Annotated in this window: 49 protein-coding genes (2 of these 49 running past the window's edge); 20 read left to right on the top strand and 29 right to left on the bottom strand. The window is 46.6% G+C overall.

The annotated features are described in order from the left end of the window. From srmB to Q4Q49_RS04310, 5 genes are all read left to right on the top strand, one after another. Window positions 1-1,041 carry the 3' portion of an ATP-dependent RNA helicase SrmB gene (srmB, locus tag Q4Q49_RS04330; protein WP_006080348.1) on the top strand. It extends 219 nt beyond the left edge of the window, so only the last 1,041 of its 1,260 coding nucleotides appear in the window; its start codon lies beyond the left edge, outside the window; its stop codon occupies window positions 1,039-1,041. Window positions 1,042-1,404: 363 nt separating this feature from the next. Continuing rightward, the gene (locus Q4Q49_RS04325) at window positions 1,405-2,616 is read left to right on the top strand and encodes an efflux RND transporter periplasmic adaptor subunit (protein WP_107948970.1); all 1,212 of its coding nucleotides are present in this window, start codon (window positions 1,405-1,407) and stop codon (window positions 2,614-2,616) included. Beyond that, entirely contained in the window at window positions 2,616-5,807 is a 3,192-nt protein-coding gene (locus Q4Q49_RS04320) for an efflux RND transporter permease subunit (RefSeq protein ID WP_310801844.1), read from the top strand. The genes Q4Q49_RS04325 and Q4Q49_RS04320 overlap by 1 nt, the downstream gene beginning before the upstream one ends. A 249-nt stretch (window positions 5,808-6,056) precedes the next feature. After that, the gene (locus tag Q4Q49_RS04315; RefSeq protein ID WP_006080345.1) at window positions 6,057-6,764 is read left to right on the top strand and encodes a TatD family nuclease-associated radical SAM protein; all 708 of its coding nucleotides are present in this window, start codon (window positions 6,057-6,059) and stop codon (window positions 6,762-6,764) included. Window positions 6,765-6,955: 191 nt separating this feature from the next. Then, complete coding sequence (locus Q4Q49_RS04310) at window positions 6,956-9,193, top strand: PAS domain-containing protein (RefSeq protein WP_006080344.1); 2,238 nt, start codon at window positions 6,956-6,958, stop codon at window positions 9,191-9,193. Here Q4Q49_RS04310 and Q4Q49_RS04305 read toward each other — a convergent pair. From Q4Q49_RS04305 to tkt, 9 genes are all read right to left on the bottom strand, one after another. Then, on the bottom strand, window positions 9,174-10,577 hold the full coding sequence (locus tag Q4Q49_RS04305) for a hypothetical protein (protein ID WP_012090100.1): 1,404 nt from the start codon (window positions 10,575-10,577) through the stop codon (window positions 9,174-9,176). The genes Q4Q49_RS04310 and Q4Q49_RS04305 overlap by 20 nt on opposite strands. 93 nt (window positions 10,578-10,670) lie before the next feature. Continuing rightward, on the bottom strand, window positions 10,671-11,234 hold the full coding sequence (locus tag Q4Q49_RS04300; protein ID WP_311998712.1) for a hypothetical protein: 564 nt from the start codon (window positions 11,232-11,234) through the stop codon (window positions 10,671-10,673). Further along, window positions 11,227-11,976, bottom strand: coding sequence for a helix-turn-helix domain-containing protein (locus Q4Q49_RS04295; protein WP_311998711.1), 750 nt, complete (start codon window positions 11,974-11,976; stop codon window positions 11,227-11,229). Before Q4Q49_RS04295 ends, Q4Q49_RS04300 begins: the two co-directional genes overlap by 8 nt. Before the next feature lie 166 nt (window positions 11,977-12,142). After that, the gene (nhaD, locus tag Q4Q49_RS04290) at window positions 12,143-13,612 is read right to left on the bottom strand and encodes a sodium:proton antiporter NhaD (RefSeq protein ID WP_226059532.1); all 1,470 of its coding nucleotides are present in this window, start codon (window positions 13,610-13,612) and stop codon (window positions 12,143-12,145) included. A gap of 242 nt (window positions 13,613-13,854) precedes the next feature. Then, entirely contained in the window at window positions 13,855-14,592 is a 738-nt protein-coding gene (locus tag Q4Q49_RS04285; protein WP_006080338.1) for a YdiY family protein, read from the bottom strand. 205 nt (window positions 14,593-14,797) lie between these two features. Continuing rightward, window positions 14,798-15,865: a class II fructose-bisphosphate aldolase gene (fba, locus tag Q4Q49_RS04280; RefSeq protein WP_006080337.1), complete on the bottom strand. Its 1,068-nt coding sequence runs from the start codon at window positions 15,863-15,865 to the stop codon at window positions 14,798-14,800. Window positions 15,866-16,117: 252 nt separating this feature from the next. Next, window positions 16,118-17,293: a phosphoglycerate kinase gene (locus Q4Q49_RS04275; RefSeq protein ID WP_006080336.1), complete on the bottom strand. Its 1,176-nt coding sequence runs from the start codon at window positions 17,291-17,293 to the stop codon at window positions 16,118-16,120. A 137-nt stretch (window positions 17,294-17,430) separates the two neighbouring features. Next, entirely contained in the window at window positions 17,431-18,447 is a 1,017-nt protein-coding gene (epd, locus tag Q4Q49_RS04270; protein WP_012588472.1) for an erythrose-4-phosphate dehydrogenase, read from the bottom strand. Window positions 18,448-18,563: 116 nt separating this feature from the next. Beyond that, entirely contained in the window at window positions 18,564-20,558 is a 1,995-nt protein-coding gene (tkt, locus tag Q4Q49_RS04265; protein WP_107403871.1) for a transketolase, read from the bottom strand. Window positions 20,559-20,958: 400 nt separating this feature from the next. Between tkt and metK the strand changes: the two genes are divergently transcribed. Next, the gene (metK, locus tag Q4Q49_RS04260) at window positions 20,959-22,110 is read left to right on the top strand and encodes a methionine adenosyltransferase (RefSeq protein WP_259214954.1); all 1,152 of its coding nucleotides are present in this window, start codon (window positions 20,959-20,961) and stop codon (window positions 22,108-22,110) included. 739 nt (window positions 22,111-22,849) lie between these two features. Here the strand turns inward: metK and Q4Q49_RS04255 are convergent. Continuing rightward, window positions 22,850-23,800, bottom strand: a complete 951-nt coding sequence (locus tag Q4Q49_RS04255; protein WP_311899753.1) for a helix-turn-helix domain-containing protein — start codon at window positions 23,798-23,800, stop codon at window positions 22,850-22,852. 137 nt (window positions 23,801-23,937) lie between these two features. Here Q4Q49_RS04255 and Q4Q49_RS04250 point away from each other — a divergent pair, with 137 nt between their 5' ends. Both Q4Q49_RS04250 and Q4Q49_RS04245 read left to right on the top strand, forming a co-directional pair. Further along, window positions 23,938-24,831 (top strand): MBL fold metallo-hydrolase, encoded by an 894-nt coding sequence (locus tag Q4Q49_RS04250; RefSeq protein ID WP_311899751.1) that lies wholly within the window; start codon window positions 23,938-23,940, stop codon window positions 24,829-24,831. 863 nt (window positions 24,832-25,694) lie between these two features. Then, window positions 25,695-26,099: a GNAT family N-acetyltransferase gene (locus tag Q4Q49_RS04245; RefSeq protein ID WP_311890935.1), complete on the top strand. Its 405-nt coding sequence runs from the start codon at window positions 25,695-25,697 to the stop codon at window positions 26,097-26,099. A 38-nt stretch (window positions 26,100-26,137) separates the two neighbouring features. Here Q4Q49_RS04245 and Q4Q49_RS04240 read toward each other — a convergent pair whose 3' ends face one another. Together Q4Q49_RS04240 and Q4Q49_RS04235 are read right to left on the bottom strand one after the other, a co-directional pair. Continuing rightward, window positions 26,138-26,488, bottom strand: a complete 351-nt coding sequence (locus Q4Q49_RS04240; RefSeq protein ID WP_311987282.1) for a hypothetical protein — start codon at window positions 26,486-26,488, stop codon at window positions 26,138-26,140. 80 nt (window positions 26,489-26,568) lie between these two features. After that, a complete protein-coding gene (locus tag Q4Q49_RS04235) occupies window positions 26,569-27,111 on the bottom strand; it encodes a GNAT family N-acetyltransferase (protein ID WP_311987284.1) in 543 nt (180 codons plus the stop codon). Window positions 27,112-27,279: 168 nt separating this feature from the next. On the opposite strand from Q4Q49_RS04235, the gene Q4Q49_RS04230 reads away from it, so the two are divergent. Beyond that, window positions 27,280-28,296, top strand: coding sequence for a GGDEF domain-containing protein (locus Q4Q49_RS04230; RefSeq protein ID WP_311987286.1), 1,017 nt, complete (start codon window positions 27,280-27,282; stop codon window positions 28,294-28,296). A gap of 71 nt (window positions 28,297-28,367) precedes the next feature. Here the strand turns inward: Q4Q49_RS04230 and Q4Q49_RS04225 are convergent, their stop codons facing one another. Then, the gene (locus Q4Q49_RS04225; protein ID WP_106651524.1) at window positions 28,368-28,598 is read right to left on the bottom strand and encodes a hypothetical protein; all 231 of its coding nucleotides are present in this window, start codon (window positions 28,596-28,598) and stop codon (window positions 28,368-28,370) included. A gap of 71 nt (window positions 28,599-28,669) precedes the next feature. Here Q4Q49_RS04225 and Q4Q49_RS04220 point away from each other — a divergent pair, with 71 nt between their 5' ends. After that, window positions 28,670-29,086: an META domain-containing protein gene (locus Q4Q49_RS04220; protein WP_106651525.1), complete on the top strand. Its 417-nt coding sequence runs from the start codon at window positions 28,670-28,672 to the stop codon at window positions 29,084-29,086. 123 nt (window positions 29,087-29,209) lie between these two features. On the opposite strand, the gene Q4Q49_RS04215 is transcribed toward Q4Q49_RS04220, so the two are convergent. Together Q4Q49_RS04215 and Q4Q49_RS04210 are read right to left on the bottom strand one after the other, a co-directional pair. Then, on the bottom strand, window positions 29,210-30,544 hold the full coding sequence (locus Q4Q49_RS04215; protein ID WP_106651526.1) for a dicarboxylate/amino acid:cation symporter: 1,335 nt from the start codon (window positions 30,542-30,544) through the stop codon (window positions 29,210-29,212). Between the two features lie 207 nt (window positions 30,545-30,751). Further along, a complete protein-coding gene (locus Q4Q49_RS04210) occupies window positions 30,752-31,048 on the bottom strand; it encodes a hypothetical protein (RefSeq protein ID WP_311998731.1) in 297 nt (98 codons plus the stop codon). A gap of 216 nt (window positions 31,049-31,264) precedes the next feature. Between Q4Q49_RS04210 and Q4Q49_RS04205 the strand changes: the two genes are divergently transcribed. Further along, window positions 31,265-31,708, top strand: coding sequence for a GNAT family N-acetyltransferase (locus Q4Q49_RS04205; protein ID WP_006084032.1), 444 nt, complete (start codon window positions 31,265-31,267; stop codon window positions 31,706-31,708). 127 nt (window positions 31,709-31,835) lie between these two features. Here the strand turns inward: Q4Q49_RS04205 and Q4Q49_RS04200 are convergent, their stop codons facing one another. Then, window positions 31,836-33,131: a serine/threonine transporter gene (locus Q4Q49_RS04200; RefSeq protein ID WP_311998710.1), complete on the bottom strand. Its 1,296-nt coding sequence runs from the start codon at window positions 33,129-33,131 to the stop codon at window positions 31,836-31,838. Between the two features lie 700 nt (window positions 33,132-33,831). Between Q4Q49_RS04200 and yjjX the strand changes: the two genes are divergently transcribed. The 3 genes from yjjX to Q4Q49_RS04185 all read left to right on the top strand — a co-directional run bounded on the left by yjjX (window position 33,832) and on the right by Q4Q49_RS04185 (window position 38,144). Next, complete coding sequence (gene yjjX / locus Q4Q49_RS04195; RefSeq protein WP_261272229.1) at window positions 33,832-34,392, top strand: inosine/xanthosine triphosphatase; 561 nt, start codon at window positions 33,832-33,834, stop codon at window positions 34,390-34,392. A 4-nt stretch (window positions 34,393-34,396) separates the two neighbouring features. Further along, a complete protein-coding gene (locus Q4Q49_RS04190; RefSeq protein WP_261272230.1) occupies window positions 34,397-35,446 on the top strand; it encodes a bifunctional helix-turn-helix transcriptional regulator/GNAT family N-acetyltransferase in 1,050 nt (349 codons plus the stop codon). A 241-nt stretch (window positions 35,447-35,687) separates the two neighbouring features. Further along, entirely contained in the window at window positions 35,688-38,144 is a 2,457-nt protein-coding gene (locus Q4Q49_RS04185) for an ankyrin repeat domain-containing protein (protein WP_311998709.1), read from the top strand. 194 nt (window positions 38,145-38,338) lie between these two features. Here the strand turns inward: Q4Q49_RS04185 and Q4Q49_RS04180 are convergent, their stop codons facing one another. Next, complete coding sequence (locus Q4Q49_RS04180) at window positions 38,339-39,529, bottom strand: serine hydrolase domain-containing protein (RefSeq protein ID WP_311998708.1); 1,191 nt, start codon at window positions 39,527-39,529, stop codon at window positions 38,339-38,341. A 252-nt stretch (window positions 39,530-39,781) separates the two neighbouring features. After that, window positions 39,782-40,099, bottom strand: a complete 318-nt coding sequence (locus Q4Q49_RS04175; protein WP_173497308.1) for a hypothetical protein — start codon at window positions 40,097-40,099, stop codon at window positions 39,782-39,784. 167 nt (window positions 40,100-40,266) lie between these two features. On the opposite strand from Q4Q49_RS04175, the gene Q4Q49_RS04170 reads away from it, so the two are divergent. After that, window positions 40,267-40,584 carry an ankyrin repeat domain-containing protein gene (locus Q4Q49_RS04170; RefSeq protein ID WP_261272233.1) on the top strand — a complete coding sequence of 106 codons (318 nt, stop codon included), beginning with the start codon at window positions 40,267-40,269 and terminating at the stop codon, window positions 40,582-40,584. A gap of 134 nt (window positions 40,585-40,718) precedes the next feature. Here the strand turns inward: Q4Q49_RS04170 and nqrF are convergent, their stop codons facing one another. The 6 genes from nqrF to Q4Q49_RS04140 form a co-directional block, all read right to left on the bottom strand. Then, window positions 40,719-41,936: an NADH:ubiquinone reductase (Na(+)-transporting) subunit F gene (gene nqrF / locus Q4Q49_RS04165; protein WP_115333946.1), complete on the bottom strand. Its 1,218-nt coding sequence runs from the start codon at window positions 41,934-41,936 to the stop codon at window positions 40,719-40,721. A gap of 77 nt (window positions 41,937-42,013) precedes the next feature. Further along, window positions 42,014-42,622: an NADH:ubiquinone reductase (Na(+)-transporting) subunit E gene (nqrE, locus tag Q4Q49_RS04160; protein ID WP_261272234.1), complete on the bottom strand. Its 609-nt coding sequence runs from the start codon at window positions 42,620-42,622 to the stop codon at window positions 42,014-42,016. A 9-nt stretch (window positions 42,623-42,631) separates the two neighbouring features. After that, window positions 42,632-43,252, bottom strand: a complete 621-nt coding sequence (locus Q4Q49_RS04155; RefSeq protein WP_006080314.1) for an NADH:ubiquinone reductase (Na(+)-transporting) subunit D — start codon at window positions 43,250-43,252, stop codon at window positions 42,632-42,634. Continuing rightward, window positions 43,249-44,055, bottom strand: a complete 807-nt coding sequence (locus tag Q4Q49_RS04150) for a Na(+)-translocating NADH-quinone reductase subunit C (RefSeq protein WP_131523704.1) — start codon at window positions 44,053-44,055, stop codon at window positions 43,249-43,251. Before Q4Q49_RS04150 ends, Q4Q49_RS04155 begins: the two co-directional genes overlap by 4 nt. Then, the gene (locus tag Q4Q49_RS04145; RefSeq protein ID WP_028759366.1) at window positions 44,045-45,277 is read right to left on the bottom strand and encodes an NADH:ubiquinone reductase (Na(+)-transporting) subunit B; all 1,233 of its coding nucleotides are present in this window, start codon (window positions 45,275-45,277) and stop codon (window positions 44,045-44,047) included. Before Q4Q49_RS04145 ends, Q4Q49_RS04150 begins: the two co-directional genes overlap by 11 nt. Further along, window positions 45,277-46,650, bottom strand: coding sequence for a Na(+)-translocating NADH-quinone reductase subunit A (locus tag Q4Q49_RS04140; protein ID WP_311905231.1), 1,374 nt, complete (start codon window positions 46,648-46,650; stop codon window positions 45,277-45,279). The genes Q4Q49_RS04145 and Q4Q49_RS04140 overlap by 1 nt, the downstream gene beginning before the upstream one ends. Before the next feature lie 454 nt (window positions 46,651-47,104). Here Q4Q49_RS04140 and Q4Q49_RS04135 point away from each other — a divergent pair, with 454 nt between their 5' ends. The 3 genes from Q4Q49_RS04135 to Q4Q49_RS04125 all read left to right on the top strand — a co-directional run bounded on the left by Q4Q49_RS04135 (window position 47,105) and on the right by Q4Q49_RS04125 (window position 49,753). After that, window positions 47,105-48,145: an NADP(H)-dependent aldo-keto reductase gene (locus Q4Q49_RS04135; RefSeq protein WP_311998707.1), complete on the top strand. Its 1,041-nt coding sequence runs from the start codon at window positions 47,105-47,107 to the stop codon at window positions 48,143-48,145. A gap of 354 nt (window positions 48,146-48,499) precedes the next feature. Continuing rightward, entirely contained in the window at window positions 48,500-49,273 is a 774-nt protein-coding gene (gene ompV / locus Q4Q49_RS04130; protein WP_012090121.1) for an outer membrane protein OmpV, read from the top strand. 21 nt (window positions 49,274-49,294) lie between these two features. After that, on the top strand, window positions 49,295-49,753 hold the full coding sequence (locus Q4Q49_RS04125) for a CC0125/CC1285 family lipoprotein (protein ID WP_259559117.1): 459 nt from the start codon (window positions 49,295-49,297) through the stop codon (window positions 49,751-49,753). Between the two features lie 226 nt (window positions 49,754-49,979). Here Q4Q49_RS04125 and Q4Q49_RS04120 read toward each other — a convergent pair whose 3' ends face one another. From Q4Q49_RS04120 to Q4Q49_RS04105, 4 genes are read right to left on the bottom strand one after another with little or no spacing between them, the layout of a single operon-like run. Beyond that, window positions 49,980-51,278 carry an ATP-binding protein gene (locus Q4Q49_RS04120; protein WP_311998706.1) on the bottom strand — a complete coding sequence of 433 codons (1,299 nt, stop codon included), beginning with the start codon at window positions 51,276-51,278 and terminating at the stop codon, window positions 49,980-49,982. Next, window positions 51,275-51,979 (bottom strand): response regulator transcription factor, encoded by a 705-nt coding sequence (locus Q4Q49_RS04115; RefSeq protein WP_006080306.1) that lies wholly within the window; start codon window positions 51,977-51,979, stop codon window positions 51,275-51,277. The genes Q4Q49_RS04120 and Q4Q49_RS04115 overlap by 4 nt, the downstream gene beginning before the upstream one ends. A 1-nt stretch (window position 51,980) precedes the next feature. Further along, complete coding sequence (locus tag Q4Q49_RS04110) at window positions 51,981-52,364, bottom strand: DUF3019 domain-containing protein (RefSeq protein ID WP_006080305.1); 384 nt, start codon at window positions 52,362-52,364, stop codon at window positions 51,981-51,983. Window positions 52,365-52,374: 10 nt separating this feature from the next. Next, window positions 52,375-53,214 carry a MipA/OmpV family protein gene (locus Q4Q49_RS04105; RefSeq protein WP_311998705.1) on the bottom strand — a complete coding sequence of 280 codons (840 nt, stop codon included), beginning with the start codon at window positions 53,212-53,214 and terminating at the stop codon, window positions 52,375-52,377. A gap of 460 nt (window positions 53,215-53,674) precedes the next feature. On the opposite strand from Q4Q49_RS04105, the gene Q4Q49_RS04100 reads away from it, so the two are divergent. Continuing rightward, on the top strand, window positions 53,675-53,971 hold the full coding sequence (locus tag Q4Q49_RS04100; RefSeq protein WP_311905235.1) for a hypothetical protein: 297 nt from the start codon (window positions 53,675-53,677) through the stop codon (window positions 53,969-53,971). 54 nt (window positions 53,972-54,025) lie between these two features. Further along, on the top strand, window positions 54,026-56,302 hold the full coding sequence (locus Q4Q49_RS04095) for a TonB-dependent receptor (protein WP_311998704.1): 2,277 nt from the start codon (window positions 54,026-54,028) through the stop codon (window positions 56,300-56,302). Between the two features lie 69 nt (window positions 56,303-56,371). Here Q4Q49_RS04095 and Q4Q49_RS04090 read toward each other — a convergent pair whose 3' ends face one another. After that, window positions 56,372-57,671 carry the 3' portion of a methyl-accepting chemotaxis protein gene (locus Q4Q49_RS04090; protein WP_311998703.1) on the bottom strand. 401 nt of this gene lie beyond the right edge of the window, so 1,300 of the gene's 1,701 nt are visible here — the last part of the coding sequence; its start codon lies off the right edge, out of view; its stop codon occupies window positions 56,372-56,374.

Here is a 57,671-nt window from a genome sequence, read left to right as displayed (position 1 = left end):
GCACGTATCCTGATCCTCACGCCAACCCGTGAGTTAGCCAGCCAAATCCACCGTTATGCGTGTCACTTAGCCACTGGCCAAGGTTTAGACATAGCGATCGTGACCGGTGGTGTGCCTTACGGACCGCAGGAAGAAGCCTTAGCGGGCAACGTCGATATTCTGGTCGCGACCCCTGGCCGCCTGATGGAATATTTAGACAAAGGCAATTTCAACGCCCAAGAAGTCGATATCTTAATTATCGACGAAGCCGACCGCATGCTAGACATGGGCTTCTCTTCTGTGGTGCAAGCGATTGCTATCGAAGCCCAAGGCCGCAAACAGAACATGCTGTTCTCTGCCACCTTAGAAGGCGGCGGTGTACAACGTTTTGCCCGTGAAGTATTGAACGACCCGATTGAAATCGATGTTGAAGCACCTCGCAGCGAAAAAGCCAAGATCCACCAATGGATCCACTTAGCCGATGATAAAGAGCATAAATTTGCCCTGCTATGTCATCTGCTGCGCCAAGAAGATGTTAAACGGACTATCGTTTTCGTAAAAACCCGCGACATCGTTTCTAGCTTAGAAGGCCAGTTACTTAAAGTCGGTATTGCCTGCGCTTTCATGCGTGGCGATATGGAACAGAAAAAACGTTTCCAAGCTTTGAGCCGCTTTACCAAAGGTGAAGTGAACGTCTTGCTGGCAACCGATGTGGCTGCACGCGGTATCGATATCGACGATATCACCCATGTGATCAACTTCGACATGCCACGCTCTGCCGATACCTATATTCACCGTATCGGTCGTACTGGCCGCGCTGGCGCCAAAGGTACTGCGATTTCGTTGGCCGAAGCCCACGACATGCGTATCGTCGGTAAAATCGAGCGTTATATCGAGCAACCGTTGAAACGCCGCGTGATCGAAGAGCTGCGTCCAAAGAACAAAGAAGCGCGGACACCGGGTAAGAAAAAAGCCAAAGTGAAAGCGAAAGAAGCAGCGAAGAAAACCAGCAAGAAAGAAGCGGCAAAGAAAGCGAGTAAAATCGCCCGCAAGAAGAAGTAACCTCTGCTTAAAATAATCTAACTAAAGCCGCTATATGCGGCTTTTTTATTACCTAAATTTAACTCAATGCAATAAATCAACTGGCGAATAAAAGCTAACCTTAAAATATAGAGCATGAAATACGGCCCATTTAGATCTACAAGCTCACAAACGTATTCATTCTTATTTCAATATATTCCAATCACCTAAGTGAACCTTTCATCATTTACCTGCTCTAATTTTCGCCAAAACATCGGTACCTAGTGAGCACATGTGTCAAAACATCACTTTTAGACACATTTAATTTACAAAAATAAATTTATTGGCGCGGCCGACTCTGCTACTTTAACCCCATTACGCGATTAGCATGGATGTAACAATAATATGATGAAGACTCTACTGAGGAGAACATCTCCTTTATTAATTTTGCTGCTATTTGGCTTAGGCGCAAAAATATTAATGCAAACCAAGGAAGCGCCAGAACAAAAACCTGAAGAGATGCCAATTCCTATCGTTGATGTGACGCAAGTGACTCAGCAAACGGTATCGCTAAACTTACCTTCCTACGGTGTGGTTAACCCAAAATATAAAACCCAACTGGTGACCGAAGTTCAAGGCAGAATGCTGACCATTTCCCCTAATTTTGTGGCGGGCGGCATAGTTAAGAAAGGCGAACAACTCGCGCAGATCGAGCCCTCAGATTACGAGGCTGATTTAATGCAAGCCGAAGCGACGCTGGCCCAAGCTACCGCAGCGCTGAACGAAGAAATTGCCCGCGGTGAAGTCGCTAAAATCGAATTCAAAGGCTACGATAAGGGCTTACCCCCAGAGTTAGGTCTGCGTATTCCACAGCTTAAAAAAGAGCAAGCCAACGTCAAATATGCGCAAGCAGCACTGGCGCGTGCCCAACGTAACCTTGAGCGCACGGTTATCCGCGCGCCGTTCGATGGCATAATCAAAGCTCGTAATGTCGATTTAGGTCAGTATGTTAGCTTAGGTACAAATCTAGGAGAACTCTACGACACTAGTGTTGCTGAAATCCGCTTACCGATTTCCAATGACGATCTAGCCTATCTAGAGTCGGTCGATAATCCCGATACTCAAGTGACGCTGAGCGCCTCCTTGGCGGGTAAAGAAAATACTTGGGATGGCAATATTATCCGCAGCGAAGGCGTGATCGATGCTGAAAATCGCATGGTGTATTTAGTCGCTGAAATCAAAGACCCTTACCTGCGCGCCAATAAAGTTGCTGGCAGCTTACCGCTTAAATATGGCAGCTTCGTCAATGCGGTCATCAAAGGTCGCACCGTCGATGGCATAGTTAAACTACCCCGCCATGTGGTTCGTAACGATCACGTCGCCTTAGTTAACGACAAAAATATTGTTGAAATGCGCCATGTGAATATCGTTCGTAGCGATCTCGACAATGTGTATATCAAGGACAGTCTAAAAACGGGCGAGCGCGTAGCCACCACTCACTTCAACAGCATGGCAAACGGTCAACTGGTTAAAGTCTTAGGTGAAGCGGCATTGCCGACTGAGACGCCAAAAGAAGACACGCCTGAGTCGAGTCTTGCGGCCACTGGAGTGAAATAATGGACACTCAAAAAGGGATCTTAGCCTGGTTCGCCCGCAACAGTGTGGCCGCGAACCTGTTAATGTGGGCATTGCTGGTCGGCGGTTTGTTCAGCACTGTCTTGATCAATAAGGAGGTTTTTCCTTCTTTCGAACTCAATTTACTGAATATTTCCGTCGCCTATCCGGGCGCGGCGCCACAGGAAATCGAAGAAGGCATCAACATCAAGATTGAGGAAGCCATCCAAGATATCAACGGTATCAAGAAGGTCACGTCAGTGGCGAGCGAAGGGGTAGGCTCGATTACGGTTGAAGTTGAAGACGGTTACGAAGTGCAAACCGTGCTCGATGAAGCCAAACTGAGATTGGATGCGATTTCGACCTTCCCTGTGAACATCGAAAAACCCAATATCTATCAGATTAAACCTGAAAATAACGTCATTTGGGTGTCTGTCTATGGCGATATGACACTGCACGACATGAAGGAGTTGGCTAAGTCGGTGCGTGACGATTTAACCCAACTGCCAGCCGTGACCCGTGCAAAAGTCACTGGGGTGCGCGATTATGAAATCGCCATCGAAGTATCAGAAGATAAACTACGCGAATATGGCCTAACATTTACACAGGTCGCGTTAGCGGTGCAAAACTCTTCCTTTGACTTACCCGGCGGTTCGATTCGCGCCCAAGATGGCGACATCCTGCTGCGCACCAAAGGCCAAGCCTACACGGGTGATGACTTTGCGAATATCGTCGTCACCACTCGCCCCGACGGGAGCCGCGTGATGTTGCCGCAAGTGGCGACCATCAAAGATGATTTTGAAGAACGGTTGGAATACACCCGCTTTAACGGTAAACCGGCCGCGATTATCGAAGTCACCAGTGTTGATGATCAAAATGCCTTAGACATTGCCGCTCAAGTAAAACAATACGTCGAGGATCGTCGCGCGACGCTTCCTGCCAACGCGCAACTCGATACTTGGGGTGATATGACTCACTACCTCAAGGGCCGCTTAAACATGATGATGTCGAACATGTTCTACGGTGCCTTGTTGGTGTTTATCATCCTAGCTATGTTCCTCGATCTTAAGTTGGCGTTTTGGGTCATGATGGGTCTGCCGGTGTGCTTTCTCGGCACTATGCTCATTATGCCGCTCGAACCTTTCTCGATGACGATCAATATGTTGACCCTGTTCGCCTTTATCTTAGTGCTCGGGATAGTGGTGGACGATGCGATTGTCATCGGCGAGAGCGCCTACACAGAAGTCGAACGCCACGGTCACTCGGTTGACAATGTGATCCGCGGCGCGCAAAAAGTGGCAATGCCCGCGACCTTCGGAGTATTAACCACGATTGCGGCCTTTATTCCCATGTTGATGGTTTCTGGCCCTATGGGGATTATCTGGAAATCCATCGGCATGGTGGTCATCCTCTGTTTGGCCTTCTCGCTGGTCGAATCTAAGTTCATCCTGCCGGCGCATTTAGCACACATGAAGTTTAAAAAGCCCGGTGCGCCAAGGGGATTCTTTGGTCGCCTCAAAGCCAACTTTAACGACAGAGTGCAGCACTTTATTCACCACAGTTATCGCAACTTCCTCGAGCGCTGTATCAAGCAAAGATACAACGTGGTCGCGGCCTTTATCGGTGTGTTGATTCTCTCCATTGCCTTAGTCGCCAGTGGCAAAGTGCGTTGGGTATTCTTCCCAGATATTCCATCGGACTTTATTCAAGTTCAGCTTGAGATGGACGAAGGCAGCTCGGAAGAGAACACTTTGAAAGTGGTGCAGAGCATAGAAGAAGCCCTGTACAAGATGAACGACAAAATGGAGCAAGATAACGGCTATCAAGTGGTGAAACACAGCTTTATCAATATGAGCTCCCGCACCTCTGCCTTTATTTTTGCCGAACTGACGAAAGGCGAAGACCGCGAAGTCGATGGTGTGACGATTGCTGCCGCATGGCGTGAACAATTGCCCGAGCTTCTATCGGTCAAAAAACTCAGCTTTAACGCGAGCACTAACGATGCCGGTGGCGATATTTCCTTCAGGTTGACCTCAAGCGATCTCGATGAACTGTCCGCTGCCTCTAAAGAGTTGAAGCAAAAACTCGCCAGCTATGAAGGCGTGTACGATATTGCCGACAACTTCTCCTCGGGCAGTCATGAAATTCGCCTGAAGATACGTCCAGAGGCTGAAGCCCTTGGCCTGACCCTTTCCGATTTAGCCCGCCAAGTGCGTTACGGTTTCTATGGTTATGAAGCCCAACGTATTTTGCGTAATAAAGAAGAAATTAAGGTAATGGTGCGCTATCCATTAGAGCAGCGCCGCACTGTGGGTTACCTGGAAAACATGCTGATCCGCACGCCAACGGGCACCTCGGTTCCCTTCTCGACCGTGGCACAAATTGAGAAAGGCGAATCCTACGCCTCAATTACCCGTGTTGACGGTAAGCGGGCGATCACCATCACGGCAAATGCCAACAAAAACATAGTCGAACCTTCAAAAGTGGTACAGGAAATCCAAAAAGATTACCTGCCACAATTACAGGCCAAGTATCCTAAAATCCAAACCGCGCTGGATGGCGGCAGTTTGGATGAACAGAATGCTATGGTCGGTTTGATGCAAGGTTTCTTCTTTGCGCTGTTTACCATTTATGCCCTGATGGCAATCCCACTAAAATCCTACAGTCAGCCGTTGATCATCATGTCGGTGATCCCCTTCGGGATTATCGGCGCACTGTTTGGTCACTTGATTCAGGGACTCGCGATGAGCGTGTTAAGTCTCTGCGGCATAGTGGCACTCGCGGGTGTGGTGGTGAACGACTCTTTGATTTTGGTCGACTTTGTTAACCGTGCGCGGGAGCAAGGCCTATCGGTCAGACAAGCGGCAGTGGATTCGGGCTGTTATCGCTTTAGGGCGATCATCCTCACGTCACTCACTACCTTTGTCGGCTTAGTGCCTATTATTCTCGAGCGCAGTTTGCAGGCGCAAATTGTGATCCCTATGGCGACGTCCCTCGCCTTCGGTATCCTGTTCTCGACTGTAGTGACGCTGATCTTAGTGCCGCTGCTGTACATCATACTCGACGATGTTAGCCGCTCTAGCAGCCGCTTCTTCAACTGGTGGTGGCAGCCTAAAAAAACCAATGATGAGGACGTTAAGCATCCGGATTTTGAGCAAGCTGTCACGACTGACTATAAGAAAGACTATTTATAGGCTGTTAACGACAGACAGTTAGCAATAGGCAGTTAGCGACAGACAGTTAATCAATGTCTTATCCTTAAAAAGAGAGCTTAGGCTCTCTTTTTTATTGCCAGTGCTCACTCAATTCCACATCAGCATCAAAGTCACTATGCCGTGAGTGAGTTTGAGCTTTCAAGTTGCGATCTAGCTGACAGTTATGCCATCGGGCTTTCGCTACACTGTGCTCAAGTCGTCAGTTATCGTTAGAATGAAGCCATCATTATGTCTGAGCATCTGCATAAGCAACACCTTGATAACCCGCACGTTGTCACCACTGAAACCCTAGCGAACGGTCACATCACAGATGAAGTTTGCACTAATGAAACCTGTGCAACCGAAACGCTAGTCTATGATATTCGCCGCAGTCGTTACCTCAATATCACTGGTCGCTGCACTCTGCGCTGCGCTTTCTGCCCGAAACATAATGGCAGTAAACAAATCCACGAATACCAACTTGCCCTGTGCCACCAACCTAAGCCCGAGGAAATTATCCCCCTGCTTGGCGATGTTAAAGACTTTGAAGAATACGTGTTTTGCGGTTATGGCGAGCCTACTTTAAATCTTCCAACGCTACTCACTGTGGCAAAAGAGATCAAACGCAGGGGCGGACGAGTACGGATTAATACCGATGGTTTAGGCAATCTGGTCCATAGGCGCAATATTCTGCCTGAACTTGCTGACTGCATTGATAGCTTATCGATTTCACTCAATGCGGATAATGAAGCCGCCTATATTGAACACTGCCGCCCAAAACTCGCCGGTTCCTACGCCGCCGTGCATGCCTTTATCGCCTTGGCACCACACTATATTGAAACGGTACAAGTCTCTGCCATCGAAGGATTAGCGGGCGTCGATATTGATATTTGCCGTGAACAAGTGGAGTCCTACGGCTGTGAATTTAAGCATCGTGTATTAGGCGCTCTAGGCTAAACGCCATTCCAATACGGCCAAAATAGACTGAAGCACTGAGCCGCAATAACTCGCCATTGAGCGAATGAGTAGAGATGTAAATCTGTCTTAACTTTTACTAAGGAAATCTTGCTTAGTAACTTGGCACTGTCGTAACAATTCTTTCGTGTTAACATAGCGAAATTAACAGATCACCCACTCATAATCGGTTCATGCTGAAGAATAACCCAAGCACGTATCCCCTAGCGCCGCTGCTCTCTTTAACTCAAGGGATCCATTGGTCGCATCAACGCTTATTAGCCGTTGCAAGCCAGCTCTCTATGCTGGTGATTGGCATGATCATTTTAACCAACTTAATCATTACTTTAGGTGAACGACGCCTACAGGAAGAATGGGCGACGCAGAGATACAGTGAACTGCAAACTATAGGCACACTGATCACAGATAAAGTGTCTTTCCAGCAATTTCGCACCCAAATTTTTGCCAATGGTGAGCTGCTAAAGCAGTACTTGAGCAATCCGACCGCCAAGCAGCAACTCAAATTACAGGAAGCTTGGCTAGATCTGGTGAAGCATATTCCTGAACTGCTCGGCATTGCGCTGTACGATCCCCAAGGCAATTATAAGTTCTCTACCCCTTCTAATTTCAGTAAAGATGCCTTACCGCCGACCTTGCTTGGCGCGAGTCGTAATATGGGCGGTAAAGAGGTTTACACCTCACCACTGGAGTTTGTTCCGATTGAAGGCATGCTAGAACCCTATATGTATCAAATGGCTTGGCTCGAAAAGCCCGATCAGAGTTCTATGGGTTATCTGGTGACATACAACTCTATGGTGCAAATGCTCGAAGCCATCAAGCCGGCTTTTTCGAGTAACAAATCGCCTATGTTAGTGCTCGACACGCAGGGATTACTCTATGCTGGCGCGAGCGATCTCGCCCCGTTAAGTAATATGCCAGAAACCTTAGGGGCAAGTTTAAGACAAAGTTACCCCGCTCTGTGGCGTGATATGTCCATGAGTAATTTTGGTCAATTCCACGGTGAAGAAGCCACCTTTGTTTACCTTAAGATCGAGCTTACCGCCCAGCCAGAAACCCGCAGAGAATACTTTTTACTCTCCTATGTGCGTAACTCCGACATAGCCGCACGTTTTTCCCAGTGGCAAAACATTGTCATAGTGGCATCGCTAATCTTAACCGTACTCGCCGCTTGGGTTGTGCTACTCAGCCACATGTATCGCTTACAACAGCGTTCACGCCAATACAGTATCGATGTCGCCAATGGCTTATTTAACAGTGATATCGGCTTTATGATGGTCAACGAAAACGCCAGAGTGATCAGCGCCAACACCAAGGCGGCAGAAGCGACCTTAGTGCCACTCGATGAACTCACGGACCGCAGCCTACAACGCACCTTATGCCTCGATGACAGAACCTATGCAGAGCTGATGGAGCAAGTGCATAAAACCGGTCAATGGTCTGGTGAAATCAGCCTAGAAAGTATCAATGGTCCAACGCTGCGAGTGCATATCCGCCAAGCACCAAGGGCAAGCCGAGGTTCACCACATCTACTAATCACCCTTGAAGACATCAGTGAATTAGTCAGCAGTAAAGAACAAGCATTTCTCAGTGAGCTTTTATGCGATAGCACAGTCGCAACAGCGCTGACAGATGCCAATGGTAAATTGATTAAAATCAACCCAGTATTTGATGCACTAATGCAACTCAATGGCGATTTAAATCAAGATTTAGCCTCGCTGCTCGCGAACGATTTAGGTAATCAATGGCAAAGAATTAGCGCTCAAATTGCCATGCAAGGTCAGTGGCAGGGGCAAATTCTGTGCTCACCTAAACAGGCGCACTCCAATTGTTTACAGGCGACCTTAAAGGGCCATGTGGCCGCCGATGGTGAGATTGATTATATCGTCTGTACCTTAGAGCAAGCCGCCGAACGCGGCCGAGGCACAGAGAAACGCAGCCTTGTGCCCCATCGCAGCACGATTCTGCTGAGCTTAGTTGATTTAGAGCGTTACTTTAACTCGCTGCCGCCGCCAAGCCGCCTGAGTTCAAGCCTACTGTTAATGGATATCAACCCTGAAGGTTTGCTGAGCCACATGAGTGACATCGACCAACTGGCAAACCGCCAGCAGGAAGTCGAAGTTCAATTACTGCTTGAAATTCCTGCTAATTATCAGATTTTGCATTGGCAACTCGGGAAACTGATTGTGATGTTACCTGACACAGATGCCACCCATGCGCACAACTTTGCCCTCAATATGATGGAAAAGCTCAATGGCAATGGCTTAGGCGAAGGGATCAGTATCGGTATTGCGGGTTATCAAGAAGGCCAGACACTTGAGCAGTATCTGAATAATGCCGAAGTCGCCCTAAAACGGGCGAAACAGAATAACGATCAAAATATCGGTCAGGCCTTTACTCGTCATCAATCGTAGATTCGGGCATGTTGACCGAATCGGGCAATTGGCTCTGGGTAATCTCAATAATCGTCGAGCGGTTCATGGTGATTTTGTAGCGAATATACTGCGGGGCTTCGCGGCCATCGCGTAGCACTAAAATCAAGTTGACTTGATAACGCCGCTCAACCGATTCATGGCTGATTTTACCTTCAACTTCCTTATAAATCTTCGCCTTACCCCGCTCTAAGTAGCGGGCAAAGGGCACTAAGCTAAAGTTCACTTGCTCTTGAATGGTGGAGTATCCCGCTTGGAACTCACTCTGATTCACCTTAGTGGCAATTTTATAGTGCAGGATTTCCGCATCGACCTTATTTTGGCTATGCCTGTGCTTTAGAATTTCGCTGACTTTATCGGGCAGATCTTGCTGGCGCATAAACTCAAGCCATACTAACTGCTTAGCAATCACCGCCTGACTAGTGGTATCACGCAAAATCCGGCTCCAGCGTGGCCTGCCCCGCTGAATAAAACGCCACATGGCATTACGCACGTCATCCTTAAAGATTTCCCTGAAGCCATAAATCACCGCCAAGGTCAGCACTAAGGCAATGGTAAAGCCGCTGAAGGCGCCCTGCGCTTGAATAATCAACGCCGACACCACCAACATCACTAACGCCGTCGCCAGTCCCGTCGTGAACTTTTTAAGGCCAATCCCTAAGGGCTTTAACTCTTCTTTGAGTACCACACCTTGTTGGATTAAACGTCGTAACAACAACATCTTGTTTGAGATGCGGTTAGGATCTTGCTTAGTTTGCGCCGAGTTGTAGTTATGCTCATCCCGATAGGCGCACTCATTGCGACACAGTGTTAGCACCCGTTCTTGGATATCGTTGAAATCACTGGTTCTTGTAGCATGGGCGAGCACTTTTAGTAACTGCTGCTCGCAAAACCAAGACAGGTAGTTGTCGGCATTTTCGAAGTAGGATTTCCATTTAGGATCGCCCGGTTCGTTACGACGAAACTTTTTCAGCAACTGGCCAACTTGTTCGCGTAATTCGTCGAGGGCAAAATAGAAATGGGTTACATCTGTGATTTGATTGAGTTCTTTAACATCGTTTTCGACTGCAACGGCAAACTGATAGGCGAACAGATTCAAGTACAATCTGAATTCTTCAACGGTGCGGCGATTTAAACTGGCAAAGCGGCCCTGTACCAAAGGTAAGTGCAAGCCTTCTGAATAGTAAGAACGACGGCCGACAATCGCGCTGTAGTAGTACTCTTCTTCATTGAGCGTGTGCGAGCCTATGCCCATTTCCTTTGGTAAAAAGAAATAGAGATCAAGTTGACGATTATCGCCCTTTTCCATCTGGTGGCTGAACTTAATCGACAGGGATTCTTCTTGCTTTACACGTATCTTAGACACAACACCCTTTTCATGAGCCCTCACAGAGACTCATCGCAGTAGACATAAATCAATGAGCACTAATCTTAACTGAAATAAACTCAAATTCACTGATTAAATTCGACTATTTACGATTCGGCATCCACAAATCGTATTGCTGGGTTGGAATAACACCACGGCATAATCCTTAGTGTCATCCATATCTAACACTTCAATACTGAAATTATTCACCCCAGAATCGCGAAACGGTAAACTGCTGATGTTAGAAAGGTATTTCATATGTTCTGGCCAATTTTTTTGCTTTTCCATTTCCGATTTAGTTTTCGCCTCCACCGCCACCTTATAGGTCATGCTATTAGCCTCAATACTGTCGACCTTGCCACGCATCGAAATATGGCCCGCACTGGTGCCATCAAAATTAAAGTAACGGTAGTTGATTTGCGCTTTGTCGGCGGCAATCAATACGTCCACAAGCAGGTAAAATTTATTGTCACTGCTGGCAATACCAACACTGGCGCTGACACTTGGATTCACACTCGAGTGGCGATCAAACAGTTCTGAACTGCAACTCAACATCATGGTCCGGCTCGTTGCCGACTGTTTATAAATCACCCCGCAAGCCGCAATCAAGGCCGACAAAATAACAATATTGATGGTCCACTTGAGCCATTTAGCCACAGATATCCACCTCGCGCAGCCAGGCAGAGTCGATGAATGCTTTGGGGCGAGAAAAATCGCTGATGCTAATATTGCGGAGCACTGACTGGTCGAGTTTTTCACCGCGAAACGTCATATTAAGCACCTGTTTATCATGGGATAAAGACGCATAAACATCCGCCCAATCGCTCTTGCCACAGGCAATGAGGCCCGCGCTTAAGCGCTCGCCCATTTCGAACAGTAAGGTGTTACTCGCACTGGAGTCGGCATATAAGTTCAAGCGCACTTGCTGACCAGAGGCTAACGACAGTATCGACGTCATCAAGGCTTGGGTCGGCTTGCTGTGATCTGTATGTTTCAGATAAAACACCGAAAACGCCAACATCACCCCGAATAACACTAAGGCACTCCACAAAGGCACAGTGTGTAGTCTGAGGTAATTGACGCCTCGATATTCGCTGCCGTTTGATGGCCGCAACAAATAACCTTGGCCTTTAACGGTTTCGATCAAGCCCTCGTGCTGAGGGCCAAGAAAGGAGCGGAGCGTGGATATGGCGCGGGACACAGAGGCATCGGTTAATGGCGGACCTTGTCTATCCCCCGTTTTTAGCATGTGCTTTGAAACTAACTGACCTTGGTGTTCAAGCAATAACGTGAGCACTTGTAACTCGGCCCGAGAAAGATGCCAAGATTCATCGCGAGACAACTCAATCAGCATGCCTCGTTCTCGATCAAACCTGCAGCCTCCCAATTGCATACACATTAACTCAACTCCATAAAAACACGGAGTTAAGTCTATGCAAGCCAACCAATGATTAATGTGATCTTGCTAACCCAAGCCAGCAAATAGTTAATTTTCGTGAGACAAGCCGCAAGCCTGTCTCGATAAACGGCATGTCTCGATAAACGACAATCAAGCTAACGCAGTGTTAGAACATCGCGGCGTTTAACCACATGTGCACTAAAATGCTCGCCACATAACCTAAAGCTATCACAGGCGTCCACCGCAGATGTGCCCCAAAGGTGTAAATGCCGCGCGCTTGCCCCATTAGAGCAACCCCTGCCGCGCTCCCAATCGAAAGCAAACTGCCGCCCACACCCGCTGTCAGGGTAACCAATAACCACTGTCCCAAAGCCATATCGGGATTCATGGTCAATACCGCAAACATCACAGGAATATTATCAATCACAGACGAGAGTAAACCCACGGCAACGTTGGCATAGGTGACATCCCAGTGCGAGTACATGGCCTCAGACACTAAGCTCAAATATCCCATAAAACCTAGGCCGCCGACACATAACACCACGCCATAAAAGAACAGTAAAGTATCCCACTCGGCACGGGAAATGCGGCTGAACACATCAAATGGCACCACACTACCAAGTTGCTGCAGGCGTAATTTGTCTTGTCTTAATTCCGCCTTTTCACGTTCGCGGGCAACAGAACGATTGAAGGTTTTACGCAGGTAAAAACCAAAGAATTGCAGGAAGCCTAATCCCGTCATCATGCCCAATACAGGCGGCATACCTAAGAAGGAATGGGCACACACTGCCGTAGCAATGGTAAGTAAAAACAGCCCTACAATACGCTTAGCACCGGGCTTAGTGTACACATGCTCTTTTTCAGGCTCAGGCACAAAATGCGGGATGAACACACTCATAATGGCGGCGGGTAAGGCAAAGTTAACGAGGGCGGGAATGAACAGATTAAAGAAATCGCCAAAGTGCACTAGGCCCTTTTGCCATACCATTAAGGTCGTGATGTCACCAAAGGGGCTGAACGCGCCACCCGCGTTGGCGGCAACGACAATGTTGATACAGGCAAGGGTAATAAACTTGCGTTGCCCTGCCCCAACCTTCATCACCACAGCGCACATCAGTAAAGCTGTGGTTAAGTTATCGGCCACGGGCGAGATGAAAAACGCCATAAAGCCCGTTAACCAAAACACGGTTCGTAGGCTAAAACCACGACCCACGAGCCAGCCGCGGATCGCATCGAACAGATTACGTTCCTCCATGGCATTAATATAGGTCATCGCCACCAGCAAGAAGAGCAGTAACTCGGCGTATTCGAGCAAGTTTTGCTTGAATGCCGCTTCCGACACTTCAGACATGCCGTTTTGCATATAGACAAAACCTATCATGCCCCAGATGATCCCTGCCGCAACGAGCACAGGTTTCGACTTGCGTAAATGTAATGTCTCCTCGGCCATCACAAGTATATAAGCCAGCACAAACACACAGACAGCGACATAACCCACGCTCGCGGCGGTTAAATTAAGCCGATCTGCCCCTTCTGTCATAGCCCATGCTGCAGGTGAGAATCCGCTCAATATTGCAACGCAGAATAGACTCCACAACGCCATTCCACTGCCTTTAAACAACCGCTGTAATTTCATTAAAGTTCATCTCTACGTAGGAAATTAGTCGAAAATTACCATAGCTTCGGCATAGCAAATGTTGATAAAACGCAACTTTCTATGCATTACCCTATAACCAAAGGCATTTAAAACATTAATTTTTGTATAACTACAGCGGTTGCTAATAAAGAAAAGCTTAACGTATATTCAACTTAGTCTAAAAACAGCCAATAAAAAAGCACCTCGAAGGTGCTTTTTTGTTTTAAATCAGTGTCACAGCATTAGAAAGCATATAACAAGGTCATATTGGTTTCGGTATCTGTGCTTTTCTTATCATCCAGCGGCTCGCTGTTGTAACGCACAATAATGGCAAACTTCATCGCCAATGCGCCGATAATATTTGCCGTTAATGAGGTTTCAGAACGGGCATCTAACTTGTCACCGTAATCGGCAACGAAACGCTGTTGGAATTTAGAGGTTTCAGTGATTTCAGTTTCGAAGTTGATCACGCCGTGGGCAACAACGCTGTCGTTGGTGTCATAACCTTCGATAAGCGCTTGCTCAGTATCGAGACGTTGATAGATATAACCCGGACCCACTTCAACATCTAAAAAGGTCTTGCTGGTGTCATACAGTCTATGACCATAACCCGCTGCGCCAGATAGGGTGTAGTCATAACCGGTAAACGGGTCGACTTCATAACTGGCATTAGCAAACAGGTAGCTACGGTCTGTCATCATGTAGTTACCCTGTGCGCCCGCTAAATAGCGTTTCGCGGTGACAGAACCGGTATCTTCTTTGTATAAACCTTCTAGTAAGTACTGATTTTCCCAATCGCCAAGCTCATGCTTAAGATTTAAACGTCCCTTAAATGATGAGGTTTCAGTGTTACCTGTGGTTAAGGTGGCACCTAACTCAGCTTCACCAGCGAATGTCTTGTCGCCTTTTACAAAATCGGCCCCTGCAGTCGCCATAAAAGGTGCAGTCATTAATATCGCTGCGGTCAGTACTTTTTTCATGTTTATCCGTTCCTGTTCCGTTAAATCCAATCCCTATAAATATCTGTTCGTCCCAGCGAAGCTGGATAAGCACATATTAATATGGGTTAGTTTTTTCCCCTGAAAATCTGCGCAATATTAGCATTGACGATTAAAAAATGAAAATTGCATCTATTTTAAGCATAAAAAAACCCGCATTAGCGGGTTTTTGTCCTAGCGATAACGCTTACATGTTGATCTTAGGATCTAACGCGCCAGACTGATACGCTTTATACATTGCTTGTAAAGACAAAGGCTTAATCTTAGATGCTTGACCTGCACAACCGAAAGCTTCGTAGCGAACAGTACAGATGTCTGCCATGGCTTCCATTGACGCTTTCAAGAATTTACGTGGGTCAAATTCACTTGGGTGTTCCGCTAAGAACTTACGTACCGCACCTGTTGATGCTAAACGTAAGTCAGTATCGATATTCACCTTACGCACACCGTGCTTGATACCTTCAACGATTTCTTCTAATGGCACGCCGTAGGTTTCTGGGATCTGACCACCGTATTGGTTGATGATCTGTAACCATTCTTGTGGCACTGAAGATGAACCGTGCATCACTAAGTGAGTATTAGGAATACGCGCATGGATTTCTTTGATGCGGTCGATTCGCAGTACATCGCCCGTAGGTTTACGGCTGAACTTGTAAGCACCGTGGCTAGTACCGATAGCGATGGCAAGTGCATCAACATGGGTATCAGCAACGAAACGCGCCGCTTCTTCAGGGCTAGTCAACATTTGATCGTGACTTAAAATACCTGATGCACCAACACCATCTTCTTCGCCAGCTTGGCCAGTTTCTAAACTGCCTAAACAGCCGATTTCGCCTTCAACTGACACACCACACGCATGGGCAAATGCCACTGTTCGACGAGTGACATCGACGTTGTAGTCATAAGATGCAGGGGTTTTGCCATCAGCCATCAAAGAGCCATCCATCATCACTGATGACATGCCTAATTGGATAGAACGCTGACAGATATCAGGATCGGTACCGTGGTCTTGGTGAATACACACAGGAATATCTGGATACTGCTCAAGAGCCGCTGCCATCAAATATTTTAAGAACTGTGGGCGAGCATATTTACGCGCACCAGCAGAAGCTTGCACAATAACAGGGCTGTCTGTTGCTTCAGCGGCCTGCATGATGGCACGCATCTGCTCTAAGTTGTTAACGTTGAACGCAGGCACACCGTACCCATGTTCTGCCGCGTGGTCGAGTAGTTGTCGTAGGGAAATTAACGCCATTTTTTAACTCCAATAATAGGGTGACTGTCACATTCTGCAACGCTTGGTCACCGAGGTCACTATCGTTTGGATGGATTTTTATACCCGTATTCAGCTAGATACCTTAAACAAGCACCTAAAATAAGTACCTGAAATAAATATCTAAAATAAACACGGGCGGTTTTTTTATAATTCTTTTATTTATTATCAAGCTTTGATGTTATCAGAGCTTATCGCGGCGTCTTATGCGCCGCGTATTTTAAAACTTAATGATTAAGCGCCGCGCTTTTCTAACATAGCCACAGCAGGTAACTCTTTACCTTCGAGGAACTCGAGGAAAGCGCCGCCGCCAGTCGAAATGTAAGACACTTTATCGGCAATACCGTACTTATCAACCGCAGCCAAAGTGTCACCACCGCCTGCGATAGAGAAGGCTTTGGAATCTGCAATCGCTTGGGCGATACGCTTAGTACCTTCACCAAATTGGTCGAATTCGAACACGCCCACAGGGCCGTTCCACACGATAGTGCCAGCAGATTCGATGATTTTAGCCAGAGCTTCAGCGCTATCTGGACCAATATCAAAAATCATTTCGCCATCAGCAACTTCGCTAACCGATTTTAAGGTTGCCGCAGCTGTTGGGCTAAACTCGCCTGCCACGACCACATCAGTCGGCACAGGAATATCGGCGCCACGGCTCTTAGCATTGGCCACTAAACGTTTAGCTTCGTCGATCAAATCCGCTTCATACAGTGATTTACCGACATTGTAACCCGCCGCCGCGATGAAAGTATTGGCAATACCGCCGCCAACCACTAGCTGATCAACGATACCTGAAAGGCTTTCTAGCACGGTCAGCTTAGTTGACACTTTAGAGCCACCGACAATCGCCACCATAGGACGCGCAGGATTATCTAATGCCTTGCCTAAGGCATCTAATTCTTGCGCCAGTAATGGACCGGCACAGGCGATGGGGGCAAACATGCCAACGCCGTGGGTCGATGCTTGGGCGCGATGTGCAGTACCAAAAGCGTCCATAACATAGACATCACACAGCGCGGCCATTTTTTGCGACAGCGCTTCGTTGTTCTTGCCTTCGCCTACGTTGAAACGCACGTTTTCGAACACAACCACTTCACCGACGGCAACGTCGACGCCGTCTAAATAATCCGTCGCTAAACGCACAGGGCACGACAAGGCTTTAGCCAAGTAGTCAACCACAGGTTGCATAGAATATTCGGGATTGTATTCACCTTCGGTCGGACGACCTAAGTGCGACATCACCATCACAGCGGCGCCTTTAGCAAGGGCCAACTCGATAGTCGGTAGAGAGGCGCGCAGACGTGCATCACTGGTGACGACGCCGTTGCTAACAGGCACATTGAGATCTTCACGAATAAGCACGCGCTTACCTTGTAGATCCAAATCTGACATATTGATAATTGCCATAGTAACGCTTCCTTTTATAATCAAAAAACAAACTGGTTTCACACATGGCCGGTATCAGTTTACTGCCGCTAGGCGCTCGACATCCCGTCGAATTGGCATATAACTGAGTGACCCACCGGTGAATAATCTACTTTTTATCAGCCTCGCTTGGCTGCGATCATCGCCAAACTCGTATCTAACATACGGTTGGCAAAACCCCACTCGTTATCGCACCACAACAACAGCTTCACCAACTGACCGGCGCTGACACGGGTCTGGGTACCGTCAACAATACTGGAGCGCGGATCATGGTTGAAATCACATGAAACCAAGGGCTCATCAGTATAACCCAAAATGCCGTTAAATCGCCCATTGGCGGCCGACTCCAGCACATGATTCACAGTGGCAATATCGACGGTTTTCTCAAGCGTCACAGACAAATCAATCGCGGTCACGTTGATGGTCGGTACGCGCACCGAAATCGCTTCAAATTTATCTTTCATGTGCGGCAAAATCCGCTCAATACCGCGGGCAAGCTTAGTGTCTACAGGGATAATCGATTGGCCAGCGGCGCGGGTACGACGCAAATCATCATGATAAGCATCAATCACTTGCTGATCGTTCATCGCCGAATGGATAGTGGTAATGGCACCGCTTTTAACGCCGAAGTGGCGATCGAGCACGTCGATCACAGGCACGATACAGTTAGTCGTACAAGAAGCGTTGGAAACCACAGTGTGTTCGGCGCGGAGTAAATCGTGGTTGACGCCATAAACAATCGTGCCATCGACATCGGCTGAGGACGGATGGCTTATCAGCACTTGTTTAGCGCCAGCATGAATATGGGCTTCGCAGCTTTGACGATCGAGTAATACACCTGTGGCCTCATAGACAATGTCTATGTCCATTTCATGCCAAGGGAGTTTTGTGGGATCAGGCTCGTGGAGAATTTTTATCGCATCGTCGCCAATCAGCATGTGATCATCGACGAGTTTCACTTTGTGCGCAAACCGACCGTGGGTGGTGTCGTACTGGGTCAGATGAATAATGGCTTCAGGTTTAGCTAATTCATTAATCGCGACAATCTGCATTTGCTGCCGTTTTCCAGACTCGTACAAAGCACGAAGAATAGAGCGGCCGATACGGCCATAACCATTGATAGCGACTCGGATCATTGAGGTCTCAATTTCCTCTAAATACAAAAACGGCCTGCAAAAGATTGCAGGCCGCATTATACAGATTAACACTTAAAAAGTTTAACCTTTTGTATTGAATCTAATCCCTTGAGCGATTAGCCCAATGATTTTGCAGCATTCAGCACATTTTCAACGGTGAAACCGAAGTGATTCAATAGCACGTTACCCGGCGCTGACTCACCAAAAGTGGTCATGCCAACAACAGTGCCTTCAAAACCAACGTACTTGTACCAGAAATCGGTATGCGCCGCTTCGATAGCCACACGTTTAGTCACTGCGCGTGGTAATACCGATTCTTTATACGCTGCATCTTGCTTATCGAACTCAGTTGTCGATGGCATAGAAACTACGCGAACTTGTTTACCTTGCTCAGTTAATGCAGCCGCAGAATCCATCGCCAATTGTACTTCGCTACCGGTTGCGATCAGGATCAGTTCTGGTGTACCCGCACAGTCTTGCAGTACATAAGCACCTTTAGCCACGTTGGCTAATTGCTCAGCGGTACGCGCTTGGGCTTTGAGGTTTTGACGGCTGAAAATCAGTGACGTTGGCGCATTCCGACGTTGAATCGCAGCTTTCCAAGAAACCGCTGTTTCTGCCGCATCACATGGGCGCCATACGGCCATATTTGGCGTCATACGCAGGTTAGCTAATTGCTCAACTGGCTGATGCGTTGGACCATCTTCACCTTGACCGATAGAGTCATGGGTATAAACGAAGATGTTTTGAATGCCCATCAGCGCCGACATGCGGACTGCGTTACGTGCGTATTCCATGAACATCATGAAAGTTGCGCCGTAATTGATGAAACCACCATGCAGCGAAGCACCGTTCATAATGCCGCTCATGCCGAATTCACGCACGCCGTAGTAAATGTAGTTACCGGCAGGATCGTCTTGAATACCTTTAGAACCTGACCACAGTGTCAAGTTAGAACCCGCTAAGTCAGCAGAGCCGCCTAACAGTTCAGGTAACATAGCACCGAAAGCACCGATGGCATTTTGTGAGGCTTTACGGCTCGCAATCCCTTCGGCTTTGTCCTGTGATGCTTGCACGAATGCCTGCGCTTTTTCTTCGAAATCAGCAGGTAATTCACCTTTCAGTACACGGCGCTCGTATTCAGCAGCCAGTTCTGGGTGAGCTGCGCTATAAGCCGCAAACTTCTCGTTCCATGCCGCTTCACGGGCAGCACCAGCTTCTTTGGCATCCCAACCCGCATAAACGTCAGCAGGGATTTCAAATGGCGCATGTGGCCAGCCAAGGAATTCACGGGCTGCTGCGATTTCCGCATCGCCTAATGGCGCGCCGTGGCAATCGTGGCTGCCTGATTTGTTAGGTGAACCAAAACCGATAATGGTTTTGCAGCAAATCATGGTTGGTTTATCGGTAACCGCTTTCGCCGCTTCGATAGCAGCACGGATTGCCGCGCTATCGTGACCGTCAACACCGGCAATCACATGCCAGCCGTAAGCTTCAAAACGCTTTGGCGTATCATCGGTGAACCAGCCTTCAACATGGCCATCGATAGAAATACCGTTGTCATCCCAAAATGCGACCAGTTTGCCTAGACCTAAAGTACCGGCTAATGAACAGGCTTCGTGGGAAATACCTTCCATCAAACAGCCGTCGCCGACGAAGCAGTAAGTGTAGTGATCAACGATATCGTGACCATCACGGTTAAACTGTGCCGCTAAGGTTTTTTCAGCAATCGCCATACCGACAGCATTGCTGATGCCCGCGCCGAGTGGACCCGTTGTGGTTTCAACACCTGGGGTGTAACCGTATTCTGGGTGACCCGGGGTTTTTGAATGCAATTGACGGAACTGTTTCAGCTCTTCGATTGGTAATTCATAACCTGTCAGGTGAAGTAAAGAGTAGATCAGCATTGAACCGTGACCGTTAGAAAGGACGAAACGGTCTCTATCTACCCATTTAGGATTGGTCGGGTTGTGCTTAAGGAAATCATTCCACAGCACTTCAGCAATATCTGCCATACCCATTGGGGCGCCGGGATGGCCTGAATTTGCTTTTTGAACTGCATCCATACTTAACGCACGGATTGCGTTTGCGAGTACTTTACGGGAAGACATGCTCTCTCCTGCTTGTTTGTGGGGTCTAGCGGGCAATTTGGATGCATATTTTCCCCTACATGCCAGTGTGACGCAAACTAAAATTATCATTCACTCAGCAAAAGATGGCCGAATCGTAAACTCGCAGAAACAAGCTAGTCACTTTACTGGCATTTACTTGAGTGGGCATCGCAAGGATCACTTGTAATGGAGAAATAAATTTCTCAAAAATCGAGCAAACTTAATGCTATGAAATATAAGAAAAATAACCTATTTAAGACTGAGCGCAGTCGTTTTCAGGTCACAATCTGAGAGGATTTTTTCTCACTGGGGGTGATCGGCAATCAGATTTAAACTAAAATAGCCGTCTAGATGTAGATGCTTCTACACGTTTGAATGCTAACGACGAGATTTTCCTACTATGGCAAAGCACTTGTTTACTTCTGAGTCGGTCTCAGAAGGTCATCCCGATAAGATTGCAGATCAGATTTCTGATGCTGTGCTAGATGCAATTCTGGCTCAAGATCCAAAAGCACGCGTGGCGTGTGAAACTTATGTCAAAACTGGCATGGTATTAGTCGGTGGCGAAGTCACGACTTCTGCTTGGGTTGATATCGAAGAAATCACCCGTAAAACGGTGCGTGAAATTGGTTATACCCACTCAGATATGGGTTTTGATGCAGACTCGTGCGCGGTATTAAACGCCATTGGTAAGCAATCACCTGATATCAATCAAGGTGTAGACCGTGCTGACCCTGCTGAGCAAGGTGCAGGCGACCAAGGGTTAATGTTTGGCTATGCCAACAACGAAACCGACGTCCTAATGCCAGCGCCTATCACTTATGCCCACGCATTAGTGAAGCGTCAGTCTGAAGTGCGTAAAAACGGCACCCTGCCTTGGTTACGCCCAGATGCGAAAAGCCAAGTCACGTTTGCCTATGATGATGGCAAAATTGTCGGTATCGATGCCGTCGTATTGTCGACTCAGCACAGAGATGACGTTTCACAAGCCGACTTAATTGAAGGCGTGATGGAAACCATCATCAAACCAGTATTACCGGCTCAATGGCTAAACAAAGACACTAAGTTCTTTATCAACCCAACTGGCCGTTTTGTTATCGGTGGCCCAGTAGGCGATTGCGGCTTAACCGGTCGTAAGATCATCGTTGATACCTATGGCGGCATGGCCCGTCATGGTGGTGGCGCATTCTCTGGTAAAGATCCATCAAAAGTGGACCGTAGCGCGGCATACGCTGCTCGTTATGTGGCAAAAAACATCGTTGCAGCAGGTCTTGCTGATCGTTGTGAAATCCAAGTGTCTTACGCTATTGGTGTGGCAGAGCCGACTTCTATCAGCATCGAAACCTTCGGTACGGGTAAAGTGTCTGAAGATTTGCTGATCAAGTTAGTACGTCAACACTTCGAACTGCGTCCATACGGTTTAACGGCCATGCTAGATTTAGCACGTCCAATTTATCAAGCGACTGCCGCTTATGGCCACTTTGGTCGCAGCGAATTCCCTTGGGAAGCAACGGACAAAGCTGAAGCACTGCGCGCTGACGCGGGTTTATAATCGGTTTCGATTAAAACCCATTAAGATTGCAAAATATAAAAACCGCTACCCAGCGGTTTTTTTATGCCTGCAATTTGGATTCCCCAAAGCAAGATAATTGTATCGCCAGTTGTGCAGCATTCATTGTCATTGTTTCCCCTGTGACTCGTCACCTCTTTGTTTAACAAAAAGCGTCCCTAAGGGCTCAACTAAAACATCCTGTTTTAGAAGATCACAGGTGCAACAATGCCAACCCTCCCCAACCCTCTAGCTGTTCGTTCAGCTAAAAAGCTATTACCCCAAAGCAAGATAACTTTATCGTCAGTTATGCAGCATGAATTGTCATTGTTTCCCCAGTGACTCGCCGTAAATATATCCCTATAGGCTCGACGACGGCATCCATGCCGCCAACGGTCACAGTTGCAACAATGCCAATCTTAACTAACACTTCTGCTGTTCGTTTAGCTAAAAAAATATTGCCCCTAAGTGCGCCACGGCTCGAAGATCAGCCCTTTGTTATCTGATAATTTGAGATACTTAAAGTAATGGGTACCCAAAAGAAAGACCTGACCATGAGGGATTGCAAAAATCGTTACAGTGAATCAGACTTACCTAGTTTGGTTCACGGGCTGAACACCATCATTTCACGTTAGCTTTTGGCTAAAGTGCTTTCTATAGTGTACTTGTAAAAATCGAACACTCAGTAAAATCGGCGTTTATAGTTTATTTTAGAGTTGCTTCCAACATAGCTCTAACATCGTTAGTTTCCCGCAAACGTTTTACGCCAAGCACTTGGGCTAACTTGAAAACGTTGATTAAAATGTTGCCTAAATGACGTTGCAGTCTGAAAACCAACCATTTCAGACACTTTTTCTACAGGAAGTCGTGTACTTTCAAGAAGCTCAAGGCTACGTTGCAGACGAGCGTTCACAAGCCATTTTCCAAATGACATACCGGTAGCGTTGTTGAAATGCCGAGTAAAGGTACGGCGACTCATAAATAATTGGTCTGCTAAATCAGCGATGGAATATTGTTTGTCGAGGTTTTCACGTAAATAATCCAGTAACCGATTGACCTCTGCATCTTGAGTTGATTTTGGGATGGGTTGTGCAATAAATTGTGCCTGGCCGCCTTCTCTGTGTGGAGGTACAACTAAGATGCGCGCAACTTTATTCGCTGTTTTTGTCCCATAAAAAGACCTCACAATATACAAGCAACAGTCTAAAGCGGCTGCAGTACCTGCGGAAGTGACTACACGGTCGCTTTCAACATAAAGTGCGTTCGTATTTAGCTTTATATTTGGAAAACGAACAGTAAAATCGTCCTCTGCCATCCAATGAGTTGCCGCTTCTTTTTCATCTAATAGCCCTGAGTAGGCTAATGCGTAAGCACCATAGCAAAGCCCCACGACCGTAGATCCTCTTTCATGAGCTCTAACCAATACTTCAGAAATATTGGAAGCAGGCGGACTTTCTAGGTCATGCCACCCTGGAATGACGACTATATCTGCCAACTCAACGAGTTCTAATCCACCATCAGGCTGGACTGTCATCCAATTGTCAGAGTGTTGTGGCTTACAATCAATTGACACGATCTTTAAGTCAAAAATGGGTTTGCCATCTGGCTGCATCGAAAAAACGGCTTGAGGCACAGCGACATGAAACACGCTGAAATGAGGGTAGAGAATCAAAGCGACAGTTGGTACTTGCATGTGCAAAGCGCTCCCAAGTGAATCGTCATATCATTATTTGGCCCAATTGTTTCGATATTTGTCACTTGGGTCAATATTCCATCTCGTAAATACCGAAGATAATGTCTCATATTAATCAACCGCCAAAGAGATACATTATGAAAAACAAAGCTATCACCATCCTATTTACCTTAGGGCTTGCAACCATCATAAATAGCACCAATGCATTAGCTGAATCGGCTCCAACGCTGCATTCAGAACCACAGCAGGTTCAGTTTCAGCATATTCGAAATGCAACATCTAAACTCACTTATGGTGACACAACATTTTTAATAGACCCTATGCTGGCAAAGAAAGATACCTATTCTGGTTTTGCCGGTACTTACCGTAGTGAAATACGTATACCAATGATCGATTTACCCATGTCAGCTAAAGCTGTAATTGACAATGTAGACGCTGTTATTGTCACTCACACACATCTTGATCATTGGGATGATGCAGCACAAAGTGTAATTCCTAAAACGATGCCTTTATTTGTTCAAAATGAAGAGGATGCAAATACTATTCGCGCTCAAGGCTTTAAAGATGTGCGTGTGTTAGGCATTAAAACTCAGTTCAATGGTATTAGTTTAACCAAAACAGGTGGGCAGCATGGCACGGATGAAATGTATGCAATCCCAGAGTTAGCTAAATTGTTAGGAGAAGCTATGGGGGTGGTGTTACAAGCAGATAATTACAGTACTGTATATTTTGTCGGTGATACCATTTGGCGTAATGAAGTGGAAAATGCTCTAAATGAATTTAAGCCTGAAGTAGTTGTTCTTAACACAGGTGATGCTCGTTTAGACGGCCTTGAAGGCTCTATTATCATGGGTGAACAGGACACACTTCGAACTATTAAGCATGCACCTCAAGCTAACATTGTTGCTGTACACATGGATACGGTCAATCACGCAGCATTGACTCGTAAAGAGCTCAGGGAGTTTGTGCAAGAAGAAGGCATTGAAAAACAAGTATTAATTCCTGAAGATGGTGAATCGTTGAAGTTATAAGTATAGCTTCTTAATTAATTAGTCGTGGGTAAGGAACAAAGGGGGATAAGTGAGTACTCGAAGTAGTGAGCGAGTGAATCACTCTACACCAGACTGATTCACGTCAGCCGCTAAACCTCGTCCTATTGCCCTGTTTGCGGCTATTCTGGGGCGGTTTTTTCCCTTTAGATGAATCAAATCTCTAGAGAACTGATTCATGTCCCTGTTATGCCTATTCCGACTGGTTTTATCGTTTATTGATTAGTTTGTAGCCAAACGAAGCATTGCTAATAGAATAGCTAATCCGAATCTGGCTCATAAGAGTGAATTATCTAACAAGGTTTTGTCCAAAAGCTTGCTGGGTATCTCCTTCATACAGACTGGTTACACTAGTGCCCAAAAGGTGAGCAATGGTGATTGGCGAGACGACCGTCCGCCCCATGGACGGGGCGGTCGAGCATCCAAGGACGGACTGGCTGCGAGTCGACGAGCGAATGCCATGGCAAGCCTGTGTGAGTGGATACCCGTAAACGCTAAACTTCTAACAACTGAAATTACTGCTCCCAAAACACTACTTTCCAACACATTTCTGTCCAAAAGTATATTGTGTAATCTTTTCAATCCACAGGTTCCGCTAATACCAAAAAAGTGAGCCATGGTGATAGCGAGACGACCGTCGCCCCATTGACGGGGCGGTCGAGCATCAAAGGACTGACGAGCGAATGCCATGGCAAGCCTGCGTTAATGGATATCAGCCAACGAATCTAAATGCTATTACTCACCTTTAGTGCATTAAATCTAACGCACTTCTGTCCAACATTGAGTTTACTGATAGTTGCTATATGATTTGAAAGCAAAAAAATATTTTTAAGGAAGAAATTTAAGTGAAATTTGAAGTTATTCATGAAGAAAATAACGCGATTGTGGATGCGCTGGTAGACGGCGTTAGGCAATTTAATGCTGGGCTATTAGGGCCTGAGAAATCAGTGCCTTTGACTGTCATAGCACGTGATGAAAATGGCAAGTTGATTGGTGGTGTGGGTGGCAGGACTATCTATAAAAACTTCTTAATCAATGTGGTCTGGGTTGATGACCAAACCAGAGGCACAGGGCTTGGGTGCAAACTCATGGCGCTTGCTGAAGCTGAGGCGAAACAGCGGGGTTGCTTGGTAGCTCAAGTGGATACCTTGTCAATTCAAGCACCTGTGTTTTATGAAAAACAAGGGTTTGAGATCATAGGCATAGTCACCACTAACCCTCAGCGCATCTTTCTGATGAAGAAGTATTGATCAAAAAAGCGATTGAGAAACGGACTGAGTAAGCGCACTTAGCAATGGTCGAAATGGGCGTTTTGCATGCACAGTAGACCAATCTGCTCTTGGGATAAAATGGCGCACTCTAGCGCCTTTTTCGTATTCGTGCGGCTGACTTGCTCATCCGTCAGTCGCGTTATCGTCGCCGAATAGGCATTGGTTCGGCCACAATCGAGCCAAATATTCCCCACTTGTACCCAATAATGCTGCGCTTGTCCTGAATCGGAAACAAACTCGACTTCAAATCCCCTCGCCTCACATTCATGGTGAGAGCATTCAGATAAGACCAATCTCAAGTTGTCCCAAGCCGATAAATTGACTTCGGCATATGCCGTTAATAGTGACTCAACAAATTGTACTTTCATGTATTTATCTCCGTTATTTAACCTGAACTCGGGTTATTTACGCAGTAGAGATTGAATCCTTAATTTCTATCATCGAACAACTAAGCTTGGGTCTTTGCCGCCATTAAATAGTAATCCCGCGCTGAGACAGTGAAAAAATCCACCACCTGCATGTGCGCTTTTCCCGAGTGGGCGGCAAAGGAACGTTCATTATCTTCGGCAATAAAGGTCAACATATAGCTAAAATGCGGAGCAACTTGGCGACGAATTTCACTGACTAATGCCTCAAAAATCCCTTGTCCACGGTAGGTTTGCTGCACCCAAATCGGCCCGTATTGGCAAGAGTTGGTCTTAGTTAATTTAGGCCCATCCCAATCGAGTTGCGGCAAACGATTCAACAAAGTGCGATAAATGGGCCAATGTTCGAAAAATCCCCAACGGCCGGCAATCACATAACCGACGATCTGCTGCTCAACCTGCGCCACCACGACCCAATGATGCTGCACTAATTCGCTCAGTTCACTGTGGGAAAAAGCTTGCCCTTGCAGCCCCATACTGGCGGAGGCTAATTCATCATTGAGATGTTTTTTCTCTAGCATCGCTAATAAATCAACATCTTGGGGTAAGGCTAATCTAATCTTCACAGTGTTCTCACAGCATAATGTTGGCTTTAGGCCCAATTTAAGGCCGTCAGTATACTCGGTTGGCTTAGTAGGCACAGCTAGAACAAGGTGCTATTTAGTGCCTTGATTTGCTAAATCCCCTTTTATTTCCCAAACTTAATGGATATCTAGCCCTAGTTAGGCGTTTGTATGTTGCCAGAGACCATCAATCCCAACCTGAGTTTACTTGATAGCGACAATCAGCAAGTGAATCTCACTCGCTGGATGCACCAATGTGAGCTAATCAAAAGCTATTACAACGCTAACACGGTTTTTATATTCCAAAAGACCAGCGCAGGATTTGAGATCATTGTCAGCGCAATCACTGAAACACCACAATTTACCGCGGGCACTTTGTACCCCGCAGAACTAGAACTGTTTAAACAGATACAAAATAGCCAACCCGACGGTTTATATCAAAACCTCGGCAGTTTTATGTTGGATGATTTACCACGGGATTTTGATGGCATTCAGCACATTCTCTCGCGCCCAATCGCTTGGCCCGATGGCAGCCAATTTGGCGCCCTGTGCGTACTCAACCCACATATGGCAGAGCCGCTAGCCAATGCCGCTATGCTCGAACCGTTTCAGATATTGCTGCAACAGGAATTATCTCTGCTGTGCCAGAACCATCGCATTGAATCCCTTTCGATGCGCGACCAAGAAACCGGCATGCTCAATCATTATGGTTTTTTGATGATGGCGCCAAGACAGCTCAATTTAGGCCGCCGCTTTGGTGCCCATGCAGGCATCATTTTTTTTGAATTACTGAGTCCGGATAACACGCCCATCCCCCTCGAAGATAATCACCACAGGCTATTAGGCAAGTTGATCCAAGATACGATACGGACCGCCGACGTTGCCGCCCACTACAACACCACGCAATTTGTGGTACTGGCCTTTGTCGATGGTGAACGGGATATTCAACATATTATGAAGCGGGTTGAAAAACTGCTTGAACAGCAAAATCATCTACTTAGACTCGATGCGAGCTACAGTTTTTTCACCCCGGAATCCAGCGCCAAACTCGCGCCCATGATGGAACTCGCGCGGGGTAAACTCGATTCTATGCGCCCAGCCATGCCTGAGATTGAAGACTCGCCAATTAAGCACGCCATAGACTCAAGCTTATACGATAATCCCGCCGCAGATTCGGCGGCGCTTTAAGTTAATCAAGCAGTGATTTAATCAATTTTAGGCTTAACTGAAATATAGATTTAATTTGAGGCAGTACAAAATCACTTAGATTGCTCATCCTGGCGCTTCGCCCATTGGATAAACAGCACCACGGGATAGGGTGACATAAGGACCAATCCTAAGCCAATCAGGCTTGAGATCAGTAACATGCCGCTTATCTCTAGACTCCATTGAGTCAACATATAGAACCCAAGTCCACAAACTAGCATCAATACGCCTAACCAATGTAAAAACTTCAACAAATTCATAGTACTTTTAAATGAGTCCGACATATAAACCTCTTTAGATCTTTGATAAAACTTGTCACACTATGGCCATAACCATGGAAAAAGGAACCGTAACGATGTTAAAACAAACATTCATCTTAGGTGCGCTACTGTTGGGACTCACCGCCTGCCAAAGTACCGATGTCGCCCAAAATGAGACCATTCCATTAGAGGGCAGCTGGCACATTGAGATGGTTCAAGGCCAACCGACTATCGATTACAGCCCAGCGCAAATTACCTTTGAGGCCGAAGGCAAATTACACGGCAACAACAGCTGTAATAACTTTTTCGGTCAATATACTCAGCAAGGCCAAGAGCTTAAGCTATCTCCTGCCGGTAGCACAATGAAAGCCTGTGTCGATGCGCTAATGCAGCAAGAGCACAAAGTCATGCAAGCAATGCCATTAGTGGCCAAAGCTAAGTTAGTGCAAGGTCGCCTGACGCTACTTAACAGCGACGGCAAGCCAGTGCTAGTCTTGAGTCAATTGAAGTAAGCCCTGTGAAGTAAGCGAACTGAAGTAAACTCAACGAGATAAGCTTCAGCAAAGTACAATTGACTCACATAAAAAAACCGCCATTGGCGGTTTTTTCGTTCTACAACCAGCAGCCGAAGACGACTAGACTTTAGCGCTTTGCTCAGCCGCGGTTTCGAGGGCGATATTCTGCTCGGCTAGCACGGCACTTTGCACCATATCGGCATTGTAGTGCTCCATATCCAATTCATCCTCAGATTTAGCAATCACAGTTGTCGCCACTAAGTCACCGGATACGTTAACTACCGTGCGTGCCATATCCAAAATCCGGTCAATCCCAGCAATTAACGCCACGCCTTCCAAGGGTAAACCGACTGTCGATAATACTAACGTCAACATCACCAAACCCGCGCCTGGTACGCCCGCCGTACCAATTGAGGCTAAGGTCGCCGTTAAAATAATGGTGAGGTAATCTACCCAAGTTAAGTCAATACCAAAAGCTTGGGCGACAAAAAGAGCCGTCACACCTTGATATAAAGCGGTGCCATCCATGTTAATAGTTGTACCCAGCGGCAATACAAAACTGGAAATTTTCTTGTTCACACCTAAGTATTCGCTGGCGCATTTCATGCTCGCAGGTAAGGTACCCGCTGAACTAGAGGTAGTAAATGCCACAGCCATTGCATTACTGATCCCCTTGAAAAAATGTAGAGGATTCAGCTTAGAAAACATACTCAAAACAATACTGTAGAAGCCTAATACGTGAATAATGCAGCCAACGTAGACGGCAACAATAACCTTAAGCAGAGGGAGTAACATTTCAATCCCGTATGCTCCCGCCACCCAAGCCATCAATCCAAATACGCCATAGGGCGCCAGCTTCATCACCATATCGGTTAACTTGTACATGGCTTCAGCAAGACTCTCGAACACTTTAATCGCTGGTTTTCCATGGTCACCGATCAACACTAAGGCAATCCCTAAGGCAACCGCAAAAACGATAACTTGCAAGATCTGACCGTTAGCTAACGCCGCGATAGGGTTGGTTGGGACTATATCAATCAGAGTCTGCATTACCGAAGGCACTTCCTTCGCTACATCAGAAACACCTGAGGGTAAGGGTAAATCAAGACCCGCACCAGGCTGGATAACATATCCAACGGCCAATCCAATACTGATAGCAATTGCCGTAGTACAAAGATAGAAAGTAAAGGACTTAAAACCAATCCGGCCCATCTTGGCAGTGTCTTCCATCGAAGTCACACCCACGATCAGTGAACAAAACACTAACGGCACAATCAACATCTTAATAATATTAACGAATAAGGTTCCAATCGGTTTTAACACCGTCGCTTGCTCACCTAATACTACGCCAACCGTAATTCCGAGCACCATACCGACTAGAATTTGTAGCCACAGAGGCACTGACATCCAGTAGGACCATGTACGGCCTAACATTGATGACGTTTGTTTTGACATGTTAATAACCTTGAATTTGTAATGAAGAACGGGCGAATGCCTATCCTTGGCTGGCACTAATTTATTCCCCAAATTAGCTGAGCGCAGAGTCTAGCATAACGGGCAAAAATCTAAGGATGATCTGTATCACGTTGATGCCAACCGCCGTAAAACCAGCCAAATATGCCAACGACATCGACCAACGCGACTGCATACTTAACCTTTATATTAAGCATCAAAATAGACTGTCACCATAACAGGTGCAATTTGCTGACGATAAAGCGCTGCTGGCGGTTGCTCACGTTCAATCAAATAACTCCAGTAATCGTCATCAAAACCACTGAAAATAAAGTCAGACTTACCCTTAGCTTTCAAGATCAACCACCACCAAACGAGTCCCCACAAACCAAAACTCAACAAAGTTAAGATAAAATGCAGTCGATGGTTTATTTGCTCATCAGCAGTCAGATCAGCAACGGGCAACAACTTAAGTTTATAGCGGCGTGTCGACTTAACGAATCCCATCATATGCTCACTTAGTTCAGAAAAAGGGCACTAGAGACAAGCCTAGCAGATAAGACTTTAGTCGTACAAAAATCCGCAACAACAATTAAGCTCACTCCGCCAAAACCGCGACTGTCGAACTCGTTATCCCACAATGTTCCATGCTAAAGTGAGCCACAAAATGGTTGTTCACTAAACAAGAGCGGTATTACTCAATAACCGCCTAGGAGTTGTTGTATGTTGATCCGTAAAGCTAAGGCTCAGGACCTCAGTGCCTTAGTCCAATTTAATCAGGCGATGGCCCAAGAAACCGAAGGCTTAGCCTTAGATGAAGCGACACTAACCCGCGGCGTGGGCACGCTACTTGAGAGCCCGCAAAAAGGGTTTTACCTCGTCGCCGAAATTGAAGGTGAAATAGTTGGTTCGCTTATGGTGACATTTGAATGGAGCGATTGGCGCGCCAAAGATTATTACTGGATCCAGAGTGTGTATATTCGCCCGCAAAATCGTCGCCAAGGCATTTATGGCAAGCTCTACAGTGAAGTCAAACAACTGGCCGAAGCCAATGGTGGCGCTGCCAGCTTCCGTTTATATGTCGAGCAAGAAAACCTCGCCGCCCAGCAGACCTATCAAGCCTTAGGGATGAAGCAGAGTTACTATTTAATGTACGAAGAAAAATAAGTCCTTCAATAGCTTATTCGCAATAAAAAAGGATCGGGCCAATGGCACGATCCTTTTTTTACGAGTCACGATTCAGACTAAAAACCTAACGCTAACTCCTCGTTAAGCTTCACTACACTCGCAAAACTTAACGGAAGAAACCAAACAGAATCGCCGTCATCGCCAGTAAACCTGCAATGATCACGAAGATATTGCTGATTCGGCCACGATAGGCTTTTAACGCTGGCACTTTATACACGGCATACATAGGCATCAAGTACAGGATAGCAGCGATAATTGGGCCACCTAAGGCTTCAATCATGCCTAAGATACTTGGGTTGATCACAGCCACAGCCCAGATAGTGACAAACATAAAGCCTAGGATGAACTTGTTGATCTTAGCGTCAGCGACTGATTTGCCGCTTGAGCGTAACTGCTTAACGATCACGCCTTTCATGCCTTCTGTCGCGCCCATGTAATGGCCGAAGAAAGAGGACACAATCGCGATAAAGGCGATTAACGGGCCAAAGTAGCTCACAAAACCACTTGAATGCACGTTGGCTAAGTAAGACAGAATCGGTAAGTTCTGCGCTTTCGCTTCTGCCAATTGGGCTGGCGATAACGACAGCACACAAGAGAACACAAACAACATCACAAAGCCCACTAACATCATCGAAGTGTTACGTAAAATGACGTCAGCTTTGCGAGAAGCGTTGGCGCCGTGGTCACGTTTCAGTGACACTGAAAACTGTGAAATCGCAGGAGAATGGTTAAAGGCGAACACCAATACTGGGATCGTCAACCACACTGTACCTAAAAATGCGCCCGCTTCTGGCACAACTTGTAAGGCATCCATTTTCCATTCTGGGATCAGGTAGAACGACATAAAGGCCAAAATACCCACCAGCGGATATACCAGCAATTGTGTCACTTTCAGCATGAACTTTTCACCCGCAACCATCACAGCCATCATACCGAGGATCAATACACCCGATAGAATGAAGCGTGGTGGCGAGGCCATGCCCAACTGATTGACGATAAAGCTATCGACTGTGTTAGTAATGCCTACACCGTAAATTAATACAATCGGATAGATAGCAAAGAAATACAGTACGGTAATGGCTTTACCCGCGCCAACACCAAAATGCTCTTCAACTACTTGAGTAATGTCGCTACCAGGAATGCTTGATGAACAAACAAAACGAGATAAACCACGGTGGGCAAGATAGGTCATAGGACCAATGATCACTGCCATTAACACAAGAGGCCAAAAGCCGCCCATGCCCGCATTGATAGGTAAAAATAAAATTCCAGCGCCAACGGCAGTGCCGAACAAACTCAACATCCAAGTCGTGTCTTGGCGAGTCCAAGGTAAGTGTTTCGTTGAATCTAGATTCTGTGTGCTTTGAGGTGTTCCAAGAACACTGATCGCATCTTTTTGCATATAAAAGTTACCTTACGGTGTGACTAGCATAATAAATTCGCGCTAAGGATAACCAAAAAAAGCCCATAAAAGTTGATCTGACACGGCTTTATGTAAGGGAATTTCATAATAAACTGATATTGAGATCTAGATCGCTGATTTAATGTAATAAATCTTCAATATAGCATCAAAAAACACACATAAAAAACCGCTTAACGACACAATATTTTCACCTCAAACCAAAGCCAGTGACAAAGCATAAGCGCCGAGAAAAACACCGATTCGGAGATAAGTCACGAAAATCAGCAAAACATGATCCAGTGCCGCATATCGACAGCTAAAGTCGATCAAGATCACATCCGCTAATGTTAAATTTTTACAAATCGCTATCAGTCGCAAACGCCATAAAAAACAGCTCACTGCGGAACCAACGCCGGAGTGAGCCGTTAACGAATAACGCAAAATCAGTTCGCTTGAGCTTTGGCGCACTGGCATAGGGTATTGGGTAGCGAAATTAAACAGCGACGTATTACCGGGTAAGATCGTAAACCGAGCCTTCACCGCTTTAATGAATGGCTATTGCCTCCCCTACTGTTGGCTTTTTACTGAGCTTCGCCGACGACTGTGGCAGAATAGAAAACCCAAACGCTTAGACACCTCAGACCATTTAAGCAATGATTCAAACGAGCGTCCACATTAAAAGCTGAAATAAACAACCTATATGCAACAAAAAATTATCAAGATAAAAGTGGGTTCTAAAAACCCAGTAAAAATCAACGCGGCAACCAAAGCGATGGCACAACTGTTCCCCGACAGCATAATAGAAGCCAGCGGTATGGATGCACCTTCAGGTGTTGCGGCGCAGCCAATGACAGATAAAGACACTCGCCAAGGGGCGATCAATCGGGTGCGCTATTGTCAACAGCAGGACCCGCAAGAGACTAAAGCCGACTACTATTTTGCGATGGAAGGCGGTGTCGATTGTTTCGACTTTGGTCCTGCCACATTCGCTTATATCGCTATTGGCCATAAAGACCAGCTTGCCATTGGCCGCAGTGCGATTTTACCTTTACCAATGCAAGTTTATCGGGCATTAGAAGCGGGGGAAGAACTCGGGGATGTCATGGATAGGTTGTTCAATACAATCAATATTAAGCAAAAAGGCGGTGCCATAGGTTTACTCACAGACGGCCATGCGACCCGTGAAAGTAATTACACCCAGGCGATTATTCTCGCCATGGCGCCATTATTGAATCCTGATATTTACACAGTAGATTGTTAGTAATATGTTGCAAGAGGAATTAAAGCCCGCTAACTTAGTTGTGACATGCAACCAAACCTATTCGACTATGGCTCAAACAGACGCACCATTGGCTCAAGATCCTGCGAAGCCTGTGACTCAAACTAAGCAAACGACTGAGTCAGGCTCATCCGCCCAACTCAGGCATTTGTCTCGCTATCTGGTGAGAAATTTAGGCATGCTCAACGCCGCCTTTGGGGATTTACCCCTTTCGCCCGTGCAAGCCCATGCCCTGTTTGAGATAGGCAAGCAGCCCCTGACCATCAAAGAGCTTGCCTGCAAACTCAGCATAGATAAGTCCAATGCAAGCCGCGCTATCAAGCATTTGATCGATAAACATCTTGCCCAGAGTCAGGTACATCCACGGGACAGTCGCTGCTTAGTTGTGCAACTGACACCTGCGGGTAAGAAGTTACTCGTTAAATTGGATACTCAGCAGAATCAATTATTCCAAGGGATCTTAGCCCAACTGACTCCATTGCAAACTTCACAAATCGAAGAGGCCCTCGTGTTATATAACCAAGCCGTACATAACGCCAAGCAGCAAAGTGGTTGCCACATTCGCCAAGCCACAGCCCAAGATGATGCCGCAATTGCCAAAGTCATCCGCGATGTTTCGGCCGAATACGGCTTAACCGCAGATAAAGGCTATAGCGTAGCGGACCCGACCTTAGATTGCCTAAGCCAGATTTACTCCCAAGCGGGCGCCAACTATTGGATTATTGAATTAGGGGGCCGCATTTTAGGCGGCGCCGGTATTGCGCCTTTAGCTAACAATAATGGCGTCTGCGAACTGCAAAAAATGTACTTCATGCCCGAAATTCGCGGTAAAGGTTTAGCCAAACGTTTAGCGCTGCTGGCACTCGATTTCGCCCGCGAAACGGGTTATCAAAGCTGCTATTTAGAAACCACCGCTGTACTAAATGAAGCCGTAAAACTCTATGAGAAATTAGGCTTTGTACATCTGTCGGCTCCCCTAGGGAACACAGGCCACGACGCCTGCGAAATGCCGATGCTGCTAGATCTTAATCAATAGGATATGAAGCAGAATTCCAATCAAAGTAACAATGCCAAACATGTCATCATGCAACTTGTTTGGCATTATCAATTTGTATCACAAAATGTTATTCAAACAGGATCATTTTAATTATCAGTCTTAGGGCATAGTTTTTCTTAACTTAAATGCATTAATATATGGCAATTTTACCTCACTCAATTTTTAATAAATTGAAAGGTGTTTGATATCATTTTGTTAACGGCATTAAATAGGGAACATTATGCTCAGTTGGATTTTTAGTGATAAGAAACTCACACTTCGGGAAATATGCCTAGATAACACGCTTTCGACCTCGGCTAAAATAAAGAAAATTGATCAATTTCTTGCCGATAGTGGAGATCTCAACTTTATTGATCTCAATGTTTCGCCCTGCAATATATTAGTTCCACTATCTTGCAGTCCTCAGTCCGATTTAGTGCTTATAAAATACTTGCTCAGCAAAGGCGCTAAAATCGAATGTAATGGTTTCAGTGCATTGCATTCGGCTATTGAATATAACAACTCAGAACTCGTTACCCTATACCTAGACTCTAGTGCCAATCTTTACTTTCAAAATCAATATAACAATTGCTGGCTCAACTATCTATTTCATCCTAATCCGCAATATATCTATCAACACCATCAACGTAGAGATATGATCGATCTTCTACTTGCAGCTAACTTAGATATCAATAAACCGGTGAGTTTCTGGACCAATGGTGAATTAAATCACCCACTAGAAATATTATATGATGAACGCAATAAAGATCTGTTCCTGCATATCATTAATAAAGATATCCCATTAGATATTGGCAAATTAAGCCTAATTGAAAACATTATTTCTTCGAGCGAATTTTGGGGAGTAGAAACATTTTCTCCCTTGGTTAAACGCTTCCCTGCATTTAAAAAGTCACGCTATATTATGGCCAACGATAGCAGCTTCTGGGATGATGCCAATTTACTCGAACTATGCGTTTACGCTAAAGCGCAAGACTACACTGAATACCTGTTAGACCATTATCCGCAGCTCAAAGCCGATTCTCACGCCAAAAGTTTGGTCTATGCGGCATTGACCTCAGAATTTGACCTTAGGATTATCGAAAAACTGATTAAGGCCACCGTCGATATCAATCGCATCTATAGGATGACACCGCCTGATGCCGACCATTCACCCTTGCTCAACCAATATATTAATAATGCCCAATTTACCGATCCGAATAAACGGAGTTACATCTACCAAGCCCTTGAACTGTTGCTCAAATATGGCGCTAATCCAAATGCCGAATTTGTGAATACGGGTAAATCCTATGAGATGTTAGTCTGGTCGAATTTACGACTATTGGTTTATCCAATGGTCGAAAAGAAAACCTTTCTGCCCGAGTTTTTCGATCTGTTCCTGCAATATGGTATGGATATCAATAAAAAATTTGGGGCGGTGGATGAACCAACCTTACTCACTATCTGCCAGCGTGGTTCAGGGAAAGAAGATCAAGCAACGCTTATCCAAGTGATGGAATATCTGCTCACCAAGGGGCTAGATTTAAGCCTCACCAATATCTACAACACTAACTATGTGTCTGCGGCGGCTATCTCCTGTCGAACCCAACTACTTGAATGGCTTATTAACCAAGGCGGGGATATTTTTACCCATTGCGGCCACGATAATTCGCCCATTCTACACAAGGCGATTTCGACCTACTGGTGGGATGAAATTACCGGCCCTATGCGGCGTAAAACCGTAGAACTATTACTGCGCCATAGAGCCAAGTTAGAAGAATTCTCAGTAGATGAGCAATTTACGCCATTAATGTGCGCCAGTTACTACGGCGCACAGTCCTGCGTAGAGGCGCTACTCGAACATGGCGCAAACCCCAATGCCATCAATGCCGAAGACACCACCCCCGCCCTTTGCGCTGTGATAGGTGGCAGTTCAATCGAGTTCCCCCGCTTTGAATCAACAGCTGTGCGGATCTTAAGACTATTGCAACAATATGGCACCGACTTAACAACTGAGAACTGCCGCGGCAATAGCCCGCTGGTCGCAGCTATAGAGCAGGAATATAAGGAGATTTTCGAAGCGCTGCTGCAAATAGCCTCCTACAGTGAAACTCAGCTTGAGCGAGCACTCGAAGTCGCGGAGCCAGAAAGCTATTTCAGCCGTCGCCTGCTACAACATATTAATGGCGAAACAATGCAACAGCAGACTCAAGTTCAGGCGCAGACTGAAACTAAACCTATCTCAAATATGCAGACAACCGAGACTGCGGATGATAACGCTCCTACTGGCCAACCAGATATAGCGTCTAAAAAGGCCAAATTAGAGGTAAGTAATGCGGCTTCAGATAAAAACCAAATCCCAACGCTGTTCGATCTCAAAACCAAAGTGCAGAGCTTCTTTAAACTTATCGCAAAGGATCCCGATATCACTGTCGCCCAATTTAAAGGCATAGAAGAACAGCTCGATCTGCTGATTGAAAAACTGAATGATTTTAGCTTTTTCCGCAATCAGGCCACCCAAGCGGAGTTTGAAGAAAGCGTGCAGGAATATATCGATGATACGGTCGATGAGATAAACAAGTTAATCGAGGATGATTATCCCGCCCTAACCGAAGCTTTAGTCGATTCAGTCTGGACGATTTTGCAGTACTTTAAGGTTGATATCGAAATTGAAACCGCACTGAGAAAGCGCTTCTGGTAACGATTAGCACCTACTTTGGGTAGCGGTTAGCACCTTAACTGCCAACGAGAACCAAGAGTAAAGCCCCAATTTTGGGGCTTTACTCTTTCGAGGTTAACGCTAACAAAAAGTGACGCTTTGGATACGGATATAGGCAGACTTAGCGGCCTATCAGCCAGCATAATGGCGAAAGCTAAGGTTTAAATATCAGAGGCTTAAACATCAGAGGCTTTAGCACGCAGTAACTGGCTACGGATGACTTGGCGAATCTGATTATGCAGTTCAAATACTCGGTTACGATCGTTAAGGTTTAGCGATAGGTTTTCCAGCATCACCAGATCCAAATTAAATTCAGGATAATGCAGCGTCATCGACATATAGCCAGAAACATAACCCGTATGACTGTATTCGACTAGGCCATCGTCCTTATTGATCCTCACCCCATAGCCATAGCGCATATTCGGCCATAAAAATTGGATCCCGGTATACGCCGTAGTCATACGTTGATAACTCTCTGTACTCAGCAACTTGCCAGAATGTAATAGATGCTGAAAGGCGGCATAGGTGGGCGCTGAGGTAATCAATCCCCCTGCGGGCAATAAAGTTTCATCAATCACTAAGTCAGCAGGGGCAATTACCTCACTTTCCTGTAAACCTACGGCGAGTGAAGGCACTTTGGCGTGAATCGCCTCAATACTGCCAAGCTCAGCACTCAGGCCATTAAGCTGGTATCGCGTTGCAAACTGCGCTACTTGCTTGGCAAAGGATTGTTGATTTATCTTCTCAAGCACTTGCCCAAGCAGTGAATAACCCAAATTAGAGTATTCAAATTGGCTTCCGGGCTCAAAGCGATTGGCCTTACCCAGTTTATCGACACCCGATGTATGAGTCAGCAGTTGATGCAGCGTAATCCGCGTGTCATAACGACTGGGGTTCAAAACACTCGTATTTGTGGCCGCTTCAGTGGCTTTTAGCCCCCTAGCTTCCACGTCAAGATCGCCAAAAAGGTAATGATTTAGCGTTTGATTTAAATCGAGTTTCCCCGTATCAAGTGCCTGCAACACTAGCGTTGCGGTAATTTGTTTAGAGAGCGATGCCATCACAAAGCGCGAATCTTGACTAATACCTTCACCCTTTTGCAGTTCAAACTGCGGCTTGCCCTGCTCAAGCAGGATAACACTGCCACTAAATGGCTGCGGCGAATCCTTTATTGCGGTTTGGATTAAGGTCTTGATCTCCGCCACCTTCGATACTGAAGATGTGGTTTGGCTTTCAACGGCAATCGAGTTACTGCCTTGCCCGATTTGCTCTTGTTCAGCACCTGTTTCTAATAACAGACCAAAACTATTGGCACTTGGGAATAATAAAAAACCAGTCAACAGGGTACTGATAACACTCAAACGCATGGGTTATCCTTAACATAATTAACAAATAATGCTGCCTGCTAGAAAAAAGCAAGCTTATCACAAGCGCTTTTTATGGATAATACAATTTAATCTTTACAATTGAATTATAAAGGAAATATTCCATATAAAAATGACACAACAAAGTGATACCTAGGGCGACGAAGCTAATCCGAGCAGTATAAACCAAGTGGCAGTCTGCCCCAGTTTGTAGACTGAATATCTCAAGTTGCAGCGAATACACATTCAAAATGGCTATAAAACGACAATAGTAATAATTATCGCACCTAACATATATAAGCCTGCTGAAAGTGATATCGATTTTAGTGGGCTAAACTCCTCAACTTCCAACGTCTGTATATCTTCAATTTTGACTAGTTGCCCTTCTCCCTCGATCTGCTGTTCCGTTGCACTTTCGACTTGAAATTCCATTTGTTCGCCAGATATTGTGGTGACTTTGACCTTTTCACCTATGTAGCTGGATACCGATTGAGAATCCAATTTAACTTCATTGAGTGAAGAGCATGCGCAGAGGGAGAAACAGATAAGTGATACTACTGCTAACTTTTTCAAACAAGCCTCCTAATCCCACAACTATTACATCCATGATAAGTTATACCTGTAGACATAAGCATTTAGGTATATGCTACTCAGCTTACGGAGTTTCGCCCACAAGTTAAATAAACCTAGACTAAATCCACTTAAATTAAATCCTTTGGATGAGGTTAAATAGCGATCAAATGAGCACTGAACTCATCGATGCGGTTAAAGCCAAAGATACGCTTGCTGTTAAGCGCATTATTGCCAATGGCGCGAATCTTGAAGGCGTGGACGATGGCGGGATGACGGCACTCTTGCATGCCTGTGAGTTGCAGTCTTTTGAACTGCTCAAATTATTGGTGGATGCGGGGGCCGATGTAAATCATCCAAACTCGCAGGGGTATCATCCGCTCGATATTGCTTACTGGCATGGTGAGTTTCGCATGGGATGCTATACCGCTGAGAGTGAGCGCATGGTGAGTTATTTAACGCGCCATGGTGGTAAATCCTTTAGCTAGGTGAGGAGCTAAATAGCATCAAAATGCGAAAGCTAAAAACTGCGAAATGATAAAAAGCCCTATAAACAAAAATCGCGTTAGGCTCAGCAGTAGTCACTCTGCCTAACGCGATTTTTTTATTACTCACTTACAACCTAATCACCAAAGTCATCGAGTAGGATATTTTCTGGCTCAACGCCTAGGCTTTCAAGCATCTTAATTACTGAAGAGTTCATGATTGGAGGACCACACATGTAGTACTCGCAGTCTTCTGGTGCCTTATGATTTTTAAGATAATTCTCATAAATCACATTATGAATAAAGCCAGTGTAGCCAGTCCAATTATCCTCAGGCAATGGCTCAGATAACGCCACATGCCAAACGAAGTTGTCATTCTCGGCCGCTAGTGCATCGAAATCCGCTTGGTAAAACACTTCACGGGTCGAACGAGCGCCGTACCAGAAGCTCATTTTACGTGTGGTTTTCTTACTCTTAAGCTGATCGAAAATGTGTGAACGCATAGGTGCCATGCCCGCACCGCCACCGATAAACACCATTTCCGCATCGGTTTCCTTCACAAAGAACTCACCGAATGGCCCTGAAATGGTCACTGTATCGCCCGCTTTCAGGTTGAAGATGTAAGATGACATCTTACCCGCTGGCACATTGGCCGATGGCGGCGTCGCAATCCGCACGTTCAGCATAATGCGGCCCTTTTCATCGGGATAGTTGGCCATAGAGTAAGCGCGCAACACTTCTTCGTTGACGGTAGAGACAATGTCAAACAGGCCGTATTTATCCCAATCACCACGGTATTTTTCAGGAATATCAAAGTCGGCGTATTTCACCACATGGGCTGGCGCTTCGATTTGAATATACCCCCCCGCTTTAAAGCGAACATCTTCACCTTCGGGTAACTCAAGCAATAACTCCTTGATAAAAGTCGCCTTGTTATCATTAGAGATCACTTTGCATTGCCACTTTTTCACCCCAAAGATTTCTTCGTCGAGCTCAAGCTCCATATCGGTTTTCACTGAGACTTGGCAGGCGAGACGACACCCTTCTTTAGCCTCTTTCTTGGTGATATGGCCCATTTCAGTCGGCAGAATGTCACCGCCGCCCGATTTGATTTTCACTCGGCACTGACCGCAGGTTCCGCCGCCACCACAGGCTGACGGAATAAAAATACTCTGACTCGCCAAAGCGCCGAGCAACTTGTCACCCGCCGCAACTTGAATGCTTTTTTCGGCATCTTCGTTGATGCTTATTGTCACTTCACCCGTAGCCACTAATTGCTTTTTGGCGATTAGAATCACTATCACCAATAGACAGACCACTAGCGTGAACATGCCTATGCCAATTGCCATTTCCATCGTATTACCCTTTTCTAGCTCTTTTCTAAAAAGAATCTGGTTTCACTTTCTCAACTCTTGGCTCGCCTACTGTTGCTTTACAGCGAGATCCCAGAGAAAGACATAAAGCCCAGCGCCATCAAGCCTGTTGTGATAAAGGTGATACCAATACCTTGTAAGCCTTCGGGAATCGCGTTGAATTTCATTCTTTCACGCAGCCCCGCCAGCAGCACAATTGCCACCGCCCAGCCAAAACCCGAGCCCATCGCAAACACCACTGACTCACCGAAGTTGTAATCACGGTTCGCCATAAAGATCACCCCAGCAAAAATCGCGCAGTTTACTGTGAGCAAAGGTAAGAAGATCCCAAGGGAGTCATACAGGCTAGGAATGTACTTATCCAAAAACATTTCAAGGATTTGCACTAACGCCGCAATCACACCGATGAAAGTGATCAGCTGCAGGTAACTTAAATCGATACCGGGTAATCCCACCCAAGACAATGCACCAGGTGCGAGCACTTTGACGTAAATCAGCTGGTTTAACGGCACGGCTAAGGTCATGACCACAATCACGGCGACGCCTAAACCAAAGGCGGTTGACACTTTTTTAGACACGGCCAAGAAAGTGCACATGCCCAAGAAGAACGACAGCGCCATGTTGTCGATAAAAGTGGCCTGCAAAAATAGATTTATATAGTGTTCCATATCTGCTCCTTAACCCCGTTTCCGCTGGATCACATTGATAGTCCAGATCAGCACGCCAATCAGGAAGAAGGCGCTCGGTGGTAACTTGAACATTTCGTTTGGCAAGTACCAGCCGCCATTTTCAATGGTGGTAAACACGCTATGACCGAATAAATTGCCCGTTCCTAACAGCTCGCGTACAAAGGCAACACTGATCAAAATCAAGCCATAACCTGTCGCATTACCCAGCGCATCGACGACCGCTAAATGCGGTGGATACTTCATGGCGAAGGCCTCTGCACGGCCCATGATGATACAGTTAGTGATAATTAACCCAACGAATACAGAAAGTTGTTTAGATAACTCGTAGGCCACATCCTGCAGTACCATATCGACGATAATCACCAAAGAGGCGATAACCGTCATCTGGGCGATAATGCGCACACTGGTTGGGATAAAGTTACGGATGGCAGAGATAATCAGGTTGGAAAATACCAACACAAAGGTCACTGCCAGCGTCATCACCACAGCGGTTTGCATTGAGTTACTGACCGCCAGTGCCGAACATACGCCCAGCACTTGCATTGCGACGGGGTTATTGGCAAACACTGGCCCCGTTAACATGTCACGCATGGATAAAGTGTTGCTCATTTTGCCTCTCCCAACTCACCTTGCAATTCACCCTGCGCTGCCGACGCTTTCAGCTGGTTGAAGAAGGTTTGAAAACCTTCAACGCCAAACCAAAACTCCATTGCGCGCTGCACGCCGCGGCCCGTCATGGTCGCGCCACTCACCGCATCCACACCGTGAAGATCGCCTTCTTTAACGCCACCCTTTACAAGACGTATCGCAAATTTGCCTTTTTCATCAAATAATTGCTTACCCTTCCACAGCGATAACCAATGGGGATCGGTCACAAAGTCGCCGATACCAGGGGTTTCACCATGTTCGTACACGACTAGCCCTTTAATGGTGTTGAAATCGGGTTCAACCGCCACATAACCGTAGATCATCGACCACAGACCTTTGCCATAGAAAGGCACAACCACGCTGTCTAACTTGCCGTTGGCATCGAGCACTTTAAACACGCGGGCATCGTTCGCACGGGTTTTAATCTTGGCGATATCTTTTTTCGGTGCACTTGAAGTCTCAGGATTAATTGCCGCCATACGCTCATCGAAATCGAGGACGTTAGCGTCTGAGTCCACCTTACCTGTGTCTAGGTTGATCAATAACGGCTTAACAGATTTAGCAAAAATCTCTCTAAACTCATTGCCCTGACCTAAGTTCACATCGGCGGCCATCAACACATAGCGCTGCACTTCGTCACGTTTTTTGGCGACTTTACGTTCTTTCAATATGCCTGCTGTGCCTGTGATCATAAAAGAGCACAGGAGGCAGAGCGTGATGGTGAAGATCATGGTCCCCACCACAGTATCTTTCTTAAATACCATGACGTTTTAATCTCCGTTTGATGTTGGCGCGGGCCACCAGATAATCGAACAGCGGCGCCCAAAGGTTGGCGAACAGAATGGCTAACATCACGCCCTCAGGCATTTTGGGGTTAGCGACACGGATAAGCACTGTCATAAAACCAATCAAGGCACCGTAGGCAAACTTGCCTTGACGAGTGTACGAAGTGGTCACAGGATCGGTGGCCATAAACATCATTGCTAGCGCAAAACCGCCAGTGACAAGATGCCAAGTCCACGGCATTGCCATCATTTGATTGCTGCTAGAACCGATGTAATTACACAGCGTTGCTGTCGCTATCATGCCCAGCAACACACCGAGCACAATGCGCCAATCCGCTAAGCGGCTGATCAGCAATAATGAACCGCCGATCAAAATCGCTAAGGTGCTGGTTTCGCCAATCGCGCCCACGGTAAAGCCAAAAAAGTTGTTCCACCAGTTAGGATCGCTAAAGGCGCTAAACCAAGAGTAATCGGCAAAACTCAACTTGCCCGCTGCAGTTTGTGCCAGCGCTGTTGCACCAGAGAAACCATCAACGGCAACGAGCTGTTTAATGGTTGAAACTTCAGATGGATAGGCGAAGTAGATAAAAGCCAAGCCTGCCAGCGCAGGGTTAAGGAAGTTATATCCCATGCCGCCAAACAGCTCTTTAGCCACGACCACACCAAAGGAAATCCCCATGGCCACCAGCCACAACGGTGTTGATACTGGCAAGATTAAGGTAAACAGCAGGGCCGTCACGAAGAAGCCTTCGTGCAACTCTTGACCACGAACCCGCGCAAACACCACTTCCCAAAACAAACTGGTGAGCAGTGCTGTCAGGTAAATCGGCAGATAAAAACTAAGACCATAGAGGAATAAACCTAATATCCCAGTGTCTTGGCTAAGGCTGCCAAACAGGGTATTAAAGATTTCTAACTTCCAAATATCTGGCGTCGATAATCCGCCCGCGAGCGCAAGCTGTGCCTGTAGGCCAATGTTATATAGACCGAATAAAATGGCGGGCAGTAAACACAAACCGACTAGCGTCATGGTACGTTTCACGTCAATCGCGTCACGCACATGCACTTGGCCCTTAGTGCTACGACCATTGGCAATGACGAGTGAGCGCAAAAAGCCCTTCATCGACTTACCCGTTGCGTAGTACTCTTGTTGTAAATCAGAGGCGTCCTGTAAATCAGGTTTTTTCACTTGTTTGGTCATTAACCTTCCCTCTCAATAACATCTAGACAGGCACGTAATTCTTTACCAAAGTCATATTTGCCGGGACATACGAAGGTACACAGCGCCAGATCTTCTTCATCTAACTCCAATGCACCTAAGGCCTGCGCCTCGTCGGTATCACGCACCACTAAGTCTCGAACAAGCAAGGTGGGTAAAATATCCAGTGGCATCACGCGATCTAACTGACCAAAAGCCATCATGGCGCGAGCTGAACCGCCCTGATGAGTCGTAAACTCGAACAATTTAGTCGCACCAAACAGACGTGATGTTACAGCACGAGTGATGGAGAATTTGTCAGAACCTCCGCGCACCCAAGGGAGAACATGGTGCTGCGAATCTTCGCTCAACACTGACACTTGGTTGTGGAATCGGCCTAAAAAGTCATGTACGCCCGCCGCGGTATGGCCAGATAACACAGATCCCGATACCACGCGGTTATGGCCAGGTTTGATTTCATCACTCACTAAGGCACTTAGCTCAGCGCCCAATTGAGTGCGCAGTAAACGCGGGTTCAGCACGCTCGGGCCACCTAAGGCGACGATGCGGTCGGTATACAACTCACCGGTTTGGAATAACTTGCCGTAGGCAATCACATCTTGATAACCGATATGCCATACCTGACGCTCTAAACTCACTGGCAAGGTAAAGTGAATATGAGTGCCCACTAAACCCGCAGGATGAACACCATCAAAGCGGCGCACCTCAAGTTGTGGTAATGCTTCTTTAACAATCGCTTCGCCCTTATCCTGGCACAGGTAAACCTTGCCTTCGGTTAAACGGCTCAACACCAGCAAGCCAGCTTTAAAAGCCTCGGTTTGCTCGGCGATAATCAAACGGGGATCAGCGGCCAGTGGATTAGTATCGATAGCGGTAACGAAAATACCTGCTGGCGTGCTATCGAGCGCAGGCACGCGCGAGAAAGGCCTAGTACGCAGTGCAGTCCATAGACCGCTTTTCACTAATTGCGCCTGAACGGTTGACCTTGCTAAAGCGGCGATGTCTTGATGGATATCGAAGGAAATCTGCCCATCGCGGTTTTCACCGTCATCACAACGAATGACGACTGATTGTAGAATTCGACGCTCGCCGCGGTTAATTGCTACGACTTGGCCACTAGCAGGTGCAGTGAACAACACACCAGGCGTTTTTTTGTCTTCAAATAGGGCTTGGCCCTTTTGAACAAAATCACCCTCTTCGACCAACATCGTCGGCTTAAGCCCAACGAACTCTTCTCCCAGAACAGCCACTTGGGATGGCTTAGCACCGAGTTCAATGACCTGTCGCGGCTCACCAATAATCGGCAAGTCGAGGCCTTTTTTGATCGTTACAATTTGGTTTGAAAAATCTGCCATCACAAATATCAACCATGAAAAATTTTTAGATAAATTTAGGGTAGAGATTTGTTAACGCGGATTCCGATATTGGCGTCACATTCCGCTGCAAATTCGTAAGTTAGATACGTAAATTTACGCAATTTTGTGACACAGATTCACATCCTTACTTACTGTAATCTGCAAATGTAGTTTTATAACAATTTATTCATAAATACGTCATTACTGATTTAGTAGTACCTAAGGTTTACAAAAATAAGCAAAAATCTCCATTTCAGTGCAGTAAAGCGCTAAAACCGTTAAAAGAGCAACTCAGCGAACAAACTTCAACCAATGGCATGCCTCAAAATGGGGCAGGATGGCTAAACTTGCTGGCTATTTTTAGCGCACTAACATTTCAACCTATGGTTTAACCTTTGCTTTACAGCAAAAGCTTGGTAGCCTCAAACTAAGAGAGTTTCCGTAGGAGAAATAGATGGAATACAGACGCATACCGCATTCTAATCTTGAGGTCAGTAAAATTTGTTTGGGCACTATGACTTGGGGCGAACAAAATACCCAAGCCGAAGCGTTTGCACAGCTGGACTACGCCATAGGCAATGGCATCAACTTTATCGATACGGCGGAAATGTATCCCGTACCACCTAAGCCGGAAACACAAGGGGAAACCGAGCGTATTCTGGGGCAATATATCAAGGCACACGGCAACCGTGATGACCTAGTGATCGCCACTAAAATTGCCGCACCGGGGGGTAAAAGTGATTACATTCGCAAAAATATGGCGCTGGACTGGAACAACATCCACCAAGCGGTCGATGCATCTTTAGCACGCCTCCAAATAGACACTATCGACCTTTATCAAATCCATTGGCCTGACCGTAATACCAATTTCTTTGGTGAACTGCTTTACGATCAACAAGAGCATGAACATCAAACACCGATACTTGAAACCCTAGAAGCCCTCGCCGAAGTGATCCGCCAAGGTAAAGTGCGCTATATCGGGGTGTCGAACGAAACGCCTTGGGGCTTGATGAAGTACCTGCAACTGGCCGAAAAACATGGCTTGCCGCGTATTGTGAGTGTGCAAAATCCCTATAACTTGCTTAATCGCAGTTTCGAAGTCGGCATGAGCGAAATCAGTCACCGCGAAAACTTGCCATTACTGGCCTATTCGCCACTGGCCTTTGGCGCCTTGACGGGAAAATATTGCAACGACCAATGGCCTGAAGGCGCGCGCCTGACCTTGTTTAAGCGTTTCGCCCGCTATACAGGTTCGCAAATGGCTCTGGAGGCGACAAAAGCCTATGTCGATTTGGCCCGCGAGTTCAAACTCACGCCCGCACAAATGGCGTTAGCTTTTGTTAACTCACGTCAGTTTGTCGGCTCCAATATCATAGGCGCCACCGACTTATATCAACTGAAAGAAAACATCGACAGTTTAAAAGTCACCTTATCACCAGAGCTATTAGTGCGATTAAACCAACTGTCCGATCAATTTAGATTACCTTGTCCTTAGCCCCTAGGCTTAGTCGGCGAGTTGTTTGAATGACTGACCAATAGCATCGGGTCAAATCCCCCTGATGCTATTGATTTCAAATAGCTTTAGAGGCATAACTTTTTACCTTTATATCACCTCATCAATGCGCTCTCTCCTCCATTCAATCAAAAGCTACCTATTACCTAGTCTTCTTTATCTTATCCCTCCGGCTTAGCAAAAGGTCATCGTCTTCAGCTCCACGAGCTCACCAGCGCCAGGCTATGCGAGAAGGCTGCAATACATGGTCTAGGTTACATTCGGATACAGAGTCCTGTTAAGAACTGAAATATAGTGGCGCCACAGTCACTAGACAGATGTCTTAAGGATCAAAAAATGAAAAAACTTTGCTTTGTTATCACAAGTGTTTTGATGTCGAGCCACGCGCTTGCTGAAAGCAATACCTACATTCGTAACGGTAATATCTATAGTCATCAAGATCAGTTCTTTGCTGGCGCAGGTGTTGCTACTGGCAGTCAGTTTTATAAGGGTCAAGATCACCAAACAGGTATCTATCTCAATGGCGGCTACCACGGTGAGGACTTCAACGCCGATCTGTCCGGTATCAACTACCGCTTTTTAGGCACCAACGACAGTGCCGTTAACTTCAGCATTTTTGTGGTTGCCAATCCCGGCTTTGATGCCAATGACGCCGATATTTTAACGGGCATGAAGGATCGCAAATTCAGTGGCGATCTGGGTTTAAACGCCGACATTCATTTAGGCACAGGCACGTTATCAACCAAATTCCAACACGATGTAACAAATGTTTATGATGGTTTTCAAGCTGATATAACCTACTACCATCCAATAAATCTGGGCTTTGGGGATCTGGTGCCTTATGCGGGTGTGCACTATTTCAGTAAAGACTTCGCAAACTACTACACAGGTGTGACGTCATCTGAAGCCACGGCGCAGCGCCCTGCTTATCAAGCCGACGGCACCTTCGCATATAAGCTAGGTTACGCTTTGGTTATTCCAGTCACTAAGCATTTAGACATTACTCAAGCCACTGGTTACTCGCACATAGCTGCCAACATGGCTGACTCTCCGCTAATCGACAGTAGCAACCAGTGGGTTACTACCCTTGGCGTGAGCTATAGCTTCTAACTAACCTGACGAGACAAGACCATGACACCGATCAAAAAAACGTTTTTATGTGCTGGATTAGCTCTGATGCTTTCAGCTTGCGCCACTTCATACGATACCGAAAAGCAATTTTGGTCTTTCGGTAAAGGCTTTGAAACCGCACAGATTGCACCCGATAGCTGGCAGATAAGCTTTGTTGGCAATACCAACACTGACCGCGCATTGGCCCGAAAGTACGTCATGCGTAAATCGGCTGAGTTATGCAAACAGGCTGGTTATAGCTACTTCACTTTCACTCGCGAACAAACCGATCGTGATGCAGTGGGCCAATTGGGGGTAGGAAAGAACAGCAGTAACGACATTTTGTGGGGGAGTTCGACGATGAATCAAGAAACTTCTGTCATGGTCGAAGTCACAGGTTTACACAGCAAACCAGAAAATACGAACTCACGTATCTACGACACGGATTACATACTTAACAATGTCGATGTGAAAGGTTAATTGCGAATCAAACGAGCACCAGCCTAGCTCCTAGGCTGGTGCTGTTTTATCGCTACATCATGACATTGCTCGCTTTGCCTGATGGTTATTCAGCGTTACGCAGCCGATGAAAACAACTCTGCCCCCAGCGTTAAAATCCAGTCTTAAACTCTTGCTATAAACTCCGCTTTAAAATTCAGCCTTAAATTCCGGTCTAAATCTCCAGTCCGAAACTTCAGCGTTAAACTCAGCGTTTAATTTCAGCCTTGAATTTTAGTGACATGCGAGCGCCACCGAGCTCAGGAGAGCGTCCAATACGTAATGGGGAATTCATCCAACAGCCAATTCTGTCGACAATCGCCAATCCCATGCCATGACCGGAATTTCCACGACTGTGCTGACCTCGTACAAAAGGCTTAATCACCTGCGCAGACTCCAGTTCGTCTATGCCTGGACCGTCATCGTCAACGTGTAACCAGGTCGCGCCCTCCTCGACTGCCAACGTCAGCCGAATCTTTGCCTTACCAAAACGCAGCGCATTATTAAGCAAATTATTCACCTGCATTGATAAGTACTTAGGGTCTGTCTTGATATTGAGCGCTGTGGGATAGGGAACCAGTTCAACTGAAAAATCGGGGTACACTTGGCCTTGATACTTTTCCAGCAACCAAGTATTAAGCTCAATAGGTTGCCAATCAGGTTGGATATTCGCCTCATCGAGGCGGGCATAGCTGAGCAGTGTCATGACCAAGTCTTCCATCGTGTCTAGATCGCGGTTCAAGCGCTGGAAATACTTCACTCTGAGCTGTTCGCTTTGGGTTTCTTCCAGCGCCTCAATGCCAAATCTTAGCCGTGCGATCGGGGTTTTTAAATCGTGAGAAACAGCTCGACTGAGCAGTTTATTGTCATCGATCAATTGCTGAATACGATCCGCCATACGGTTGAATTCGCTTTCAATAGTACCTATGTACGACGTTTTTCTAACAGGAATTCGCTGCTGCAACTCCCCCATACCAAACGCTTGAGTCGCCTTACTGAGATTAACCAGTTGACGGATCAAGGGCGACACCCACACCAACAAAATCAGCACCACGCCGCCATAAAAAAGCATGGTATACAGCTTATTCAAGTCAAAGCTGACATCGGTGGGCGTGACGATATCGGTGTTAATGTTCAATACCTGCCCCGTTTTTGGCAGTAAATAATGCAAGGAGATGCCGTCATCGGACTCCAGCAGGAGTGATTCCCCAGCATAAAACGCGGTTTTTAGATCTGAGGGTAAAACGAAATCGGCTTCACTCGCTAAAGACAATTGCTCTGAATTTAGCTGGTTCCAGTTTGCGATAAAACTGTGATTGTTAACGCTATCGTTATCGAGCGTTTGCGCCAGTGTGCCGCCCAGCAGTTTTAATGCCGCAAGATGAGTGGCTGGGGTTTGCGTGTCATTATCAGGATCTAGCAGACTGGCAAACTCGCTTATCGACCAGCCTAAGCTGGCAATGGCCACCAGCACTACCAGCACCAGAGAAGTCATCAACTTCTTCATAAAGCTTGCTCACCTTCGTCGCGGCAAAAAAGGTATCCCTTGCCACGGATGGTTTTCACTTTATAGGGCTGACTCAACGCTTCCTGCAATTTTTTGCGTAAACGCGATATGCGAATATCAACCGAGCGATCTAGGCCGTCGTATTCAATGCCCCGCAGCTGAGCCACCAGTTCATTACGACTCACTATCGTGCCCGCCTTCAATGCTAGCAGCCACAACACATCGAACTCATTAGCATTCAAATCCAACGGCTGTTTATCGATAGTGACCGATTTTGCCGTCGCATTGAGTACCAGAGAATCAAACACTAACTGTTGTTTTTGCTCCTCATCACCCACGCGGCGTAACAGGGCCTTTATCCGCGCTAACAACACCTGTGGCCGGATCGGCTTTGTCAGGTAATCATCTGCCCCGACATCTAATCCGCGGATCTCATCCCCATCCTCAACACAAGCCGTCATAAATAGAATGGGCCCAGCATAAAATGCCCTCGCTTCCTTACAGACATCGAAACCATTCTTAACGGGTAACATCACGTCGAGTAACACTAAGTCAGGTATCTCTTCGGCTATCATCTCTAAGGCAAAATCGCCTTGGCTGGCAACCGTGACTTCGTAACCGTGATCCAGTAAATAGTCACTGATCCACTCTGCCAGCGAGATATCGTCTTCGACCACCAAGATGTGCTTTTCAACTGACATATTAGAATAACCTCCAACCTGACTGACTCTGTTTAGGGGCCTTATAAACCCAAGTCACCACCACTTTGACCTGCGCCAGTGGTTGCACGTCATCATTACGGATCAAACTAAAAGTCGCCGTTTTATCGCCTTCAAAACTATATTGGTATTCTTGCATGGCTTTGCCGCTCCAGCAGATTAGCTGGTGCTGGCGGTCAGTCAGTATGAGGCAGTACTCGCCGCTCGTCGGTGTTTGCCATCGAAACAACACATCTTGATAGCAAGTTTGCCCTTTATGGAGCGCAATGCAGCGCTCTGGGGTCGCAGTAAAAATCACCGAATCGTCCTGACCCCAAGCAAAAAAAGGCGCGTTCAGTAACACTAGCCATAAATAAAATCGCTTCATGCCCACGCTCCTAAAACACATAGCTGATAGAGGCATTAAAAAACGATGCATATCCGGCTTGATTGAAAGGGCTGTCGGTCACTTCTTGGGATAACACATTGAAGCGATACATGGCCCTAAATACAAAACTCTCGCTCAGCGGATAGGCAACACCGAGCTCCATGCCATAGCTAAAAGAACTGCTCGGGTGATATTCGGGAAAGCGTTCGGTCGCTTCTTCTTTACTGACACCAAAAAGATAGCGATTCAAGGTGGCTGATGAATAGCCTACGCTTCCCAAAACGTGAAAGTTCCAATTACGTACCTGCCAAGACTTACCCAATCTGGCAGAACTCTGAATACCTTGATCATCATAATAATCAGACACTAATCTGTACTGGAAAACGTAGTTATCGCCCCAATAACGCGTCGCACGAAAACCTGCGCCAATATAGAGCGAATCTTCCGATAGCAGATAAGCATTGCGGCCAGCTTCATCGAGTGTGCTGGGATCCACATCTGGGCGAGACCATGAACCTTGTAAGTTCGCCAGTAACAGATCAAAGGACCAATCCTCTGAACTCCAAAGATTAACCCCAAGATTAACCCCATCCTGAGATTGGTGGATCATCTCAACAAACATGCCTTTGTATTGATACATGCCACTGACCAACAGCGACAATTGCGCAGCGCCAGAATCGGTTTGCCGAACATCAATTTGATTGATCCCGTAAACACTCATACCCAGTTCAAAATCACCGCCATCGGCTAGGCGATTTGAACCTCCGTTGACACTGCTGGCAATATCCGACGCGGCAGCGGTACCGGAAAGCATGCTGAGCGTTAACACAAAAAAACAAAGAATACGCATGCCCATTTAATCCACATTTCTAGTCGTTATTTAGCGCTACATATTACAACAGTTTGTTAGTCTTTTTATCCGCCACTGCACAAGCCATTGCATTTTTGCGACGAAAATATCGTCAGATAGCAAGAACAGTCAGCAAAGCGCAAGGAAGTGAATTTAAGCGAGGGGGAAACTTCGCGCCTAATACGCTTATCCGCTGAATCGATTGAGGATGTAACTAAGGTCTTAAAACCTTCATCTTCGTCAATCCACATAAATTGAAATGATTAAAATCAATAATAAAAACAATTTAATAGATTAAATTATCCCATCATCGAAACCGATTAAACATTCTTTATTAACAAAGGTTAACTAGACCCAAGACTGACAATTCAAGTAGGGTCGGGTCACAAATTAGGATCAACTGTATCTCGCGCTCGACGACTGGTGCGACGCTAAGATAACTCTGACCCATAGAAGAATAATGACTCACTCAAGTTCCCCAACTCACAGAAAGTGGCTTTGGCTACTGCTCGGCGTGTGGCTGATTGTCATCCAATCGGTTGCGCTGTCGCATTCTGTTGAACACAGTTTGGAACATGAGCATGCCCACTGTTTCCTGTGCGATTTTGGTCATGAGCAAAATGCAGGTCCATCGTCTGTGCTTATGCCGCCGATGGGATTGCAGCAAGCTGAAAGCATCCCGCAGAAACCTTATCAACAACCGAGTTTACCTTGGTTACGCCACTTCAACGTGCGTGCACCGCCCTTACTGTCTTAAGCAAATTCAATCATTTAAAAAATCTATTTTTTGCTTATCTAAAGGAAAGGCACAATGAAACTTGCACTATCTTCAATAGCGCTAGCAGTGGCTGGCGTGTGTTCACCGGTTATGGCCGCTCAATTACAAGGTCAAGTGACCGATCTGCAAGGCGCACCTATCGCTGGCGCCCTTGTCAGTATCGACGGTGGGACGAGCACAACCACAAATCCTCAGGGCCAGTATCAATTAACTGTGGCCGACAATAGTCATATCCATCTCCACATTAGCAATGCCGATTTTAAGCATGTTGACAGGGATTTGCAGATAACCACTGGCGCGGTAACGCAGGATATTTCACTGACCAAAACGGCGATGGAGAACATTGTCGTGACCGCATCGCCGCTCGCCCGCTCTGCGCTCGAAAGCACTACGCCAATTAGTGTACTGACCGAAGATCAACTCAAGCTCAATATCGAACCGACGCTGGGTGACACCTTAGAAAAACTGCCCGGCGTTCAAGCCTCCCACTTTGGCGCGGGGGCGAGTCGCCCCATCATTCGCGGCATGGGCGGTCCTCGAGTACAAGTGCTTGAAAATGGCCTGTCTGTTGGTGATGCATCGACGGTATCGGCCGATCACGCGGTAACAGCAGAAGCCGCCTCGGCGCAGCAAATTGAGATCCTGCGCGGCCCAGGCACATTGCTTTACGGGAACGGCGCCATTGGCGGTGTGGTCAATGTGGTGGATAAACGCTACCACGAGAGCCCAGTCGATGAGCTGTCGGGGCAATTTGGCACTCGCTACGACACAGCCAGTAATGGCCGCACCTTTAACGGTGATATCGATGGCGGCAATGGTCAGTTCAATTGGCATGTAGATGGCACACATCGCATTACCGACGATGTCGATATTCCGGGAAATGCCATTGCCAATCTGCCCGAAACCCATGGAAAACTGGCGAACAGTAACCAAAAACTCGACGACTATGCCGCGGGTGTTGGTTATACCGGTGACACGGGATTTGTCAGCGTATCCGGCGCGCGCACTGAATCGAATTACGGTATTCCCGGCCGCGGCGAAGCCGATGCGCCCGATATCACCATAGATTTAAAGAAAACCGCATGGCAGCTGCACAGTGGTTTGTTAGATCCATTTGCTGGCTTCAGTAAACTGCGTTTTGATGCGGGCTATACCGATTATCAGCATGCTGAGGAAGAAGATGGGGTTGCCGGCACGACTTTCTTTAACAAGCAAAGTGAAGCGCGCTTAAGCCTTAACAATCGTCCTTGGGGTGAGTGGCAAGGCACTATGGGGCTGCATGCTGTGCACCGTGACTTTGCCGTTGAAGGTGAAGAAGCGCTAACGCCAGACAGCAAAACCGATACCTTAGCCGCCTTTATCGTGCAAGAACGTAAGGTCGGAGATTTTCGCTTCGAACTTGGCGGCCGCTTAGAGCATTACCGCTTAGCACCAGACAGCATGACGTTAGACACACTAAATGGCGAACAAAACTACCAAGCCGAAGACTTAGTCGATAATGATTTAACTGTATCGGCGGGCATGGTGTGGGACTTCGATCCCGCCTATAACTTAGGACTGTCGCTCACCCGCGCCCAACGCTCGGCCACCGCCGAAGAGCTTTACAGCTATGGTCCCCACGATGCCACCCAAAGCTTTGAGCTTGGTTCGCAGTTCAGCGTTGAAAATGGTCAAATCATCACTAACAGTGGCAATAACGATAAAGAGGTCGCCAACAATATCGACTTAACCCTGCGCAAATTAGAGGGTGCGTGGACAGGCTCATTGAGCATGGCCTACAACCGAGTCAATAATTTCTATTACGAGAAAAATACGGGCTTAATCGCCTCTGATATAGTCAACGGCGATGCTGAAGGTGATTTACCGGTTTACCAATACACCCAAGGCGATGCAGAGCTTTATTCCCTCGAGGCCCAAGCCAGTATCCCGTTCAACGATACTTGGTCATTGGATATGTTCAGCGATTACACCCGCGGCAAGTTGATCGATGGTGGTAACTTGCCACTTATTTCGCCCATGCGTATCGGTTCGACCTTAAACTTTGACCAACAACAATGGCACGCTGAAGTCGGCACAATTGGCTATGCTAAACAAACGGATACCGCCGAAAATGAAACCGAAACAGCAGGCTATGCGCTAGTGAATGCCGCCGTCACCTACCGTTTATATACTTCTGCGGGTGACATGCTGTTCTATGTCAAAGGCACGAATCTACTCGACCAAGACGCGCGGCCACACACCTCGTTACTTAAAGATTACGCTCCACTGATGGGACGCAACTTTATGTTAGGTGTCACCTATAACTTCTAAAAACAGGAGTTGTAAAAGACAATAAGTTAAGCCCAAAGCGAAGTCCTAGACTTCGCTTTTATTTTTCAATTAAACAGCGCGTACCTTAAACTGCTGCATGGTTTCCCTTAATGAATTGGCCTGCTGAGACAATGACTCACTGGCTTTTGCCGTTTCATTGGCGCTGCCAAGTACCAATTCCCCTGAATCTCGAATCGCATTAATCCGCTCGCTAATATCCTCGGCGGTGACGGCTTGCTGCTCGCTTGCGGTCGCGACTTGAGAATTGGCCTGAGTCAATTCAGTTAAGGCATCTAAAATCTCAAATAGGTGCTGCTTGGCTTGATTAACGAGCAGTGACGACTCACTGATTTGCTTATCGTTATTGGCAAAGGTTTCGACTGAGGACTTAGCATCTTTCACGAGTGTTTGAATAAGATCGCTGATCTCCTGCGTGGCGGTTTGGCTACGAGTTGCCAGCGCCCGCACTTCTTCGGCGACCACAGCAAACCCACGTCCTTGATCTCCCGCCCGCGCCGCTTCAATCGATGCATTCAAGGCCAACAAGTTCGTCTGCCCCGCTATCGCATCGACCACAGAAACAAAGTTGAGGATTTTTCCGGTACTCGCTTGAACCTGTTGAATAAGTTGATTCGAATACTGGGCGCTGGCGACTAACTGTTTGGAAATTGTTTCGCTCGCATCGACAACCTCGCAACTTTCTTTCACCTTATGCTCGGCTTGTCCCGCTGAGTAAGAAGCGGTTTCGGCACTGCTCGCCACTTCAGTGATCGTTGCCGCCATTTGGGTCATAGAGGCGGCGACTTGGTCGGTATTATCTTGCTGCCTCAACATGGCCTCACGGTTGTTCTCGGCCACCGCATTAAGCTCAGTCACCATAGAGGCAATTTCTTCACTTCGAGCAATCACTTGGCCGACGGTTTTACTTAAGGTCCACGCCATTTGATTCATACTGACGGTGAGTTCGCCCAGTTCATCCTTAGAATCGACGCGCAGCTCTTGGTTAAAGTTACCCTGTTCCATCTTAGCGGCAGAATTACGTAACCGATTGATAGATTTGACCATGTATTGACTGCAAGCGATGCCAATCAATAAGCCTATGACTAAAGACACGATAGAAATAATCGTTAAGCCATAAATAGCCCTAAGCTCTTCGTCCTCAGTCACAGAAACCGCGGTTTGAGTCATTTGCTCTAACCGCTCAACGAACTGACTTAGCTCAGTATTAAATTCATTTTGCGTGACCTCTAAGGATTCAACCCGCTTAGCTAAGGCGGCTGGTTCTTCTTTTTGCTGGATTCCAGTGATGACAGTGGCAAGTAAAGCTTCATAGTCACCAAAACGTTGAATAATCGTGCCAATATCTTGA

The sequence above is a fragment of the Shewanella sp. SP1S1-7 genome, from assembly GCF_031932105.1.
Classification (GTDB): domain Bacteria; phylum Pseudomonadota; class Gammaproteobacteria; order Enterobacterales; family Shewanellaceae; genus Shewanella; species Shewanella baltica.
Note: the sequence above shows the minus strand (reverse complement) of the source record. Positions and strands in the feature narration are given on the sequence as shown.

What these genes read in the sequence shown, in the direction of transcription:
- Q4Q49_RS04325 (WP_107948970.1), top strand. Translation starts at nt 1,405, where the DNA reads ATGATGAAGACTCTACTGAGGAGAACATCTCCTTTATTAATTTTGCTG.
- Q4Q49_RS04320 (WP_310801844.1), top strand. Translation starts at nt 2,616, where the DNA reads ATGGACACTCAAAAAGGGATCTTAGCCTGGTTCGCCCGCAACAGTGTG.
- Q4Q49_RS04315 (WP_006080345.1), top strand. Translation starts at nt 6,057, where the DNA reads ATGTCTGAGCATCTGCATAAGCAACACCTTGATAACCCGCACGTTGTC.
- Q4Q49_RS04310 (WP_006080344.1), top strand. Translation starts at nt 6,956, where the DNA reads ATGCTGAAGAATAACCCAAGCACGTATCCCCTAGCGCCGCTGCTCTCT.
- Q4Q49_RS04295 (WP_311998711.1), bottom strand. Translation starts at nt 11,976, where the DNA reads ATGTGTATGCAATTGGGAGGCTGCAGGTTTGATCGAGAACGAGGCATG.
- nhaD (WP_226059532.1), bottom strand. Translation starts at nt 13,612, where the DNA reads ATGAAATTACAGCGGTTGTTTAAAGGCAGTGGAATGGCGTTGTGGAGT.
- Q4Q49_RS04285 (WP_006080338.1), bottom strand. Translation starts at nt 14,592, where the DNA reads ATGAAAAAAGTACTGACCGCAGCGATATTAATGACTGCACCTTTTATG.
- fba (WP_006080337.1), bottom strand. Translation starts at nt 15,865, where the DNA reads ATGGCGTTAATTTCCCTACGACAACTACTCGACCACGCGGCAGAACAT.
- Q4Q49_RS04275 (WP_006080336.1), bottom strand. Translation starts at nt 17,293, where the DNA reads ATGGCAATTATCAATATGTCAGATTTGGATCTACAAGGTAAGCGCGTG.
- epd (WP_012588472.1), bottom strand. Translation starts at nt 18,447, where the DNA reads ATGATCCGAGTCGCTATCAATGGTTATGGCCGTATCGGCCGCTCTATT.
- tkt (WP_107403871.1), bottom strand. Translation starts at nt 20,558, where the DNA reads ATGTCTTCCCGTAAAGTACTCGCAAACGCAATCCGTGCGTTAAGTATG.
- metK (WP_259214954.1), top strand. Translation starts at nt 20,959, where the DNA reads ATGGCAAAGCACTTGTTTACTTCTGAGTCGGTCTCAGAAGGTCATCCC.
- Q4Q49_RS04255 (WP_311899753.1), bottom strand. Translation starts at nt 23,800, where the DNA reads ATGCAAGTACCAACTGTCGCTTTGATTCTCTACCCTCATTTCAGCGTG.
- Q4Q49_RS04250 (WP_311899751.1), top strand. Translation starts at nt 23,938, where the DNA reads ATGAAAAACAAAGCTATCACCATCCTATTTACCTTAGGGCTTGCAACC.
- Q4Q49_RS04240 (WP_311987282.1), bottom strand. Translation starts at nt 26,488, where the DNA reads ATGAAAGTACAATTTGTTGAGTCACTATTAACGGCATATGCCGAAGTC.
- Q4Q49_RS04230 (WP_311987286.1), top strand. Translation starts at nt 27,280, where the DNA reads ATGTTGCCAGAGACCATCAATCCCAACCTGAGTTTACTTGATAGCGAC.
- Q4Q49_RS04225 (WP_106651524.1), bottom strand. Translation starts at nt 28,598, where the DNA reads ATGTCGGACTCATTTAAAAGTACTATGAATTTGTTGAAGTTTTTACAT.
- Q4Q49_RS04220 (WP_106651525.1), top strand. Translation starts at nt 28,670, where the DNA reads ATGTTAAAACAAACATTCATCTTAGGTGCGCTACTGTTGGGACTCACC.
- Q4Q49_RS04215 (WP_106651526.1), bottom strand. Translation starts at nt 30,544, where the DNA reads ATGTCAAAACAAACGTCATCAATGTTAGGCCGTACATGGTCCTACTGG.
- Q4Q49_RS04210 (WP_311998731.1), bottom strand. Translation starts at nt 31,048, where the DNA reads ATGGGATTCGTTAAGTCGACACGCCGCTATAAACTTAAGTTGTTGCCC.
- Q4Q49_RS04205 (WP_006084032.1), top strand. Translation starts at nt 31,265, where the DNA reads ATGTTGATCCGTAAAGCTAAGGCTCAGGACCTCAGTGCCTTAGTCCAA.
- Q4Q49_RS04200 (WP_311998710.1), bottom strand. Translation starts at nt 33,131, where the DNA reads ATGCAAAAAGATGCGATCAGTGTTCTTGGAACACCTCAAAGCACACAG.
- yjjX (WP_261272229.1), top strand. Translation starts at nt 33,832, where the DNA reads ATGCAACAAAAAATTATCAAGATAAAAGTGGGTTCTAAAAACCCAGTA.
- Q4Q49_RS04190 (WP_261272230.1), top strand. Translation starts at nt 34,397, where the DNA reads ATGTTGCAAGAGGAATTAAAGCCCGCTAACTTAGTTGTGACATGCAAC.
- Q4Q49_RS04185 (WP_311998709.1), top strand. Translation starts at nt 35,688, where the DNA reads ATGCTCAGTTGGATTTTTAGTGATAAGAAACTCACACTTCGGGAAATA.
- Q4Q49_RS04180 (WP_311998708.1), bottom strand. Translation starts at nt 39,529, where the DNA reads ATGCGTTTGAGTGTTATCAGTACCCTGTTGACTGGTTTTTTATTATTC.
- Q4Q49_RS04170 (WP_261272233.1), top strand. Translation starts at nt 40,267, where the DNA reads ATGAGCACTGAACTCATCGATGCGGTTAAAGCCAAAGATACGCTTGCT.
- nqrF (WP_115333946.1), bottom strand. Translation starts at nt 41,936, where the DNA reads ATGGAAATGGCAATTGGCATAGGCATGTTCACGCTAGTGGTCTGTCTA.
- nqrE (WP_261272234.1), bottom strand. Translation starts at nt 42,622, where the DNA reads ATGGAACACTATATAAATCTATTTTTGCAGGCCACTTTTATCGACAAC.
- Q4Q49_RS04155 (WP_006080314.1), bottom strand. Translation starts at nt 43,252, where the DNA reads ATGAGCAACACTTTATCCATGCGTGACATGTTAACGGGGCCAGTGTTT.
- Q4Q49_RS04150 (WP_131523704.1), bottom strand. Translation starts at nt 44,055, where the DNA reads ATGGTATTTAAGAAAGATACTGTGGTGGGGACCATGATCTTCACCATC.
- Q4Q49_RS04145 (WP_028759366.1), bottom strand. Translation starts at nt 45,277, where the DNA reads ATGACCAAACAAGTGAAAAAACCTGATTTACAGGACGCCTCTGATTTA.
- Q4Q49_RS04140 (WP_311905231.1), bottom strand. Translation starts at nt 46,650, where the DNA reads ATGGCAGATTTTTCAAACCAAATTGTAACGATCAAAAAAGGCCTCGAC.
- Q4Q49_RS04135 (WP_311998707.1), top strand. Translation starts at nt 47,105, where the DNA reads ATGGAATACAGACGCATACCGCATTCTAATCTTGAGGTCAGTAAAATT.
- ompV (WP_012090121.1), top strand. Translation starts at nt 48,500, where the DNA reads ATGAAAAAACTTTGCTTTGTTATCACAAGTGTTTTGATGTCGAGCCAC.
- Q4Q49_RS04125 (WP_259559117.1), top strand. Translation starts at nt 49,295, where the DNA reads ATGACACCGATCAAAAAAACGTTTTTATGTGCTGGATTAGCTCTGATG.
- Q4Q49_RS04120 (WP_311998706.1), bottom strand. Translation starts at nt 51,278, where the DNA reads ATGAAGAAGTTGATGACTTCTCTGGTGCTGGTAGTGCTGGTGGCCATT.
- Q4Q49_RS04115 (WP_006080306.1), bottom strand. Translation starts at nt 51,979, where the DNA reads ATGTCAGTTGAAAAGCACATCTTGGTGGTCGAAGACGATATCTCGCTG.
- Q4Q49_RS04110 (WP_006080305.1), bottom strand. Translation starts at nt 52,364, where the DNA reads ATGAAGCGATTTTATTTATGGCTAGTGTTACTGAACGCGCCTTTTTTT.
- Q4Q49_RS04105 (WP_311998705.1), bottom strand. Translation starts at nt 53,214, where the DNA reads ATGCGTATTCTTTGTTTTTTTGTGTTAACGCTCAGCATGCTTTCCGGT.
- Q4Q49_RS04100 (WP_311905235.1), top strand. Translation starts at nt 53,675, where the DNA reads ATGACTCACTCAAGTTCCCCAACTCACAGAAAGTGGCTTTGGCTACTG.
- Q4Q49_RS04095 (WP_311998704.1), top strand. Translation starts at nt 54,026, where the DNA reads ATGAAACTTGCACTATCTTCAATAGCGCTAGCAGTGGCTGGCGTGTGT.